The following is a 57074-nucleotide window of genomic DNA, read 5'->3' on the forward strand; positions in this document are numbered from 1 at the left end:
ACGCGCGATTCTGGCGATCTTTAATGGATAATCCGGGTAAAAGGACTGCAGCGCAAAAAAAGCTTCCCACGGGGGAAGCTTTTTGTTTTGGCTTAAAATGCAAACCAGTGAAGTTGAAATAAGCCGAAATGAAGCCGTATGCCGGGATTGATGCCGGCTACCCTTACTTCTGTGTGTAGCTCCGCACCAGCGTCTCCAGCTCGGACCAGTGCTTGCAGTTCTCCCAGCGGAACGAGGCGGGCAGCGCAAACGCCTCTTCCCAAGGCAGGTTATTCAGGCGGGGCTTAAGGATCTGTTCCACGGCAATGGCCTGCATGATCGTCCGCATCCGGAACTGGAGCGGGTACCGCTCCGCCGCGGAAATCGGCTTGAAGTAGGTCGCGGCCATGTAATCGACAAGTGCTTCGCCCTTTTCCTGCTCCTTGTGCTGATTCCACTCCAGCTTGATCTCCCCGGTCAGCTTGCGCCAAGGCGTATCCTCGCCCGGGTAGACGATGCCCATCGTCGCCGCATCTTTATAGGTCCACAGCGCCCAGGAGACATCGTTTTGCTCGCACAGGTCGAGCATATCCTCGATAATCTCCATCTGGTAATCGATGTCTTCCTGGTCGAATACAAGACCGAGCTCGCCGCACCACACCGGCCGTTTGTATTTGTCGCGGATCGCAAGCAATTCCTGAAAAGCTGCGGCAAAAATCTCCTTGCGCCGCGAACGAGGCATCTCATGCGTGAGCACGGCCGGATCGGCAACGAACGGATAGAAGTGGAACTCGTAGGCAACCTGCGGATCGTCGACAGGCTCGATCATGGAGAAATCGGTGGTAAAGGCGTTGCCCTCTACGAAGATGATATGTTTGCCGTCCACCTTGCGGATCTCGGTGATAACCTTGCGGTAGAAATCATTGAACACCTCGGCGTCTTTGACCAGCGACGGCTCGTTGACGATGTCGTAGGCGGCAATCCACGGCTGATCCTTGTAATAGGCGGCGATGTGGCCCCAAAGACCGATCACGGTATCGCGCAGCGCCCCGTATTCCCAGAACAGCGGCAGGCCGGAGGCGGTATCGCAGTGCCAATCGGGGTTTTGCCCGCCTGGAACGGAGTGGAGGTCGAGAATGGCGTAAATTTCGTATTTTTCGCACAGGGAAACGATGTGGTCCAAATAGTTGAAGCCTTCCTTCTTGTACGCTCCCGGATGCTGGTCGTCGATGAAATATTTATAGTTGAAGGGCAGCCTCAAATGGTTAACGCCAAGCTTCTTCAGAAAGACAAAGTCGCGCTCGCTCATGAACTCCAGCAGGAAGCGGTCGAAAAACTGCTCTGCCCGTGCCTTGCCGTATACTTCGGCAAAAGCCTGTTTGATCATCGTGTCCGTTCCGGGCAGGCCGATCATGAAATGCTCCAGGTTCATCCACGAACCGAGCCCGAAGCCGCGGAACAATATTTTTTCGCCGCCTACGGTGAAATCCTCTCCTGAAATCTGCACAAAAGGCCGGTTGGCAATAGTCATATTCAGCACCTCGATTAATAATTAATTTTTCATGCCGGTCGTGGCCACGCTTTGAATGAAAAACCGTTCGCCGATCAGGAACACGATCACCATCGGAACGGTGGCAAGCACGGTGCCGGCCATCAGCAGGCCGTAATCCATCGTGTGTTCGGTCTGGAAAGCCTTCAGTCCCAGCTGCAGCGTCTTCAGCGCATCGTCATTCAGGTAAATGAGCGGCGCCAGGTAGTCGTTCCACATATAGGTAAAGGTGAAAATCGCCAGCGTGGACAAGCCGGGAGCGGCCAGCGGCAGCATAATCCGCCAGAAGATCCGCCATTCGTTGTAGCCATCCACCCGTGCCGCTTCGTTAAGCTCGTCGGGCAGGCTCTTGAAGAACTGCCGCATCAGGAAAATGCCGAAGCCGCTGAACAGCTGGATCAGAATATAACCCGTATGCGTGTTGTACAGCCCCAGCTTGCTGACGACGGAGAACTGCGGCACCATGATCGAATGCCACGGCATCATTAGGTTGGCCATAAATAGCACGAACACGGCGGATTTGAACGGCACCTTCAGCTTGGCAAAGGCGTAAGCCGACATTGCGGACAGCAATACTTGTAGTGCCGTAATCACGGCGGATAATTTTAGCGTATTCAGCAGGTAGCGGGCGAACGGAATCGCCGTCCATACCTCTTTGTAATTGTCCAGATACAGGCTGGAGGGAATCCAGTCGCCCGGATGTTTGAACAGATCGACGTCTGTCCGCAGCGAAGCCGAGATCATCCACAGAAACGGGAACAGCGTCGCGACTGACAGCACCACCAGGATGGCCGGCAGCAGCAGGCCGCGAAGCCGCCCGGTTATGGATGGATATTGGGTTTGGGTTTCCGGCATCCATGCTCTCTCCCTTCTAGTAGGTGACCCATTTTTTCTCCAGCTTGAATTGAATCAGCGAGATAATCATGATGATGAAAAACAGAACGGCTGACATCGCCGCAGCGTAGCCCATCTGATAGTTGATGAAGGCTTCCTGATAGATGCGGAATACGAGCACGTTGGTCGAGCGCCCCGGCCCGCCGTCGGTCATGACGGAAACGAGGTCGAACACCTGGAACGAGTTAATGATCGTCAGGATCAGCACCATGAACAGCGTCGGGGACAGACTGGGTAGCGTAATGTAAAAGAATTGCTGGAGTTTACCTGCGCCGTCTAGCCGCGCCGATTCGTACAGATGCTCGGGAATGCCCTGGATGCCGGCGAGCAGGATGATCATATAGTAGCCGAAGCTTTTCCAGACGGCGACCAGCACGATGGCGACCAGCGCCCATTTCGAGGACATCAGCCATTCCGGGGGATGGGCGATGCCGACCGCTTTGAGGATCTGGTTAATCGGACCGGAGAGCGGATTGAACAACAGTCCCCAAACAATCGCAATCGACACCATGGACGTAATCTGCGGAAAATAAAAGGCCATGCGCAAATACTTGCGCAGATGCAGCACGCTGTTCAGCGCCACCGCTGATAAGAGGGCAAGCAGCATCGTCAGCGGGACGAACAGCAGCGTGTAGATAGAGTTATTTTTCAGCGAGACCCGGAAATAATCGTCCCGAAACAGCTGGGCATAGTTATCGAAGCCGATGAAATGGGCCTTCATATTAAAGCCGCCGTAATCGGTGAAGCTCATGACCAGGCCGTAGACGAGCGGAATCATGATAAACACGGCGAACAAGGCGAAGGCGGGTAGAATGAATAACGTTCCCGGCACGTACGACTTGTATTGTTGCAGACGTTTGGCCGTCATGCGAAAGTCCACCTCCTGTAAGTTGATCGCTCCCTGAAAACGCAGGTTCGGCTTCCGTCCGGGGTCGAAGCGGAAGCCGAGCGCGCGCCGCAGCTAAGGTAAAAGGGTTACCGCTGTTTCAGGAAGTTTTGGATGGCGGTCTGCGAATCCTCTTCCTGGAAGAGGAACAAATCGCGCTGTTCGTTAAACACCCGGCCGATCCGTTCGATATCGGCGACCGGCTGGTTCTCGACGACGGTGTTCGCTTCAAAGAAATAACTGCTGCCTTTGATGCCGGTGGCGTTCAAATACGATTCCTTCGTCTTGTCGCTGGCGTAGGCCGGCAGCACGCTGGATTCGGCGATCATCGATTCGCCCGCTTCGCCGGAGACGAACTTCACGAATTCGAGCGCCGCGTCCTGATGTTTGCTTTGCGGATTGATGCCGATAAAGGTGCTCACCCCGCCGACGGTGATCGGATCGTCAACGCCCGCGGGCAGCGGGAGCGGCGCCATATCGAAGGCGATATCGGTTTTTCCGGCGGCAATATCTGCCTTCAGCATGTTGATGGTCCATTCGCCGTTGATCATCATCGCCACGTTGCCGCTTTCAAACTGCTTGATCCAGTCGACGCTCTCCGCCTTCATCTGCTTGTAGCTCATATGCGAGGCGTCCTTATAATAGAGTCGGTCCAGATAATCGAGCCACCCGGCCACCGGGTCGAGATTGTCGTCGAGAATGGTCGCTCCCTGCTGGAGCGCGCCCAGCGGCGCTGTGATCCAGTCGGCGTAATAGCCGCCCCATTGTTTGTTCGCGCCCTCGCCTTTGGTCAGGCTTTTGGCCAGCTCGGCGTATTCGTCCCAGGTCATCTGCGACGGAACATCAACGCCGGCCTGGCTAAAGATGGCTTTGTTGTAGAATAATGCGTACTGGGAGGTCCGGTACGGCAGGGCGTAATATTTGCCGCTGGTCAGCACGTCCGTGATGTCCTGGAAGCTCGGACCGTAGGAGCCGACATCGAGATTCAGCTCTTTAACCTTGCCAGTCAGGTCGACCAGCTGGTTCTTGGAAGAATATAGCCCGAGACTGCTCGTGCCGTTGATGCTGTAGACGTCCATCTCGGACCCGCCGGACAGGTTGTTCATGATTTTGGTGTTGTATTCGTCGGCGTTGTTGCTGATGGTATTCAGCTTCACTTCAATATTCGGATGCTGCGTGTTGAAGGCTTCGACGACCTTTTTCATATAGTCTTCTTCATCGGTCCAGGTGTAGTATTGAAGGACAACCTTTTCCTCGCCGCCGGCATCCCCGGCATTCTCCTTATCGTTTGAGCCGCAGCCCGCCAAGGTTGCCAGCAGCGCCGCGCCCAGCATAACGGCTGCGCCGGATTTCTGTATCTTCATATAACCCCTCCTAGGGAACTTGTTGTAGTTTTAGTGTAAACGCCTTCAGCGATAGGGGTAAGGTTGAACTTTTATCCCCGCGATGGGACGGTTTTCCCCTCGAATAGACCTGATTTCTCGGCCGGGGCCGGTTCGGGTGGAGAAAACTTCAACCTTTACAAACGCCCGGATTTGAAATGTAGTGGAGAGAAAGGGAGGGGAAGGGGAGCGTTTATGTTTATTTTTCTGGTATTTGTCCTGTTTATCGCTATCTCGGGATTTCTGCTGATGCAACGCAAATATACGAAGGCCACGCTGTTCATGCTGCTGATGGGCTTCTCCTATTTGATTGTCATTTCCTGCATTATTATCTACATGTCCAAGGATGCGTATTATTACTACCGGCTCAAAGACTTTTTCGGGCTCAAGCAGAGCATGCTGAACCAGCTGATGTTCCTGCCGGTGTCGCGGTTTGCGCTGATCCGCCTGCTGAACTTTTTTTCGGTCACGTTTCTTTATGCAGGCTTGTGCTCGGCGATCTATTTCGCCTTTCATGTCCGGTTCAAACGCGGAGTTCTGCTGCTGACGCTTCTTGCGGTTCCCGGTACGGTTCAAGTGCTGCTGTACGATCCCGGCATTTACACGCGCCTCTATTACTGGCTGTATCCGGCCTATCTGAGTCCGCAAGCTTTCAATGCCGCCTATGGGCATTTCCATCGCGTGACGTTTGCGGTCAACACGCTATATATCGCGGCCGGTATGCTGCTGCTGGGGTATGCGCTGTATGCCGCGCCCAAGGTCCGGCAGATTCAGAGCAATATTATGATGATTCTTCTTTCGTACCTGTCCGTGCAGGTGACGTATTACTATATCAACTACTGGTCGCCGGATGTGCTGATCAAGGTCTCGAAGGCGATGGATTTTACCCGGTACAAGCCGATCAATCTGGTCGGCAACCCGTCGATTTACAGCCTGCTGCCGTATTTGACGGGCTTCTGCCTGCTAATCAGCCTTTATAGCATCTACCGGTACACGCGAATTCAAAACAGTATCAAAAACCAGGAAGCGGTGATCTCGAAAAATATCGATTCGGCGCTTTTTACGTCGCGCGTATTCAGCCACTATATCAAAAACGAGCTGCTGGCCATCATGGCACAGACGGAATTTATCGAAGGCATGCCCGGGCAGCCGCCGGAGCTGGCAGAGGAAATTCAGGTCATCGAGCAGCGCTGCCGCAAAATTTACGACCGGCTGGATGTCATCCACCAGAAGACGCTGAAAGCCAAAGTCGAATTGGTCCCGTCTTCGCTGAATGAACTGCTGGCTAAACTCCTGGACGACCTGCAGCCGGAGCTGAAAATGGTTCAGGCGGAATACGCGCCGCCTACGCGGCCGCTCGTCATTATGGCGGATGCGTATTATTTCGCGCAGGCCGTCGGCAATATCATCGCGAATGCGGCGGATGCGCTGGAATTCGTGCCAGAGAAATCGCGCAAGCTGACGATAGAGACGGTAATCAAAAATAAGTGGGTGGAGCTGGTGATTGCCGACAACGGACCGGGCATGCCGGAGGAGCATCTGCGGCAGATCTTCCAGCCGTTTTATTCCTCCAAGCCGACGGCGACCAACTGGGGCATGGGATTGTCGATTACGCATACGATCATTACGGCCCACGGCGGGAAAATCAGCGCCGAAAGCAAACCCGGCGAGGGCAGTGTATTCCGGATTATTATGCCGCTGTTATAGGGTAAAGAGACCGAAGAGGGGAGAGAGGAACATGCAGAAACCGGTCATCAAGGTGCTGATTGTCGAAGACGACGCGCTGATTGCCAAGCGGTATCAGATGATTTTGTCGCGGGACGAGGAGATCGAGTGGGCGGGCACCGCGCTTAGCGGATATGAAGGAACGATGCTCGCCGCATTAAATAAACCGGATATCGTGCTGATGGATGTAGAGCTGGAGGACAAGGAAGCGGGCCTGCGGGCGACCGCGGAGATTCTCAACTATATGCCCGAGGTCAAGGTGGTCATGCTGACGGTTTGCGAGACCGACGACACGGTGTTTCGGGCGTTTGAACTGGGGGCAACCAATTATCTGCTGAAAAATATGCCCGCGGACGCCATCCTGGAAGCGGTGAAGGACGCGTATTACGACCGCTCCTCGCTGCATTCGAACATCGCCGGCAAAATCCGCCGCGAGTTCAAACGGATCAAGAAGACGGAGGATAGCCTGCTGCATAATTTCTATATCATTACGCAGCTGACGCCGACCGAGCTGGAGGTTCTGGAGCTGCTGATGAAGGACTACACCCGCCAGGAGATTTGCCAGCTGCGGCATGTCGAGCCTTCCACGCTGAAGACGCAGATTAACAGCATCCTGAAGAAGTTTGGCAAAAACAGCGTGCAGGATATCGTGCCCGTCCTGCGTGAGCTGCATATTCCGGAGATTCTGGCCCAGCGCAAAGGCAAGCCGGGCTGAGGGCAGACGCATTATGCTGCGCCAGCCTTACGTAATCAGCGTCAGCTTCTCCGGATTGGTGATGAGATACACGGCGCGGACCGCTTCAAATTGCTCATCCGGCTCCAGCACGATCGCGATCGGCGGTTTGCCGTCCCGGACGAGCAGCAGTCCGCGCTGCCCGCTGATCTCGGCCGGGCGCAGCTCGCCGGTCAGCGAGCCCTTCCGGTGAATGCCGGCCAGGAAGGCGAAGACGCGTTTGCGGCTGAGGATCGGGTTCAGCGCCGAGCGGACGATGCCGCCTCCGTCGCCGAGCAGAACGGCGTCATCGGTTAGCAGCGGGATAAACGATTCAATTCTGCCGCTGCCCAGCGCTTGGGCGAAAGATTGAAGGAATGCCTCCATCTTGGCGTCCAATGACGCCTCGCCTTCCTCCGGCTCCGGCCGATGGCCGAGCTTGGCGGCAGCCCGGCTGAAGATTTTGCGGCAGGCGGCTTCCGTCTTATTCAGCGCCGCGGCAATGTCGGCGTATTCGTAGCCGAGCGATTCACGCAGGACGAAGACCGCACGCTCCTGCGGCGTGCAGTTCTGCAGCAGGACAAGCAGCGCATAGCCGAGCCGCTCGCGCCGGAGCATCCGGTTCAGCGGCTGTTCCGCGTCGTCCAGCTGGATGATCGGCTCCGGCAGCCACTGGCCGGGATAGTTCTCCCGCCGGCGCGGCGCGGCTTTCATCATGTTGAGCGCGCGGTTGGTGAGCATTTTCACGAGATACGCTTTGGGATGTTCCAGCTCCAGGCCGTCCTGACGGCTGACGGAGACGAATACATCCTGCACGGCATCCTCCGCTTCCGTCATTGAGCCGAGCATCCGGTAGGCGATGGACAGCAGCAGCCCCTTATATTCGCGGTACAGCTCGTCGACGGCGCTCGCTTGTTCAGCGGTCTTCATCACGCATGACCTCCAGTAGGTAGGAATGTCTTTATCATAGCCAGTTAACGCCAAAGAAACCACCCCATCCGTGGTGGTTTGACTTTGGATGGCTTAGTTGTCGAAGCAGCCGGGGAACATGCCGGTCGAGATGGCCAGCCGGTTCCAGCTGTTGATGGCATTGATCGTAATGATCAGCGCGACATAGTCGCTTTCGCTGAAATGCTTGCGCGCTTCCTCGTAGACGGCTTCCGGTACGCCGGCATCGGCGATGCGGGTTACGGCTTCGGTCAGCGCCAGCGCGGCGCGTTCCTTCTCGGTGAACACCGGCGATTCGCGCCAGACCACGACGAGCGCCAGACGTTCCTCGCTTTCGCCCATTTTGCGCAGATCCTTGATATGCATGTCGACGCAGAAGGCGCAGCCGTTGATTTGCGAGGCTCTGATTTTCACCAATTCGAACAATACCGGATCCAGCCCCATTTTCGTGGCGGCATCCTCCAGCTTGGCAAGGGCCTGATAGGCGGCCGGATTGGCTTTGCGATGGTCTATGCGAAGTTTCATGATAAATTCCTCCAATAAAGGTTGATGTTTTTTACGCTATCTAAGACAATCGGCGTTCCGGTTTTGTGACAGGTTTCATGAAAATATTTTTTCTTTTGCAAAAAATACGCCGGATCCGTATAATTATCCGAAATAGAGCGGGATACGGTGGATAAGGAGCGGATGGGCAATGAAGATCAGCAAGGCGAATGCCCCGCATTATATATGGGGAGAGCAATGCGACGGCTGGCGGCTCGTGCAGCAGCCTCACTTAAGCGTCATTCATGAGCGGATGCCGGGCGGAACAGCGGAAGTGAAGCATTATCATGAACGTGCGGAGCAGTTTTTCTTTATTCTTTCGGGGACAGCCGCGATGGAGATTGCAGGCGAGACCGTGGAGCTGCACGCGCAGGAGGGGGTTTCGATTTTGCCGGGGGTGCCGCACCGGATGTACAACCCTACGGAGCAGGATGTAGAGTTCATGGTCATCTCCTCTCCGGCCAGCAGCGGGGACCGGGTGCTTGCAGATTAATGCGGCGCTAATAATGCCTAAATATATCGTTAACATTTCGCTGGTATGCTGTAAGAAAATTGAGCAAAGAGGAGCAGGATTAACCATGCTAACCATGCAAAAGCAAGACTCGCCGCTGCCGGCCGAGTTCCGGATCAGTGCCAGCGAGACCATGCAGAATAAATTGCTTTACCAAATCCATACCGGACAGTTTGGAGACCGTGAGCTGGCCCACTTACAGAAGGCATGCTACAAGGAGCTGCATCAGCTGCGTTCTGAACTGGACGTACTGCTGGACGAGCTGCGTTTGATCGTAAGCGGCGGCAAAAAGAGGGAGGCACTCGCAGCGTAAGCGGCGGGCGCCTCTTTTTTGATATAATGAAGGAAAAAACGAGGAGCGCCCGGGATGGAAAAAACGATCGTCGAGAAGTTAAATTTGCAAAAATACAATAAAGCTGCGGTGCTTCATCATCCGGAAGGAGAAGAATGGCTTGGCGGTTTGGCCGCTTACGACACGGAGCTTCTGTCGCCTGGCTATGATCTGATTTTTGCCTTTGCACTGGATATGGAGGCGATGCAGGCCATCGTCGGTCGGGTGCTCTCTGGCGATTATTTGGCTAAGGGCGGTTATCTTTATGTCGCATATCCCAAAAAGGGGAATAAGGTTTATCCCACCTATATTCACCGGGATCAGCTGTTTGCCGGTTTGGGGGCGGATGAGGAGAGCGGCTATATCGGGGCAAGCACCTTAAAATTTTCGCGGATGGTCGGGATGAATGATGTTTTTACCGTGGTGGGCCTTAAGGAAGAGGCGAAAAAGAGCGCTGCCTCTGGAAAGCCCAGCCAGCGTGTGGACGACTACGTGGCGCTGATCCCCGCGATTGAGAGTGATCTGCAGGACAGGCCGCAGGCCCTGGCCTTCTACCGGACGCTGACGCCGGGTTACCGGAAGGATTGGGCGCGTTACGTATACAGCGCGGTGCAGGAGGAGACCCGGGACAACCGGCGGGAAGAAATGAAGGAAGCGCTGGAAGCGGGATTCAAGAACATTACCTTGTACCGGAACCGATAAGAATCGCGATTACGAATAGCAAATTGCCTATATAGACGGCCTTGATCCTGATTTTGCAGGACAAGGCTTTTTTGTTGTCCGCGGAATCCGGTTCTTCTTCATTTAAAAATAGCTGCGATTTTTCCGATAGAAGTAATGACAACCATAATTCGCCAAAGGAGATTTATATTCAAATGATGCAGCAACAGAAACGGAAACAGCAGCTTAACCTGAAGGAGGAGCACCGCAGCGGCATGGGACAACCTCAACTACGGTGGCGAAAGGCGCTGGCGCTGGGCGGCGCCTGCATGCTTGCGCTGAGCCTCATGGTGAACCCGGCCTATGCGGCGGCTCCGGCATCCAAAATGGCTGTACGGATGGACAATCAGAGCCGGAGCTTCGTGCCGATCCGCTTTCTGAGCGGATTTGCCGGCATTTCGCTCAGTGCGGATGCCGCAACCAAGCAAATTACCGTCGTGAAGGAAGATCAACGTTTGACGCTCACGGTCGGCAGCCTGACGGCTCTTGTCAACGGCAGTCCGGTTAAACTCACCGCGGCGCCGTATACTGCGGAGGGCGTGACCTATGTGCCGATTGGATTTATCGCCGGGCAGCTCCATCTGGCGTTGACATGGAACGGTGAAACCTCCTCGGTAACGATAGCCTCAGGGGATGTATCGGCAGATTTGCCTGTAGCGCAGGGGATTCAAGACCTGTCGGCCACCAAACCGGTGGAAAGCGGGGCCCGTTCCTTCAAAGTAGGCGCACAGACCTTCCGGACCAACATCGTAACGGTATCGCTGCTGCATCCGAAGGTTCATCTGGGAGTAGCGCTCGCGCAAGGCACCGTCGGCAGCGTACAGGAATTAAAATCGATTGCCATGCAAAACAAGGCGGTTGTGGCGATTAACGGCACATTTTTCGATGCCTATACCAAAGATTCCTATAAAGCGCCTTACGGATATATCGCCAGCGGAGGCAAGCTGCTGAAGAACAGCCCCGGCGATAAAAGGGCTACTTTTACATACAACAGCAATGGACTGGCCGAACTGGTTCCCGGCTTCGATTTCAAGGGACGTTTTGATACAGGAAAGGTAGAGGGCGCATTGCAGGCCGGCCCGCGCCTGCTGGTGGACGGCAAGGTGGCGATCAACGTTCAAGAAGAAGGCTTCCGCGATCCGAAGATCCTGACCGGCGGCGGCGCGAGAAGCGCACTTGGCCTTACGAAAGACCATAAGCTCATTCTTCTGACCACCGGAGGGGCGACGATTCCGCAGCTGGCACAGATCATGAAACAGGCTGGCGCTTACCAGGCTATGAATCTCGACGGGGGCGCTTCCAGCGGCCTCTATTATAATGGGAAGTACCTGACCACGCCGGGCCGCCTGATCAGCAACGCAATCATCGTTACGCTGAAATAAAGCTGATCCCCATTCTGCTGTCTTATCACTATGCCTTAGGGCATAGTGATTTTTTTAATTGCTTATTTCTATTTTCACAATAAAATCTCTTGTTCCCGGATTGATAGACTCTTATAATTAGGACTAAAGGCGTAGAGGAAGCAATTTCCAAGTCAAAAATCGAAAAATTTAGCTATTCCTCTGGAAATAAAAGTTGGAATATCTGCTCCTAATTAGATCCTATTGAATTATCTATCAGCTGACGGAGAGGAAGGATGTTATTGTTCAAGAAAAAACAACACGCTTGGAAGCGGAGAATCAGCCTGGGTATGGTGGCCGTGATGCTGCTCGTGCAATGGGTGTACGGGTTCGGGATCTTCAACCGGGTAAATGCGGGTGCGATCCAGGATAACATTATTACGAGTGTATCCATGGCTGTTTACGACAGCAAGGGTGCGCTGGTGACGGATAATGTGTACGGCCAGACGGACAAGGTACAATTGACCTATAACTGGTCGGTGTCGGAAGCAACCTATGAAGGCGATACCTATTCCTTCGATTTGCCGGAGCAGTTCTATTTGGCCAGCAGCATTGACCCTAAGCCGCTCGTGTTCGACGGCGAATCGGTGGGTACGTTTAAGGTCACCAAAGGGACGCCCAACCGCGTAGATATGACCTTTAACGAAAAGGTGGAGCAGCTGTTCGACGTGCACGGCTCGCTGACGATCAACACCCAGTTCTACAAAGAGAAGCTCACTAAAGAAATCCAGCAGGTTATTACATTTCCGATCCAATCCGGCGACTTGAACGTTACCGTCGAGTTCAGGCCGGATATACCTTCGACCATTGCCAAAGCAGGGAAGCCTAGCGGATCCAATAAAGACGGCTATAACGCCCAGCAGATCGACTGGACGGTGGATGTCAACAAGAAGCTGGAGAACATCGAGAGCGCGGTTGTGAAAGACACGCTTCCAACTGGACTGACCTTCGCCGATCCGCTGGGTGTAAAAGTCTATAAGCTCAATGAGAAGCTGGACGGAAGCGTGACGGAGGGAGCATTGGTTGCGGCTAGCGAATATACGGCCGATGCCTCCGGCGGAGTGTTGACCGTCGCGTTTAATAACAGCATCTCTGAAGCGTACCGGGTAGCCTTTTCCACGCCGATTACAGACCGGTCCAAGAGCAGCTTCACGAATAACGCGTCGTTTGATGGAAAAGAGCTAGCCAGCCCTGCAACAACCTCGGCGACGGTCAACGTAACCCGCGGAGCACGGCTTGCCAAGAATGCAGTTTCGACAAGCGGCGCCGAAGGCACGGTGAACTGGGAGATCAATTTCAACTATGGGGAAGATACGCTGAGTCTGGCCGACGCCTATGTCTCCGACTTGTTCTCGGACAATTCGGTACTTTTGGAAGATTCGGTTGAAGTGTATCCGGTCTCCTTTGCCAGCAGCACATCCGGTACACTTGGCGCTAAGCTGACGGACGGCTATACGGTATCCGCGCTGACGGCCACAGGACAAAAGGGCTTCAAGCTGAGCTTTGACGACGGCATTTCAAAGGCCTACAAGATCAAATACAAAACCAAAGCCGTAAACCGCGTAACTGCCGACTTAAGTGTTGCCAACACGGTAACGTCCAGTACCTATTCCAGTTCCAAAACCGCGACGATTAACCAGGTTGTGCTGAACAAAACCCGGGGCAACGTCGACTATGCGGCCCACACTGTTGCCTGGTCTGTCTATATGAACGGGGACCGGTACGAGATGGAGAACGTAAAGCTTGACGATACCTTCACCAATGAAGGGCTCAAGCTGCAAACGGGCACGCTCACGATCAAGCGGAACGACGGAACTCCATTAGTGAAAAATACACATTATACGGTAACAGAGACGGTCTACAAGGGATTTACCTTGACGTTCCTCCAACCGGTTAATGAACCGTATACGATCACTTATACGACGGATTATAATAACGATTGGCTCAATCCGGGCTGGCTTACCCAAACGCCATCTTATGTGAATGTGGCGAAGCTAAGCTGGAATGACCCGGCCACGCCGGGGACTACGAAGACGATTACCGACAACGATACGTTTAATCCGCGCGATGAGGTCAAGAATAACGGCTATAAATCGGGCAGCTATAACCCCGCGGACAAGACCATTACCTGGACGGTGGGCATCAACTACAACAGCAAAACGATTGCCAAGCCGGTCGTGAAGGACACGCTGCAAGGCGATCAGGAATATGTGGCGGATTCGCTGGCTGTCTACCCGATGAGCATCTCTGCGGACGGTAAATCGACGGCGGGCAGCACCGCAACGACAAAGCATTACACGGCAACATACAACAGTACAACAAAACTGCTGCAGGTTGTGTTCGACGAGGCCATCAGCGAGCCTTACGTTATCGTCTACAAAACAACCTTGGCCGGGAAGCTCATGGAGACCTCCCAAATCAACAATACAGCCAAAGTCTATGATGATGCCGCGGCGGTATCCCGGGACCTTAATGCGAATGTAACCATCCCGAAGGCCGGCCAATATGTGGCGAAGACCGGGAAGCAGAGCGACAAGAAGATTAACTGGGCGCTGTCGATCAATGCCAACCAGTCTTATATTACCGGTATGAAGATCATGGATACGCCAAGCCCAAACCAGATTCTGATTCAGGATTCATTCCATCTTTATAACGCGTCTGTAGACACCGGCGGCAATGTAACGCCCGGTTCGGAGCTGGCGAAAGGCACTGATTATGATTTGACGATTACGACAGACGCCGATACCGGCCAGCAGCAGTTCGTGCTTGAATTCAAAAAACCAATCGAGAAGCCGTACATGTTAAACTACGACTCGCTGATTGTCGCCAACAACGGGGATAAAGTTTCGAATCACGTTGAAATTGCCGGGTACAACACGAAGACGATCACGAAGACGCAGGAGCAGGAGATCACGGTAGCCTTGTCCAGCGCGGACGGCGTCGGCACGGGTACCCAAAAGCAATTGACGCTTGTGAAGACCGATAGCGCAGATACCTCCAAAAAGCTGGAAGGCGCCGTTTTTGCCCTGTACCGGACCTCCGGCTCGGAAGAAATCAAATGGGGCGAGGTCACTACAGATGTGTACGGCACGGCGACCTTCAAGAAGCTCTGGCCGGGCAGCTACAAGCTTCAGGAGGTCAAGGCTCCCGAAGGGTATCAGCTGGACTCCGCGAAAAAGACAGTTACTTTCAATTCCAGCACCGAAACGGTGATGAACGTGACGAATACGCTGATTCCGTCGCCGTCGCCTTCCGCTTCGGCCAGTGCATCGCCGTCGCCTTCACCGTCGGCCACGGCGAGTGCCTCGCCGACGCCGACCCAGCCGCCGTATATCCCGCCGGTCGTCGTGGTGACGCCGACAGCGACGGCATCGCCGACGCCAACGCCAACGCCGACATCATCGCCGTCTGCGACACCGGCAATTACGCCAACGCAGCCGCCCGCGACAGCCACGCCAACGCCTGCCGTAGTCCGGGATAACACGGATGAGGAGATACCGCTCGAAGGCGAAATTCCGCTTGGCGGCGTGCCAAGCATCGGAAATCCGCCGGGCCATGGCACCGTTGTTCTTGGGCCGGACGGCAAATGGACGTATACGCCGGATCCGGGCTTTAAAGGCAAGGATACGTTCTCCATCATCACCAAGGATCCGGATGGACAGGAACAGGAGACGGTCTTTGAGATCGATGTCGATGAAGTGCCGCTCGGCACCGTACCGACGCCTTCGCCTTCAGCAGCAAGAGGACCGGCGACGCTGCCGAAGACCGGGGAAAGCAGCCCATGGCCGATCTACCTGGCCGGCGGCACGCTGATTGTTCTTGGATTGGCGATTCGAAGAATCAAACACAATAAGTAAGAAATATAAAGGCGGACCTTTCGATCAACGAAAGGTCCGCCTTTTTTAAGAGCCGGAATCCCGGCTTGATTAGATCATACTGATGCTGATTCCTGCAAAGGCGTAATCCCAGATGTCGTTATCATTCGGATCATCCGGCACCTCAAGCGCGCACACGTTCTGTAGTCCCCAAGGGAGCTCGGTTATTTCCGTCGCTCCAGCTTCGGGCCGCAGAAGGAGCACGCCATACGATCCCTGCACAATCCCTGACAGCACGTTTTGCAATGCATAGGCTTCGGCATAATCGCCGGCCCAACGAACGAACAGCACGCTGGGACTGTTGCCGATGTAGTTCATAAACCGCTCGATCCGGTGCGTCAGCTTGGCCTTGAAAGCCGGATAGGTCGCTTGCCACGGCTGGTCCGGGAGAATAGGAAAGTCGTGGACCGACAGGAAGTTATACATCGTATCTTTAACGAAATAGGAGCGGACCGGTTGGGCAACACCTGTCTTGGGAAGCACAACCGTACCTTCCTCCAGAAGCAGATCGGTCTCTTGCTCCATCTGCATATGAGGCAGTTCCATATAACCGGCAAAACGGTTGCTTAGGAGCCGGTTGACATCGGACAGGCGCGGGGAGACGATCCAGTCGAGCGGAGCAGAAAACCTTCTCAATTTATGGCGGATCAACTGCAGCGCCGGGCTGCAGGAGCATCCCAAACTAACGATCACATGATACGGCTTCTGCATCTCTTGACGGATCAACTCGATCATCACCCTTTATTTTGGCTTTGTATCAGGGTATGACCTGCCGGGAAAAGCGATTGGACCGGCGCCTGCGAAAGCTTAAACTTTATTTCGCGGCCAAGAGCTCCCGTAATGCGTCCTTCAGCGGCGTCAGCGGGCGTTCCAGCAGCTTGGCCAGATCATCGCTTTCGCTATCCAGCGCCCCTGCCCGGATCCCCTGCTGGACGCCGGTCAGGAACGGAAGCATTGCTTCGGGAATGCCGGCGCCGGTCATGACTTTGCCATAGGTCTCGTCATCAACCTGCTGCACCGGAATGCTCTTTCCGCTGACTTCCTCCACCAGCGCGACGAATTCTTCCTGGGTCAGCGGTTTGCCGGACAACTCATAGATGGTATTGTCATGCCCTTCGCCGGCGAGCACTTTGGCGGCGGCTTCCGCGTAATCCTGGCGGGTCGCCCAGCCGACCTTCCCCTTACCGGCTGAAGTAATCCAAGGCGCGCCCTGCAGAGAAGCGTGGACGGAAGGCAGTTCATTTTCCAAATACCAGTTGTTGCGCAAGAAGGAATAGGGGACGCCCGACTCCAAAAGGGCGGCTTCCGTTGCCCGGTGATCGACCGCAAGGGATAACGGACTGTTCGTCGCATTCACGACGCTTGTATAGGCGATTAGTTTTACACCGGCTTCTTTTGCCGCCTGGATCGCTGCTTTCTGCTGCTGAATCCGGTTCTGCAAATCGTTGGTCGAGATCATCAGCAGCCGGTCAATGCCCGCGAAGGCTTCATGGAGCGTCTCCGGATGATTGAAATCGCCTTGGCGCACATCCACGCCCAATGCGACGAGATGAGCCGCTTTTTGCGGATCGCGAACGCTGACGGCGATTTGTCCGGCAGGCAGAAGCTTCAGCAACGATTCCACGACCCGTTGGCCCAGTTGTCCTGTTGCCCCGGTTACCAGTACTTTCATAAATGAACACCTCTTCAGATATTTATTTTTAAGGATGCAGTGGTTCCTGCCCGTTTATGGGAGTATAATAACCCCTAAACTCAATTATCGAAAGTAGTTACTTTTTTTAAACCTGGTATCAAAAAGTATACCGTACATGGAGAGCGGGAGGCGAAGCATGGAAGAGAACTGTCAGGTGGAGACCGGACTGGAGATCCTGGCCGGGAAGTGGAAGCCCATTATATTGTTTCATTTGTTTTCAAACGGAACGATGCGGTTCAGCGAGCTTCAGCGGGCGCTGCCGGAGATCACCAAGAAAATGCTCACCTCACAGCTCCGGGAGCTGGAGACCCAGGATATTATTCACCGGGAGGTATACCGGCAGATTCCGCCGAAAGTGGAGTATTCGATTACGGAACACGGGCAGAATATTCTTCCTGTGCTGCAGGCGATCAATGTGTGGGGGCAAGCGCATGTCAAACATCTGGCAAAATTACGCAGCGAGGAGCCGGCGGACCGGATGATGGCCGGTACTGGCGCTGCCGGTAAATAAATCATACGCGGCAGCGGCAGGATCAGGCTTGTCCGCTACTTCTCCAGCAGGAAGTAATGGAATTCGGCGGAAACCGCAAACCCGGCGGACCGGTACAGGTTCAGGGCATGCTTGTTGCCTGTCACCACGCTGAGGCGAAGCTCGGTATATCCGCGGGGCTGCAGCAGCCGCACAAGAGAGGACAACATTTGCCGGCCCAAGCCGCGGCCCTGATCCGCCGGAAGCACGCATAGGTCGTAGATGACCGCCGTCTGCGGATTAAGTTCGTTGACCCCGACCAGTCCTACCGGACGGCTGCCTTCCACGGCAATGAAGACGGACCGCCCGGCTTCGCTGGAACGGGCTACATAATTGCGGGTCCAGGACTCGGAGTCGCCGAACGCTTGGGACAGGCAGCGGATCATAAATTCGTAATCTTCTTCATTTCGGGGGCGTAAAAACAGGCCGCTGCCGCCGGGTGTGGACACCGTCCGCTGCTCCAGAATCATTGTGAATTGTGAAGTCGTTAACCTGCCGCCTAGATGGCGCATAACGTCCATTCCCGGAGCGGAATCGGCGGGAACTCTGAACCGGAATTCCCGGATATCCCGCATCCCTGTTTGGGCCAGTTCCAACAGGCCGCGGAAGATTCCCTGCCGGCGGTACCCGGGATGAACCATGACGTTGATGTCCGCGGTAACGCCGTCGGACGTATACCAGCTGAGGCACCCGGCCAGCCGGATATCATCATAGCAGAGGACGGCGCGGTCGCCGTCCTCTTTAATGCTGTCGATGCCGATCCGCAGACTGGAATGGTCGAACATCTTGCACTGCTGCTCCAGCAACCGGAGCTCTTCGATCCGGGCCGGTGAGAAGTCGGTCATGTTGAAGAATTGATAAGATTTCGTCAATAAGGGTTACCTCATTCTTTTTTGGTATTAGGGGCGAAGTCCGCTGCCGGAAATTTAACGACAGGCTGCTTTACGGAATCAAGCGCGTTCAGCAGCTCGTCGTTTACTTTCAGGTTCGTGGCAACGAGGGCTTTCGGCGTGAGCGCCATCCATTGGTTCAGCGAAACATCTGCAAACCGGTCGCTGCGGAACATTTCCAGAAACCAGATCGATTCGGTTCCCGTGTTCTGGATATAGTGCCCGTAAGCAAACGGTACATACCCGACGTCCCCGGCGCGGACGTTATAAGTCCGGGCGGCGCCGTTGCCGGCAAAGACGGTCATCCGGCCTTGGCCGGATAAATAATATTGCCATTCGTCGGCATTGGGATGCCAGTGCAGCTCACGCATGGCGCCCGGCTTGATCTCAACCAGCGCCGCGGCGATGTTTTTGGCGATGCGAAAATTCGACGAATCGGCAATCCGGACAGTACCGCCCGAGGTCACGAGCGGTTCCTGGTCCATCAGGCGGTGCGAAAAGGGCAGCGGGACACTGCCGTAGGGCGATGCCACCTGCTGCTCACTAATAGGCCCCGGCACCTTTGCCTGGTAAATGTATACCTGTTCGGCGGGAATATGGGCGAACGCGCCTTCCGGCACACCGAAATTGGCGGCCAGGACGCTGCGTGGGGTGTGCGCCGCCCAGTCCGAAATCGACAGGGTATTCAGGTCGGAGAAAGCGCCGTCGTCAAAGACAAGCAGAAACTCCGCGCCTTCCGCCAGCCCCTGGATCGAATGGGGCAGACCGGGCGGGAAATACCACAGATCGCCTTTATGCACATCGGCGATATAGTTCCGGCCTTGGGCGTCGATCGCCGTAATCCGGGCGCTGCCGCAGATCATGAACGACCATTCCGCCTGCTGGTGCCAATGAAGCTCACGCACCCCGCCCGGCGTTAAATACATATTGACCCCGGCCAGCTCGGTTGCGGCCGGCAGCTCCCGCGAGGTCACTTCCCGCGACCAGCCCCCGTGGTTCAGCTGCATATGCGCGTCGGAAAAGGAGAACACCAGACCCGGCACCAGCCCGTTGTCGGTTACGGGCGGAACCAGCAGATCCGGGTTCTCCAGATCGCGCCAAATATCTCTTGGGCCGCAATCGACGCCGCCCGCCCCGTCCGGCCGAATCGGCTGGGGAATCGGCATTCCCGCTTTTCGCTTGTCGCTCAATAGACCAACCACCTTTCATCCGCAGATGGTCTAGAATATGCCGGACTTTTTCCGGTTACAACTCATTTGCGCCGGTTGGCTTGGTTACAATGCCTTTGTCATATAAGCGCTGTACGGATCGAGCGCGTAATCGGCGAAAGGTTCGCAGTACTCAAAGCCCGCGGCCTCATACAGCCGGCGTGCCGGAAGGAAATCCTCGGTGGCGCCGGTCTCCAGGCTGAGCCGCTTGTAGCCCCGCGTCTGCGCAACTCCGATAATATGCTCCAGAATGCTGCGCGACACCCCTTTGCGCAGATGAGCGGCGACGGTCCGCATGGACTTGATCTCGCCGTGCGTCTTGTCAAGCTCCTTGAGCGCGCCGCAGCCCAGCAGCTCATCGCCTTCCCAGGCGCTCCAGAAGGTAATTTCGGGCTTCCGCAGCCCGTCCAGATTCAGCGCATGTACGCTCTCGGCGGGCGTATTTTCGAACATGCCCTGCAAATGCAGCTGAATCAGCCCTTGCGTTTTGGCCCCGCTTAAATCGTCTACTTTAATCTCCATCGTATGTTCCCCCTTATTCAATCCTATCCTAAGTACAGCCTATTTAAGTTGTTTTTATGTTAGCAAGGTTTACACGAGATAAAAAGAGGGAAATTGCTGTCCGGCAAAAATTTATTTTAAATTAAAAGTTAACGTTGACGTTAACGTTAAAATGTTTTAGTCTATAAAAGTGAAATGTAAGTCTACGTGGAAGGGAATGAATTCCAATTTACAAAATCGATGATGTCGCCAAGGAGCTCGGGCTGACCAAACGGACAATCCGGTACTATGAGGAGATCGGTTTGCTGTTCCCCCCTGAACGCACCAGCGGCGGCGTACGCCTGTATACGCCTGAACATGTCGAGGTACTGCGGCGGATCGTAGACGCCCGGGACGTGCTTGGTTTTTCCTTGCAGGAAATCTCGGACTATGTCTCCATCGCCAAAAAGCTGGATGAGCACCGGGCGATGTACCGCAGCACGGAGGATTCCGCGCTAAAACTCCAGCAGCTTCGCGAGGTGCATGAGATCACCGGCAAGCAGCTGGAGATGATCGACCAGAAATTCGCCAAAATGCTGAAGCTCCGCAAGGAGATCGAGCAGCTTCACCAAAGAGTAAGCGAGATTATCGAACCACAATAAAGAGAGGGAGTTTGGGAGAGAAATGCAGTCATCCGTTCAAAAAGGCCAGACTGGGGCCGTACAAAAGCAGTCAATTCAGGAGGCCGGCATGTTCAGCCAGCCGAAGGCGGTCTGGGCGGTTGTCTTCGCCAGCGTCATTGCCTTCATGGGGCTTGGCCTCGTCGACCCGATTCTTCCGGCCATCGCCGAGAAGCTGCATGCTTCCGCCAGCGACGTGACGCTGCTCTTTACAAGCTATAATGCCGTTATGGCGGTGGCCATGCTGATTACCGGCGTAATCTCCACCCGCCTGGGGCCCAAATACACGCTGATGTGCGGCGTGGTCATTATCGCCATCTTCTCCTTGCTGGGCGGTTTGTCGAACGGCATCTGGAGCCTCGTACTGCTGCGCGGCGGCTGGGGGCTGGGCAACGCGCTGTTCGTAGCGACGGCGCTATCCGCCATCGTCTCGTTGTCCACGACCGGCGTCGGCAAGTCGATTATTCTGTTTGAGGTAGCCGTGGGTCTCGGTATTTCCGTAGGACCGCTGGTCGGCGGCGAGCTGGGCGCGATTTCGTGGCGCGGCCCGTTCTTCGGCGTAGCCGGGCTGATGGTATTTGCCTTTATCCTGATCCTGACCTTGATGCCGAAGCCGTCCAAGATGGCTGCCGGCGGGCAGGCCGTCCGCAAAAAAGCGTCGCTGGCCGATCCGTTCCGCGCGCTGAAATTTCGCGCGCTACGCACTTTCGGCATTGCTGCCGCGCTGTACAACTTCGGGTTCTTCACGCTGCTGGTCTATGCCGCGCTGGTGCTCGGCAAACTGGGTCTGGATGAGCATCAGCTCGGTTACGTATTCCTGGGTTGGGGCCTGATGCTGGCCTTTACCTCCGTCTTTATGGCGCCTAAGCTGCAAAAACGTTTCGGCACACTGCCGTCGATGGTTGTCATGCTGCTCTGCTTCGCGGCTTGCCTGTTCGTCATGGCCAACTGGACCACGGATAAAACGGTGGTGATCATCGCCGTCATCGTGGCCGGCGCTTTCCTCGGCAACAACAACACGCTCATCACGACTGCAGTCATGAACGCGGCTCCGGTAGAACGTCCGACAGCTTCGGCGGCTTACAGCTTCCTGCGGTTTATCGGCGGGGCGATTGCACCTTATCTGGCCGGCAAGTTGGCCGAGTGGTTCAATCCGCATATGCCGTTTATCGTCGGCGGCGCATTCGTGGTCGTTGCGGCGCTGTACCTTGGGGTGAACAGCAAACACTTGAAGCATGTGGATGAAGTCGAAAGCGCGCATTAATTCATGAGGTGAGGGGAAAGGGAGGTATTCAGATGTATGGACATATTCTGGTCCCGATGGACGGCTCGGGGCAGGCGGAACGGGCGCTGGACAGCGCGATCGGCCTAGCAAAGGCGTTGTCGCCCGCAGCACGGCTGAGCGTCATTCACGTTCAGCCGGTCATTGCCCTGAACGAACCGACCGGTTCGATGGATCTTGAAGGGGCGCTGGAATCGGAGGACCGGCAGATTCTTGCCGCGGCCACCGCGAAGCTGGAAGGCACAGGCCTCAGCTTTGAAACGTTTTACGTCCACGGTGATCCGTCCAAAGTGATCTGCAAGGCCGCCAAGGAAAAATCCGCCGACCTGATCATCATGGGCAGCCGCGGCGTCTCATTCATCTCCGAGCTGCTGCTGGGCAGCGTCAGTCATTCGGTGGCGCAGCATGCCCCTTGCGCGGTTATGCTCGTGAAATAACGGAACTTATCGAATTCGGATATAACAACAGCAAAAAGAGCGCAGGCTGCGGCTTGGCGCTCTTTTTGCATGTTTAGTGAAAGACCTTGCGCTGCAAAAGCTCCAGCGCACGCACAATCTCGGCAGCTTCTTCTGTGGATACGGCGCCGATCCGTTCATGAAAACGGATGGCGCCGGAAGCGAACACCTCGTCCATCAGCCGTTGGCCCTCCGCCGAAAGGACGATGTCCTGCCTGCGGCGGTCTGCGGGATCGGTTTTTTTGGCGCATAGGCCCTTTTCCGTCAGCTTCTTGAGCTCCCGGCTCGTGTTTGGCGGGGAGATGTGCAGGCAGTCCCCGATCTCGCTGAGCGTAACCGGCTGGCTGACGGCGATGTATTCAAGCATTTTATATTGCAGCGGCGTCAAATGATCCGGCGTAAGATCCTTCGTTAAATCATACGTTGTTTCATGCACCGCCACGATAAACGCCATAAAGCGGCGGAACAATTCCTGATTGTCCACAAAATCACCTCAGAGACAACATAGCAAAACATTTATCAAATAACAATTATCATTTGACAACCAATAAGGTTGGTGATAGTGTTTAGTTATCAAATGATAAATAAAGGGGTGTTCCGATGAAGACGCTGATTATTTATACGCATCCGAATCATCAAAGCTTAAGTTATGCCTTTTTGCAGGAGGTCATTCGCGGCTGCAGCGACCATCCGCAAGAGCAGGAGCTTCAGGTGCTGGATTTGTATGCGGAGGGGTTTGATCCTGCGCTTAGGTTTGGGGAAGACAAACGGCGGCGGGATATGCATGCCGATCCGGAGCTAGCGAGACACCGCGAGCAGCTGCTGTGGGCAGAGCGGATCGTGCTGATCTATCCGATCTGGTGGGGGCGTCCGCCGGCGATGCTGCTGGGCTATATCGACCGCATGTTTGCTTCGGGCTTCGCCTACCGGGACAAAGGCGGCCTGAAGCCGGAGGGGCTGCTTAAAGGGAAATCCGTGGTCTGTATCTCTTCCATGAAAGGCCCGGCAGGTTATCCGCTCTTCTGGCTGCACAATGCGCATAAAGTGTTGATGCGCCGGGCGCTGTTCGGATTCGTCGGCATTCGCCCGGTCAAATTTTTCGAGTTCGGCGGGATGGAGAAACCGCAGGGCAAGCAGGCGCAGAAGCTGCAGCGCGTGTACCGTTACTTCAAGTCGGCTGAGCGCTGAGACGGCTATGCGCTGGAGCCGCCTAATCAAGGCTGGACGGCCAGCCGGCGCATGACGCAAGCAAGCTGCGGACGGCGGACTGGAGCTGGCCGCTGTGCTCCGGAAGCAGCCACTCGTCGGGAATGATCAAATGGCTGTCCGAGCTGTGCGTCAGATGGCTGTATATAATTTGCGCTTCGTCGATCCGGTCCCGGCCGATTGTTTCGGCTGCAAGCGCCGGAGCGCTCTCGAAGCAGCCGGCTATGGCGGCCGCAATCTCCGCCGCAAGCGGCGCTGCAGCTTGTCCGCCCGCGATTTTTCCGGCATAAAGTACGTTGCTGCCCTTGATGAGAATCAGCTTGAGGGTGACACCGTCAAGCCGCTCCAGAACGGCGATGTTGTTGTTGGCCCCCGTGAAGCCGATCACTGCTTCCTTTTGCAGCAAGGCGTGGACGGCCGTCAAATAATCGCGGGTTTTGGCCGCGGTTTCGAAGTCGAAGCGCTGTGCCGCTTCCTCCATCTTTTTCTCCATATCCGCCAGAATGGAATGATCCTTGCCGCTCAAGAGCCCGATGATCCGCTGCATAATTTCGTTATATTTCAGCAGCGCTTCGCCGCCGCCGCACATCCCGATGCAGAGTCCCAAGGAATGGTTCAGGCACAGCGAGGATTTGGCCTGCGGACTGCTGCACAGAATCCGCTGGCTTTCCTTGATGCCCAGGATGGCCCGTTCCACCGTACTCCGGCTCGTGTAAGGTCCGAACACCTGCCCGTCTTCCTCGGGTTCGTAGCTGATGTCGAGCTGGGCATACGGCCGCTTATCCCGGACCGTAATATACGTATAAGCCAGGGGATTTTTCATCTTCTTGTTGTACATCGGCTTGATGTCCTTAATCATTCTGCACTCTAGGAGAAACGCCTCGAATTCCGTATCCGTCTCGATATAATCCAGATCGCGGATATGGCGGACCAGCTGTTTGACTTTCGGGGAATGCCCCTTGTTGTCATAGAAATAGGACTGAACCCGTTTCTTCAGCCTTTTTGCCTTGCCGACGTATATAATATGACCCAGATGATCTTTCATCAGATAGACGCCCGGGGTCAGCGGCAGGTTGGCTACTTTTTCGCTCAGGTTCATGGAAGCACACCCCATTTATGAACATATAGAATTTATAGATCACCGAAAAGGGCTCATAAGCCCGGTAAGGTTAGTATAAACGAAATGCCGCATAGGGGCGACCCGGTTAGAACAACCGCCCAGCCTTCCGCATAGCATATAGCACCACTTGCTAGAGTGGGAAGGGAGGCGACCTTTACAATGACGATTCAGTTAACGGCGATCCACTGGGTATACCTGGCGTTTATTGCGTTTATTATGGTGCTGCTCATTCGCCGCCGCGATACGACGATGATTTGCGTAGCCGGGATTTTTACGCTAGGGCTACTGGCGACAGAGACGCTTGGCGGTTCAGTTTCGGGGATTTTTAATTCCTTCGTTTATGCTACCAAAGAATTGATGGGCACGATTATGATCATCTCTATTATTGTCGCGATGAGCCGCATCCTGATGATTACGGGGATCAACGAGGCGATGGTTGCGCCGCTCACGAGGTTCCTGCGGACGCCGGCGCTGGCTTACTGGGGCATCGGCCTCATTATGATGATCACATCGTTCTTCTTCTGGCCTTCGCCGGCGGTAGCGCTGATCGGCGCCGTGCTGCTGCCGGTTGCCGTGCGCGTGGGGCTTCCGGCGCTGGGCGCCGCGATGGCGATGAACCTGTTCGGGCACGGGATTGCGTTATCCGGCGACTATATCATTCAGGGCGCTCCCAAGCTTACCGCCGATGCAGCCGGGCTGCCGGTATCCACTGTCATGGAGGCCAGCGTGCCGCTCGTTATCGTCATGGGCCTGGTCACGACCGTGACGGCTTTTTGGTTGATGAAGCGGGATCAGAAGAACGGGACGTGGCGCGACGGGTTGATTGCTTCCTCCGGCGGCGGCTCGGCGCTAACATCCGGCGGAGATTCGGAGGTGCAGCCGGTCATCATCAAACCCCGCGTCCAAAAAACACTGGCCATCCTCATTCCGCTGCTTTTCCTTGCCGATGTGGTAGCGATGTTCGCGCTCGATCTGCAGGGCGGCGACGCGACCGCGCTGGTCGGCGGCACGGCCGTGTTGATCCTGATTGCCGTAACGCTGCTGGCCCACCGGGACCGGGGGCTGGAGCGGGTGACCTCGTATTTAATCGACGGATTTGTGTTCGGCTTTAAAGTATTCGGTCCGGTCATTCCGATCGCCGCATTCTTTTATCTTGGCGATTCGGCGTTTACGGAGCTGTTCGGCAAGGTGCTGCCGGAAGCCTCGCACGGCATCGTCAACGACCTGGGTGTGGCGCTCGCGGACCATGTTCCGCTGAACGGCGCTGTCGGCGCCGTCACGCTGACCGCCATCGGCGCGATTACCGGGCTTGACGGCTCCGGCTTCTCCGGTATCTCGCTGGCCGGCTCGATTGCCCAGCTGTTCGCGGCGGCGATCCATTCCGGCGCGGCCACGTTGACCGCACTCGGCCAGATCGCGGCGATCTGGGTCGGCGGCGGCACGCTGATCCCGTGGGCGCTTATTCCCGCCGCGGCCATCTGCGGCGTCAGCCCGTTCGAGCTGGCCCGCCGCAACCTGAAGCCGGTGCTGCTGGGGCTGGCCGTGACAACGGTCGTGGCGATGTTCCTGGTCTAGCTGCATAAAATCCCCTTCGCCCAACCATCCTATAGCGGAACGCATAGACGAAAAGGGGGATACGTACGATGAAACGGCATTACGAATCCAGCCTGCGGACCAACAGTACCGTGGATCAGGCGCAGGATTCCGTGACGAAGCTCCACAACGCAGTCACCCAGGCGCTCAGTCATCCGAATGAGCAGACGCTCCATCAGGCCGCGGGCAGCCTGGAGCATGCCGAAGAAGCGGTAAGCCATGCTGCGGAGGGATCGGTCGACGGTCATGGCGTAGAGCTGGCGGAAACGCGGCTTGCGGATGAAAAATCACGCCTGGCCGCTCTCGAGGACGGCCAAAGCTGAACGGTTGGTAACCATGAAAAACCGCCTCCCCAAACCGGGCAGGCGGTTTTTGTGTCTTCCGGCTGGTTATTCGGCCGGGAGGCCGTGGCCGCCCAGCAGGTTCAGACGGACCGGCTCCACGCCGGCAATCAGGGGCATTGCCTGGCGGATCGCAGCTTTCGTCGCTTCATCCTGCAGCGAAGCGGCATGGGCATCTTCGCTGCTCCATACCTCGTATACCCAAATGTCGTCGGGTCCCGTCTCCGATACATGGACAAGATATAGCTCGTTGCCTGGAACGGTTTCCATTGCCGCGGCCGCTTCGAGCAGCAGCCCGGCCAGCGTCTCCCGCGCTCCCGGCGCGGCGGTGAATTTGGCATGCATGACGTATTTGTCCAACTGGGTTCCCCCTATAAAGGTAAGAATAGGTGCTTGTCCTTATTGTACCCATTGTTCATTCCATTTTCATTAAAGTCAAAAAGGGCTTGCAATCTCCAGAACAGTAGCGTATACTTCAAATCAGCAACAGGTTATTGATCAATAACTAACCACCCACTCAATATCAGTTACTTTACCTATTTTGGAGGCCAAGATGAACAAATCAGCAGACAACGGCCGTGTGAGAGCAACGGATACCGGCGCAGCCAACCGCAGAGAGCAAATCCTGGAGTCGGCGGTCGAGGTCTTTGCCGGACACGGATACGGACGGGCGACCACCGCGCAAGTAGCCGAGAAGGTCGGGATCTCGCAGCCATACATTTTCAAGCTGTTCAAGAACAAGGAGGAGTTGTTCGTGGCCGCGCTCGAGCGGGCGTTTGACCGGATTATGCGCGCCTTTGAAGCGGTCAAGGCACCGCCGGAACGGCTGCTCGCCGAATCGATTGCAGCCTACGAGAATCTGATGGAGACGCATCCGCACGAAATTTTGCTGCAGGTGCAGGCTTACGGCATCCGCGATGAAGCCATTCGCCGGACGATGCAGGCAGGCATGCTGGAGGTCTCCAGGCTAATGGAATCCAAATTCAAGGAGGCCGGTGTAGCCCATCCGCAGGTCGAGGTCAGCACCTTTCTGGCCAACGGTATGCTCTGCAATATCGCCATGTCGCTGGAGCTGCCGGAGCTGAAGCCGAAGCATCTGCCGGAGGAGCTGTAGCAAAGGATTTACGGCTGCTCCGGCTTGGCCGGAGCGGCAGGAGAGTAAGAAATTTTTTTGTTTATTAGTTAGTGATTAATCACTAAATATCCAATTCAGGAGGATGATTATCATGAAAAAAGCAATTGTACTTGGTGCTACAGGCGGAACAGGGGCGGTGATTGTCGCCGAACTGCTGAAACGGGGCGTAGAGACGGTCGCCTTCGGCCGCTCTATGGGTAAGCTGGAGCAACTGGCGGCTTCGATGGGTCAACCTGCCGGTCTGACGCTGAAGACCGGGGATGTATTCGATACGGAGTCGATCGCCGCGGCGGCACAGGGAACCGACGTGCTGTTTCACTGCGCCTCGATTCCTTATCATGAGATGCAGAAGAAGCTGCTGCCCATGGGAGAAGCCGTCATGGCGGCCGCCCAGCGCCTGTCCTTGAAGGTCGTGGCAATCGACGGGATTTATCCGTACGGCAGACGGACCGGACCGCTTCCGGTCGACGAGGAGCATCCAAAGATGCCGCATACCCGCAAAGGACAAACCAAACTTGCGTTTGAGCGCATGTTTTTCAGCTCCCGCTGGAAGGGTGTACGGGGACTAATCGCCAGACTGCCGGACTATTACGGCCCGACCGCCAACGAAGCTTCGTATTTGGGCTCAACCCTTTCAGCCATAGCCAAGGGCAAACCGGCGATGTTCATCGGGAATATGACCGTGCCGCGTGAATATGTTTATTTGCCGGATGCGGCGAAGATGATTGTTGAGCTGGCTTCGCGGGAGGATACGTACGGGCAGAACTGGAACATTCCAGGCGCAGGGATCATTTCCGGCAAAGAGATCGTTCGATTGGCCCGCCGGGCAAGCGGAAGCTCCAAGCCGGTCCTTCCGGTAGGCAAAATCGGCCTTACGCTGCTCGGTCTCTTTATTCCCGTGATGAAGGAGATCGTGGAGATGCTGTATCTGACCAAGGAGCCGCTGGTGCTCAGCGGGGCCAAATACGAGCGTGTCATTGGGGTGATCCCCAAAACGCCGTTCGAACAGGGGCTTGCCGAAACGGTCTCGTCGCTGCGCTGAATTAGGCTTGTATCTGCTCCCTTTGGCCTGCTTCCCGCAGCTTCCACTCTGAAACGTGGTCCGTCAGGACCGCGTTTTTGCGTGCAGGGTCTGCGCTTCTGCAGATGGAAGATCGACCAAAAGACCGGGGCGTGCCCCGTTTCCGAAGCGGTTTGGGCCCAATGATGGATTCGACAAAGTTAGATACTCCGGCTCACTTGCCGCTTCCGCAAATCCACTATAATTAAATCGTATAAGCTCGGTATATTTTTACATTTATAATGAGGTGATTGATAGATGGTCACTCCTTTTTTCAAACGGAAAGAGGCTGCGGACAAACCGCCTAAACCGGGTCTGGTACAAAGGATGCAGGAAGCGGAGGAGCCGGCCGCCGCACAGGAGCAAGAGCCTGCCGCGGAGCCGCAAAACGGGATGGTATCGACAGGAAAAACGCCGCTCGACAAAAAATCGCTCGATCTGATCTTCGCAGTCGAGCAGATGATTCAGGCGCGGACGCACGCGGAGACAAAAAGCCTGGAGCTTCAGGACCGCCTGACGCATTCGAACGGCTCGGTGGAGCGACTGAACAAGGATCTCAAGAACCTCAGCAAAGTGATTGAGGAACGTGAGAAGAACATTATGGAGCTGGAGCAAAAGCTGGTCGAGAAGAATCTGAAAGTCGACCAGGTGCTGGAGGACTACCGCGAGCTGCAGGCTGAAATGCTGACCGAAGCCGACGAGCTCCGAAGCACCATCGATCTGGAGCAGCAGAAATATGCCCATTTGGTGCAGAAGCATAACGAGGCCCATGCCGAGAAACTGAAGCGGATCAATGAGCTGGAAGAAAAAATCGGCCGCCTCGAAACGGAAAACGCCCATCTGAAGCAGAAGTTCGAAACCGCACGCCAGGAAAAAACCTACCTCGCCAACATGATTGCCGACTTCACGAACCGAATGACGGTTCCCTTTGGCGCAGGCTCCGCTCAGGAGCCCAGCGAACCCGGCGGGGATTCCTAAGGGTCATGCCAAAGCTTGCGTCACATGCCGCGCCGCTGATTGAACTGCTGTCGCTTGCGCATACGCCGGATGGTTGCATATTGGAGGTAGAACTTACCGGGGACAGCGGTTATTCACGCCGGACGTTAGCAGTCGATGACTATACATACGCACAGATCCTTGCCCTGGAGCCTTTCGGGGATACTCGGGTCCGCTTGTCGCTGTATCCGAAATGGGATCCGTTCCAGAATACCTATTTCAGCTCGCTGGTCAAAATCGGAGAGTCGCTCCGGGAGACGCTGCATTTCGCCTGCTCGGCGGCGTTTGCGGAGCGGCTGCGGGAGCTGCGTGCTCCGCAGGCCCAGGTCGAACCGCTGGCCGAAGCAACGGTAGCCGCGGTTTCGGCGGAAACTGCCGGAAAGGCCCGGCCGCGAGCTGCGCAACGCGCGTACAAGCTTCAACCTTTCGCGCTGCGCAGCCTGCTGTTTGCGCTGTTGATCGCCGTCTTTCTGCTGCGTATGGACGGTGGATGGTTTGGCGGCAGCGCGGAAGCGCACAAGGAGACCGCCGCGTACGCCAAGCCGGTCCCTGCGGCTGCGCTGACGGTGGCGGCCCCGACGCAGCATGCCGTGCTGCTGAAGAGCGGTCCGGCATCGCCGCCGGAGCTGCCGGCGCAGCTGCAGCCGTCTGCATCCCCTGCGGCTGCGGAGCCGGCTGAACCGCCGGTCAAAGTGATCGACCTGCCGGCCGATCACTACGAATACGGGCTGCCGGAAGGGTATGTCGCCCTCAGCTTTGACGACGGACCGTCGCGGTATACGAAGGACATCGTCGACGTTCTTGTCCAACACGGAGTGGCGGCGAATTTTCTCTTCGTCGGCCAAAATGCGCAGAAGCATCCGCAGGAAACGGCCTATGCACGGGCCCAGGGCATGCCAGTCGGCAGCCATTCCTGGGATCACAGCGATTTGACCCGCGGCAGCGCGGAGAGCAGCCGGGCGAACCTGGCTAAGGCAAGCGCGGCGCTTAAGCAGCTCACCGGCGCTCCGGTGACGGTATTCCGTCCGCCCTACGGGGCGATCAACGATACGCTGGCGCGTACCGCGGAGGAGCAGCATCTCAAGGTGCTGCTGTGGAACCGCGATCCCGAGGATTGGAAGGCGGACAACAAAGAACAAATTCTGGATTACTTTCATCATACGGATGCGTCGGGCGGGATTTATCTGCTGCATGAGAAAAGCCTGACCCTGCAGGCGCTTCCGGAAATCATCGAATATTTGCAGAAGCAAGGACTGAAATTTGCGGTTTTCCAATAAGATGACCGTCAGGCGCTCTCCGTGAGGAGGGCGCCCTTGTTTTAAAAGCAAAAATTTGAGACAATAGGCAGGATAAAGGGTTGAAAAGAGGTTTGGCAATGAATAAAACATCCATATACGGAATGACACTCGAGCAGCTGTCCGCCTGGCTCGTGGAGCACGGCCAGAAGAAATCCCGCGCCGCTGCGGTTTGGGATGCCCTGTACCGGCAGCGGATCGGCGATTTCGCGGAGATGGCCGGGGTGAACGCCGAGACGGTGCAGCTCTTGTCCGAGCATTTCGTTTTTCATACGATGCAGCAACATATCAGGCAGGAGTCGGCCGACGGAACGGTCAAATTCCTGTTTCGCCTTCAGGACGGCAACTTGATCGAAACCGTGCTGATGAAGCAAAAATACGGCTTGTCCGTCTGCGTGACGACGCAGGTCGGCTGCAACATCGGCTGCAGCTTCTGCGCCAGCGGGCTGCTCGCGAAGAGCCGCGATCTGGGCAGCGGCGAGATCGTCGAGCAGATCATGAAGGTCCAGCAGCATCTGGATGCCCTCGGTCAAGGCGGACGGGTCAGCCATATCGTCGTGATGGGGATCGGCGAACCGTTCGATAATTTCAAGAATCTGATCGATTTCCTGAACATTGTGAAGCAGCATAAGGGGCTGGCGATCGCCGGCAAGGGCATCACGGTATCGACCAGCGGCCTCGCGGACAAAATCCGCGAATTCGCCGACGCCCACATGGGCGTTAACCTTGCCGTTTCGCTGCATGCGCCGAACAACGAGCTGCGTACCCGGATCATGAAGATCAACCGTGCCATTCCGCTGGAGAAGCTGCTGCCCGCGATTGATTACTACCTGGAGCGCACCAACCGGCGGATCACGCTGGAGTATATTTTGCTGAGAGATATCAATGACGGCCATGAGCATGCGCTGGAACTGGCCGAGCTGATCGGCGACCGGCGTCAACTCGTCAACGTGAACCTCATCCCGTACAATCCGGTCGATGAGCACAGCCAGTATCAGCGGAGCGACCGCGAGGTGGTACGGGCCTTCTTCGATACGCTTAAGAAACAGGGCGTCAGCGTCAGCACACGCTTGGAGCACGGGGCGGACATCGACGCCGCCTGCGGCCAGCTGCGCAGCAAGCAGATCAAGAAGGCGCAGGCCGGCAGCGGCGTGACGGTGGGCTGAGCCGAAATAGCCGAATGTTCAAGGATTCCATAGTGGATAGGGTCAACCAAACCCGCAAGCAGACATCTGTCTGTTTGCGGGTTTTTCTATAGGCGCACACCGGTCTAAACAAAAGGGATAACAACTAAAATATATTGCAAAACGATAAATGTTATGCTAAATTCAATATGCCCTTGCCTGGTCTTGGGCGCATAAAAAATGGCAGGAGGATTGAAATGGGAAACGACAATCCGATTATGGAGCATATCGCTAACCCTCATGAGCTGGAGAGGATGTACCGGAAAGAACCAGAGGCGTTCAGGCAGTCCTTTTCCGCGGCATGGGAGCAGCATCCCGATTCGCCGGTACTGGCCGTATGGTTTGAACGGCTTCATTATACGGAGCGCATGGAGCCTTCGGCGGCAGAGAAAGCTTCATGGCTTCAGCGGGATTTTTGGGTCATGGGCCTGTTGGCTGTGCTGGCCGGGGTTTGTACGAGAATTCTATTTTATTATGTGGAACGGGAAACGATCGCCCCGATCAACCTGGCCTTTGGCGTCCTGCCTTTTATCGCTGCCTATTTTGCATACAATAACCGCCCCAAACGGAGTATTCTTTATTCCCTCTGCGCGGCGTTCCTGATCTCCGCCGTCTATCTGAATCTGCTCCCTCTGGAGCTTACGGACAGTACGGTGATGGCCTACCTGCATTTCCCGATATTTCTGTGGGTCATCGTTGGGCTTGCCTTTACAGGCAGTGATTACCGTGCCGACGGTGCAAGATTAGCCTATCTGAAGTTTAACGGCCAGTTTGTGATCCTCTACGCCATTATGGCGATCAGCGGGATGGTGTTATCCCTCCTGACGCTGCGGCTGTTTTCCTATGCAGGTCTGAGTATCGAGGAGTTTTGGTTCAGCAATGTGGTCCTGTTCGGCGCGGTTGCCCTCTCCATCGTGGCAGCTTACCTGGTGACGAAGAACCTCAGGCTGGCCAAAAATATCGCGCCTTATATCGCGCAAATTTTCGCTCCGATCGTGCTGATTACCTTGCTGGCCTATCTGGCCACGGTGGCCGGAGTCGGCAAAAATCCGTTTATCGACCGCGGCTTCCTTCTGTCCTTTAACGGCATCCTGCTGATCGTGCTGGCCGTAACCATTTTCTCCATTACCGAAAGAGGCCGGGAAGAACGGAAAAACGCCTCCGATTTTATCGGCTTCGCCCTGATCGTGCTCGCGCTGATCATTGATAGCGTCGCTTTATCTGCCATTCTGTTCCGGCTGTCGTCTTATGGAATTACGCCCCATAGAATCGCGGTTCTCGGCGCAAACCTGCTGATTTGGGGCCATCTCATTTGGCTTATGCTCGCTTACATCCGCTTCCTGCGGAACAAAACCGGGCTTGAGTCCATTCAAAAGGCGGTCACGGCCTATTTGCCGGTTTACGGGCTATGGGCAGCGATCGTGACCTTAACGTTTCCTTTGCTGTTTGGGTAGACAGACTTCCCGGACTCCAGCTTGCTGGCGTTTTCTTCTAACCTGCGGATTTGTGATACAATAACGTGGAACATCCCAGGAAATGAGGTATGCACGTTGCTGACATTTAAAAGCTACACCGTGGAATATATCCGTGATCCGTTCGGAATTATCAGCGGGAAGCGCTATGAGTTTTATATCGAGCTGGACATCCCCGAAGAGGATGAGCTGTACGAAGAGAACGGGGTGACGGTACGCGCGGTGGTGAAGATGGACGATGCCGGCTTCAGCCTGGTCACTTACGATCTGCTGGAGACGACAACGGGAAGGCTGCTCGATTTCGAGCTGGAGGAAGACGAGGAACAGGAGTTGGCCGCGTTCTGCGAAACCCATCTTCCGGAGGAATAAGCATCTTGCTCCGATTTAGGGTAAAATAGAAAATAAAGCGCAGGCGAAAATAGGGAGTTGTCGAACATGTCCAATGAGACGAACGAAGAATTGTTTTTGACCAAGGAAGGCTTGGCCCAATTGGAGGAAGAGCTGAAACAGCTAAAAGGCCCGGGACGCAAGGAGCTGGCGGCGCGCCTCAAGCTGGCGATCAGCTACGGTGACCTGAAGGAGAACAGCGAATACCATTCGGCCAAGGAAGACCAGTCGTTTATGGAGACACGCATCATGCAGCTGGAGAAAATGCTGACCAAAGCCCGCGTGGTGGATTCCAGCAGCATCGATCTCTCGACCGTCAGCGTCGGCTCCGTCGTCGTCCTGAACGACATTGAATTTGCCGAAAAGATTGAGTACCGCGTGGTCAGCCCGGCGGAGGCGAATGTGGCGGACAACAAAATTTCGTACGAAAGCCCGCTCGGCAAGGAGCTGCTCCGCAAAAAGGTGGGCGACATCATCAGTGTCGATGCTCCGATGGGCATCATCAAATACGAGCTGCTGGAAATCAAGATGGTATAAAACAAATCCCTGTCTTTCGCGCGCGGGCGTGAAAGACAGGGATTTTTGCTGTACTCAGGACAATTAGAAATCGAAGTTGTCCGGATCGGGACCGACGCGTTCATCGCGGTTCAAAGCATCGATGCGCGCCATCTCTTCCGCGCTTAGATGGAAGTCGAACACATCGGCGTTTTCGGTGATCCGCTGCATTTTAACCGATTTTGGAATGGTCACGATGCCGTGCTGGAGATCCCAGCGCAAAATCACCTGGGCGACGGATTTGCCATGGGTTGCCGCAATGTCCAGCAGAACCGGATGATCCAGCAGGCGGCCCTGCATCAAAGGCGACCAGGCTTCGATTTGAATGCCCTGCGACTGGCAATATTCCCGCAGTTCCTGCTGCGCCAGGTACGGATGGAGTTCGACCTGATTGACCATGGGCTTGATCTCCGCATCCTGCAGCAAATCCTCCAGATGATGAATCTGGAAGTTGCTGACTCCGATCGCCTTGACGCGTCCGGCTTTATACAGCGTTTCAAGCGCACGCCAGGCTTCTTTGTATTTGCCTTCCACCGGCCAGTGGATCAAATACAGGTCGAGGTAGTCGAGGCCCAGCTTCTCCAGGCTGGCGCCGTAAGCGGCAAGTGTGGCTTCATAGCCCAGATCGGCATTCCATACCTTGGAGGTAACGAAGAGGTCCTCGCGCGCCAGTTGATATTCGGTCAAGGCTTCGCGGAGCGCCTGTCCGACTCCGCGTTCGTTGCCGTAAATGGCGGCGGTATCGATGCTGCGGTAGCCGTGGGCGATGGCGGTTTTAACCGCCTGGATCAATTTGGCGCCGTCTTCGACCTGGAACACGCCAAGCCCGAATTGCGGCATACGTACGTTATTGTGAAGCGCAACGGTTTCTTTCAAATGTAAGTTCATGAGGTATTCCTCCGATTCGAGTTTAGTTTATGAAAAAGACTACGCCGCTTTCCCAGCGCTTGCGTCCTGCGCGTCCTTGCGTTCCAGCTTCCGGCTCCACGCCGTCAGCAGCACGGCCAAGAGCACCATCACGGCCCCCGCCCAGGCCGTGTCGGCCAGACCGATGCGGCTGGCGACGATGCCGCCGAGATACGCGCCGGCCGCGATGCCGGCATTGAAGGCGGCGATATTGACGGCAGAGGCGACATCCTTCGCCGCCGGGGCATAACGTTCGGCCAGCGTCACGACGAAGATCTGCAGGCCGGGCACGTTCATGAAGGCCAGAAGGCCCATGAAGAAGACGGTGACCAGCGCGGCTGCCGGATATGGCGCGGTGAAGGTCAGGATGAACAACACGACAGCCTGCGCCATGAACATGTACAAGAGCGCATTCAGCGGCTTGCGGTTGGCGGCTTTGCCGCCGGCGATATTGCCGATGGCGATGGCGATGCCGTAGACGACAAGGATGCCCGCCACCGTGCGCTCGCTGAAGCCGCTGATTTCATGGAGCAGCGGCGACAGATAGGTAAAGACGGCGAAGGTGCCGCCATAGCCGAGCGCCGTGATGGCGAAGGCCAGCAGCAGCCGGCCGTTTGTCACGAGCTTGACCTGCTCCCGGACCGGCGTCCGGACGCCTTTGCGCAGCCCGGCGGGAATCAGGAGCAGGTTCGCCAGCAGCGCGAGGATGCCGGTGACGGCAATCGCCGCAAAGGCAGCGCGCCAGCCGAGCTGCTGGCCCAGAAAGGTGCCGAGCGGCACGCCGGTCACCGTGGCGACGGTCAGCCCGGTGAACATGATGGAGATGGCGCTGGCCCGCCGGTCTTCCGCCACGAGATCCGCGGCGATGGTCGAGGCGATGGACATAAACAGCCCGTGCGCCAGCGCGGAGATCACCCTGGCGGTCAGCAGCAGCGCGATGCCGTCTGCGGCTGCGGCCAGGCTGTTTCCGGCGATGAAGAGCAGCATCAGGGCGAGCAGCAGCGTTTTCCGCGAGACGGCCGCGGTCAGCGAGGTCAGCACCGGCGCGCCGAAGGTGACGCCAAGCGCGTACAGCGTGACGGTGAGTCCCGCGGTTTTCAGGCTTATGTGCAGGTCGCCGGCGATAAGCGGCAGCAAGCCGACGCTGACGAACTCGGTCGTTCCGATGGCAAAGGCGCTGATGGCGAGGGCGAGCAGCGCGAATGAGCTTCTTTTTGAATCCAGCATAATAATAGTTCCTCCCAAAACGATGGTACTGCCGGCCGGCTGATGTTATTATGAAATACCAGGGCGGAAATGAATAGTACGCACTTTGGAGTACTATAGTAACTAAAAAGTAATATAGGAACCAAAAAGTACCTATGAATGGAGGAAGCCATGGTGGCCAAAAAATACAATATCTCGGTCGAAGCGACGCTTGAAGTGATCGGCGGCAAATGGAAATGCGTGATCCTCTGCCACCTGATGCACGGGAAGATGCGGACCAGCGACCTGAAACGGCATATGCCGCAGATTACCCAGAAGATGCTGACCCAGCAATTGCGCGAGCTGGAGCAGGACGGGATCGTCAACCGGATCAGCTATAACCAGGTCCCGCCGAAGGTGGAATACGAGCTGAGCGAATACGGCAGCACGTTATCGTCCATTCTGAACGCGCTGTGCACCTGGGGCGAACATCATATTATCCGGGAGTACGGGGATAAATTCTCGGTGCTGGAGGACAGTATCCTTAACGGGAAAAGACCGGAACCGGACGAAACGCCGGTTTCTGCGAACTAGCTGCAACCTTTTTTTGGGATGTCCCGTCAGGTAGGTTGAGCATGCAGGGCATGCATACCCTTCCTTGAGGTGATCGAACATGAAGAATAGATGGAAAACCGCTACATTGTCCGCGGCACTCGTGCTGAGCTTGTCCGTTGCGGGACAAAGCTTCGCCGCCGCCGGCTTTACCGATCTGGCCGGAGTCGCGGCCAAGGACAAAATCGAATCGCTGCAGCAGCAGGGCATTCTGCACGGAGTGAGCGAAGGCAAATTCAATCCAAAGGGTCCGGTGACGGCGGCCCAAGGCGTGCAGATGTTCGTCAAGGGCCTTGGTCTGAACATCGACCTGCTGCGCTTCTTCAAGCAGCCGCTGGCGACCGATTATTTTGCGAAAGCCGACAACAAAGCCTGGTATGCGGACGCGCTGATTATCGCCGCCAACAACAACATCGGGCTTCCGGCCGACCTCGATCCGGCTCACAACTGGACACGCGAGGAATTTACCCATCAGCTGATGCTGGCGATCGAGCAGCACAGCAACCTGCCGATGATCAAAATCGCGCCGGTGGACATTGCCGATGCATCGGACTTTGCGCTTGGGCTTGACGGCTCGATCCAGCGCGCGCTTGTCCTTGGCATTACCAAGCTGGACAACGCAGGCAAATTCCGCCCGGCGGCAGACATTACCCGCGCCGAAGCGGCGGAAATGCTCTATAACGCGCTGGAATATGTCGCGGCCCGTCCCGCTCCCGCCGGCGGCGTGAGCGAATAAACCAAAAGGCTTGCCCTGCGCAAGCCGACATAAGCAAGGCCCCGCCAGGGGGACCGGTCTTCTGCTGTGCAGAAGCCGTCCCGGCGGGGCCTTGCTTGTTTGTGGCCCGGCTGCGCTCAGCGCTGTCCGTGCCGACCTTTGCTCTGCCGTGCTTTGCCGCGCCCGCTGCGGCTTGGTCTGCCGCGGCCATGCCGGCGTGTGCCGGCAAGCTTGTTCAGGGCGCGGCCGCCTGCGCCGCCGCCCACGGCCTGCTGCTGCCGCGTGCCAGGGCTGTCGATCGCGGCGTTGGTGCCCCCGCTGCTGTAGGTGCCGCCGCCGCTGCCTACCTGGGTTGCCGAAGAACTGCCCGTGCCCTTCGGCACCTTAACCGTCTGATTGTTGACGACGACAACAATCTCCTTGCGCCCGTGCACGATAGGAGGCAGGGTGCGGATTCTCCCGCCCCGCCGGCCCTTCGCGCCGCCGAGGTTGGCAGCATTGCCGCCCGCGCCAACGCTCTGTTGCTGCCGCGTATACGGCGAAGCGATCGCCGCATTGCTGCCGCTGGCGCTGCTCCGCCCGGCGCCGCTGGCGATCTGCGTCGTATTGGCCGCATTGGTGTACTGGTTATTGATGACATACACCAGCCGGTCCACGCCGGCCAGCGGTGTGCGGGTTACGATTCGGCGTTTGCCCTTTTGAATGATTACGGTAATCCGGTCAACCTGCTTTGCCACCATGCTCATCCCTTTCGCTGGAGGTTTCCCTATCATTAATGCGGCAAGGGAGAAAGCGTGAGCAAGAACGGGCGTTATGAACTGCAAATATACGCTTGCCCAAGTGCGGAAATAGATGGACAACCAGCCCAATTTTGAATACAGTTATTTACAGCCGCGGCCTTTTGCGGATGAAACGAAAGGATGTAACACACGTATCAGAAGCATAATGATAGATACAGGAAGGATGGATACGTTTTGGATAACGGTTTAAATGTTATTTTGTATGAAAAGCTGCCCGACGGCGAATTGCAGGTCATCGAGGAGCGGAGCTGGAGCATGAACATGGTTTCGTCCCTGGAGCATGTCAATTATCTCGTTGTCGGCGGGCGCGAGTATGAAACCGTCGAGGGCCGGCTCAACGTGGATGAAGGCAAGCTGGAGCTGTTGCTTGTCCCAATGCGCACTGAAGCATAATAGCGACGAAAGAAGGGTCTGAAGTTGGCAAACGAAGAGAATGCAAAAGATTCGGCCGTCTCGCGGCTGTTTACCGCGGACGGCAAGCCGCTGCGCGTATTGTCCACCTCGCTGGGCGTAGCACTGCTGGCCAATGCGCTGTTTGTTCCCGGCGGCGCGCACGCGACCGGCGGCTCTGCGGAGCAGCCGAAGCTGGTCTCCTGGTCTACCGATGAGGTCAAAGCTTATTTTGATCCGAACGTGGACTGGAACATTCCTTACCCGGAAGAGAAGGAGACGGAACAAACGTCTACCGGCGTCCAGACGTCCGGGGGCACAACCGTGATCAACAACTACGGCGGCTACAGCTCCGGTTTCGGTTGGGATGATCTCCTGCTCTACCACATGCTGTTCAACAGCGGGTCGATTTATTCCTCCCGGGGCTGGTACAATGACCGGCCGACCTATTACGGCGGAACACGTACGACCTACAAGGCGCCGAAGTATTCCAGCGGCAGCTTCCAGAACAAGCCGGTAGCCGGTTCGGTCGTCAAACCGCGCACCTCGACCTCGTCCACCGGTTCCATTACGCGGAGAAATACCTCCTCCAAAACCGGCGGCGTCGGCGGCAAATCGAGCGGCCTCGGCTCATCGACCAAATCCGGTTCGTCCACGAAGTCCGGCTCGGTCAGCAGATCGACGACCTCGGGAAGCTCGAAATCCAGCGGCAGCCGGAGTTCGTTCGGCGGATGAGCGCCGGAGAGAGCGCATTCCGCCTGATCGACCGGACGCAGCTGGAGCGGGAGCCGCGGGTAGAGGCGCTGCGGGATCTGGGCTTTGGCTGGGCCGATTTGGATGAAGAAGCTTACTGGCTCGACTGTGTTGCCGTCATGCGCGGCGACATTTACACGGAGCTGGAGACGGCCGCAGGTAAGCTCTGGCTGATTCTCGACAAAGCGGCTCGGTACGTTCACGGACGGCATGATCTGTATGAGCTGCTGGGCATTCCGCCCGTGCTCTGGGAGATGCTCGATCTTTGCCCGCTGCCGGAGCCGGGATTGATCAGCCGCTATGCCCGCTTTGATTTTGCCGTTGCCGATGACGGAACGATCAAGCTGCTGGAGCTGAATGCCGATACGCCGACCGGGTATGTCGAGGCGTCCATTGCCACGCCCTGGGTCTGTGCGGATGCAGGCGTAGCCAGCCGAAATGAAGGCATGAAGGACCTGGTGGCTGCGGCGTGGGCCGTGGAGCAGCCCGATACGGCAGCTTGCGTCGCTTACGGTTCGCATCAGGAGGACTCCGGAACGATAGAAGCGCTCGTGAAGCACAGCGGACTTGCGGTGGAATGCGTCGATTGCCTTGACTTGTGGATCGATGAAGGTACCGTGCGCGTCGGCGAAGAACGGGTGATCCGGCGGATGTTCGCCTTGTACCCGAAGGAATGGATGGCCGTCGACGATGCCGGCGACGCGCTGGCCTATGCGGTGGAGACCGGCAAGCTTGCGCTGTTCAACGGCCCGCACAGCATCCTGCTGCAATCGAAAGGCCTGGTTGCCGCAGCATGGGGCATGTATGAGCTTGGCCTGCTTTTTGACGAAGAAGAACGCGCCGCCATCGCGAAGTATATTTTACCGACCTATAACAAACCGGTGTTCTCCGGCAGCTTTGTCTCGAAATCGGTATTCGGCCGCGAAGGCGGCTCGGTCCGCCTCTTCGATGAAGAGGGCGAACTGGAGCTGGAGGACGAAGAAGGCTTTGACAGCAGCGTCCTGTTCCCGGTGGTTTACCAGAAACGGGCGGAGCTGGCCCGGATCGAAACGCCCGAAGGGGAACTGCATCTGCTCACCGGCATGTTCGTGCTGAACGGAAAGCCCTGCGGCCTGCTTGGGCGCGCCGGCGGTCCGATCACGGGAAATGCCAGTCATTTTATTGCAATAGGAGTGGAGGAGCTTGAGCATGAACAAGAATAAGCCGGGTCACCCGGGCGTCGCCGGACGGCTAGCGCGAATCGCCGCGCTGCTGCTCGTTTCGGCATCGCTGCTGCTGGGCGCCTGCGGCAACGAGAACAGCGTGTTCCATACGGGAACGTCCGCCCAGACGACGGACAGCGTATCGCGCGTGCCGTGGGATTACCGGGTTGTAGAGAGCACGGTGGGCGATCTGATCGGCAGCGACATGACGGTGCTGCCGGATAATGAAATGCTGCCCAATGACAACAATTATGCTACCGGGGACAAAATCTGGACCCTGCAATTCATGGACGCCGAGCTGACGACCGATGCGGACCAGAAGAACGAAATCCGGCTATCGTCGTGGACGACGATCAAGTCGTATCCGGACCAAAAAGCGGCGGCGGACGATCTGGCCCAGCTGAAGGTATCGATTACGACCGACGTCGATCTCGTCGGAGTCTACAAGACGAGCTATCAAGGCAAGACGCGCAATTTTGCCGTGCTGGAGCTGCCTTCGGGCAACCGGATCAAGCAGCCGGTTGACGATAAGCGATATACGGCGCTCGAGAAGCAGAAGCAGGCTTCCGTCGTGCTGGAGGAAGTCCATGATTTTGCCGATTATGATTTGGCATATGCGAAATTCAGGGGGTGGGCGAAGTGACAGTCGTAATTAATCTGGTGGTCAGCGTGCTGACGATCATTCTGCTGCAGGTGCTCGGAATGGTGGTATTTACGCTGATGACGCCGTTCAAGGACATCGAAGAAATCAAAAAAGGCAATGTAGCCGTGGCGCTGGCGCTCGGCGGCAAATTTCTGGCAACGGCCATTATCATCGGCGTGTCGGCCTACACCAATACGTCCATCTGGCATATGATGCTCTGGTTTGCAGTCGGCTACGTCTGTCTGATCGCATCCTATTGGATTCTGGAGCTGTTTACGCCCGGTTTCAAAATCAGCGACCATCTGCAGCAGGGCAACGCCGCCGTTGGCGTGTTGTTGTGCCTTGTGTTTGTCGGAACCGCCTTTGCGGTCAGCAGCCTGATTATTTAAGGGGCCAAGTTCACGCGAAGGGCGGGGCGGACAAGTGCATTTTTTTATACTACGGGTGACCGGCAGGCTGATGCGGCTGCGCAAAACGGCGGTGGCGGCTCTTATTCTCGCGTTTATCGCGATAAGCACCACTGTCGCTTTTTTGCTGGAGCCGGACAATTTCCATACCTGGTTTAACGCCTTTTATTGGGTGATGACCACCATGGCCACGGTCGGCTACGGCGACTTCTTCGCTAAAACCGCAGCGGGCCGGGTATTTACGATTTTCCTGTACATTTTTGGCATCGGACTGCTCAGCCTTGTGATCGGCAAAATCGTCGAAGGCATGAGCGCCATGCAGCGGAGGAGAGGAGAGGGAACGTTGAGCTTTCACGGAAAAAACCATGTTATCTTGATCAATTGGAGCCGGAAAGCGGAGGCGGCCGTCGGTGAAATTCTCAGCTACCTGCCCAAATGCCATATTGTCATTATCGACGAGAGCAAGCAGCATCCGCTGGAGCAGATGGACCAGGTGCATTTCATCAGCGGCGACGCGTCGAGCGATGAAATCTTGCTGAAGGCGAATGTTCAGGAAGCGCGGGCGGCTATCGTATTCGGCGATATGCGCATCGACGAGGCTTCGCTGACCGACGGCAAGTCGCTGCTGATTGTATCCAGCATTGAGCGGATGGCGCCGCAGGTACATACCACGGTAGAGATTATGCAGGAGAACAACATCCGCAATTTCCGCCATGTCCATGTGAATGAATTTGTCCTGTCGCATGACGCCGTGTCCCGGCTGGCCGTACGCTCGGCGCTGCAGGAGGGCAATTCCGAAGTCATCACGCAGCTGCTGAGCCGCCAGTACGGGGACGACATCTACGAGGTTCCGCGCAACGGCGACTGGACCACGTACGGCGACGCGTTTAGCGACCTGCTGCGGCAGGGGGCCACGCTGCTCTCCGACCGCGGCGATCTCGGGATCAACCGCAAGCTGGATCAGCCGATTCCGGATGACGCCAGATTGTATATCGTGACCGACGAGGAGACGTACAAGCGCATCCGCGGCGCGGCTGTTTAGCGGAACGCTTTTTCGGGTAATAAGCCTCAGGTGGGAAGTGGATGACAATCAATGAACGGATGGAACGGCATGGTTCATGTAATTCCGAAAGGTAGTTGATTTACCCATGTACTATCTAAAGGGGAAAAGGAAAACAAGATCGATATTTCGGCGATTGTTTTCAGGGAAGGCACCCTAGCAACTGGAGACTGGCATCATAACGTTAAATAAATAATTTCGCTTCTCACCTTTTTATGAAGGCCCTGCAGCTGCTGCAGGGCTTTCTTGTGTATTTTTTGACATAGTCCTTTATGGAATATCGTGATTTAATGGTAAAAAAATTTACTTAGGGGAAGTATAGCATGCCATGGATGGAAGGTTATCCGTATTATCTGATCATGGGCAGTGTTCTTAGTCTCTACATGGGTGTCAGTTCCGCTAAACAACGCCGTACGCCGGGAAGACGCTTCCTGTGGATTTTGATGCTGCTGGTCAGTTTCATGTTTGCTGCGACGGCCGGCGAGATTCTTGCGGACCGGTTCCGGGACAAGCTCTGGTGGAAAAATGCGCAGCAGGTGCCGCTTTTTTTGAGCACGATTTTCCTGTACGCCGTCATCAAGGATTATATCTCGCGCTCCACGGAAGGCCTTGCTGCAAAGCTGGCCTGGTTTAGCGTGCCCGTCTTCGCCGATATTCTGCTGATCGTTACGGACACCCGTCACCATCTGATGCGAAGCTCGGTTTCGGTCCAGACCGTCCACGGGATTAGCGGCATTGCGGTCGAACCGACTACCCTGAGCATGCTCCTCATCGCATACGATCAGCTTTTTGCCTTATATGCCGTATATTTGCTCTTTCTCTCCCTGATCAATGCGCCTAAACATGCCTTCAAGCGGAATCTGCTGCTTCTGTTGGCATTGTCCATCCCTGTTCTCTTCTCTTTGGTCCTTCCGTTCACCCGGATTACGATTACGGGATTAACGGCGTTGACCTATATCCCTCCGATCATTGCCGGGTATGTTACGCTGTTTCGCGATCCCCGTCTATCCCTATACCCGCTGGCCAAAAATAAAATTCTGGAGCATATGAAGGACGGCATAGTGCTGACGAACCGTTACGACCAGATCATTGAAGTCAACGAATCCGGGTCCGCCATCCTGAGCGCACTGGCCGGGGAACCGCCGGACGGGTGGATGGGGCAAAGTATCTCCCCGCTGCTGGATGCCCATAAGAACATCGCCGAACCGTATGCCAGCCGCCGGGAAGCACAGTTTGAGATTGAAGCTTCCAAGGCGGAGGGGATCTGTTACGGGGTGTCGCTGATCACCGTGGAGCGGGAAGGCAGGACGCCGGGAGGCATGCTGCTGGTGTTCAGCGATTTAAGCGAGAAAAAGCGTTATGAACGGGAGCTGTACCAACAGGCCACGGTGGATGATCTGACCGGCCTTTACAACCGCAGGCATTTCATGCGGCTGGTGCAGCTGCATATGATTCAAGGCGCCGGCATGGCACTGTTCCTATTCGACATTGACGACTTCAAGAAGATCAACGATACCTACGGGCATATGGGCGGGGACCAGGCGCTGGTCGAGCTATCGCGCAAAATCCGCAAGATGTACAAGCATAAGGGCATTGCCGGGAGGGTTGGCGGCGAGGAATTCGCCGTTTGCTTTTTTGCGGGCAGCGAGGAGGAGGCGTGGAAGGAGGCGGAGCACTTCCGGCAGACGGTCAGCGAGCATACCGTCCATCTCGAGGGCGGGCAGAAGGTGAGGCTTACGGTCAGCATCGGCATCGCTTTTATGGACGACGGCAATACCACGTTCGGGGATTTATACCGGGAGGCGGATGCCGCGCTCTACACCTCCAAATCAAGCGGCAAAAACAGGGCGACGCTCGGACGCCCCGGGAATCGGCGCAGGACGCTTGAAGGTTAGGAATATGCTACAATGGGCTAGAGAATCTAATCTATGAAATGAGGACTTCCATGAGCGGGAATGACGGCAAGGTGAACGAACAGGAACTGGTGGCGGTGCTGGCGGCGGAAACGAAAGCCGATCCGAAGCAGATTCAGCTGGTGCTGAAGCATGAGCAGCATTTTATCAATAACGCCAAGGCGAACAGCAAGGGCGAAGTCGACATCGACAGCGATGACCTGCTGGATTACATTGTGGCACAGCGCGATGTAAAGCTGGATGAACTGACGGTGGAGACGATCCTCGAAGCGGAAATGGACTATCTGATCAGCAAAGGCCTGGCCGGTTATATCGACTAGCTTGCCGCACCGGCCCCCGGAATTCGGTTGCGGCCCGCGCAAACCGAGGGCCGGGGGTTTGTTTTGCCAAGAATAATGGAGGTATTGCCAAGAAGCGGTACCTTCTAAAGCTCCGGGGACGGTGCTAGAATTGAGTAGTATTGAGAGCGGTTACATCCGATGCATATCAAATGGAGGCTCTAAAGCGATGAACAGCAGGTCCATGAAAGGTCTGGCGCTGGCGTGCTCGCTGGCGTTTGTGCTCTCCGGATGCCGGGATTGGCTGGGAGGCGGCACCGCGGGCGGCAATGCGGATCCGGGCAACACGGATAAGATTACGATCACGATGATGCATCTATGGCCGGCGGACGGCTCCGCACAGCAGAACAAGCTGGTCAGCCAGATCATTGACGAATACGAGCAGGAACATCCGAATATAACGATCCGGCAGGAAGTGCTGGAGAATGAACAATATAAAAATAAATTAAAGGTGCTGTCCGCCTCCAATGAGCTTCCGGATGTGGGCATTACCTGGGCCGCCGGCTTTATCGAACCTTATGTCAAAGGCGGATTATTCGCTCCGCTGGACGATATTCTGCGCGGGGAGACGCTCCGCAATTCGTTTGTGGCCGGCACCACGGAAGCCTACAACATCGATGGCCGTACTTACGCACTTCCGCTTGAGCTGAACATTACGCCGATCTATTACAATAAAGCCATTTTTGCCAGATATCATCTGCAGGTACCGGAGACCTACGCTCAGTTCAAAGAGGTAATTCAAGCGCTGGCCGATCACGGCGTGACGCCGATTGCCCTCGGGAACAAAGACCGCTGGACCGGTTCCTTCTGGTACATGTACCTGGCTGAACGAATCATTGGCAATGACCCGTTGAAGCAGGCGCTTGAGGGTGCCCGGCCGTTCACCGACCCGGGACTGATGCGGGCGGCGGCCGAGGTGCAGTCGCTGGTAGACATGCACGCCTTCAATAAAGGGTTCAACGGCTTGTCCAACGAGGAAGGCAAAGCCGTGTTTACAAGCGAAAACGCGGCCATGTACATGACGGGAACCTGGGAGCTGCCGAATTTTACAACGAATCCGGAGATCCCGAAATCGTTTAAAGATAAAGTGGGCTTCTTCAAATTTCCGGAGGTGGAGGACGGCAAAGGCAATATCAATGGCTGGGTCGGCGGGCCGGGCGTCGGGCTGTTTATTGCGGAGGCGTCCCAGGTAAAGGAAGAGGCAAAAAAATTCGTCGCTTATTTCGTATCCAAATGGGGCGAGGACTCGGTTACCGCTGCGGGCGTCATTCCGGCTACCAAGGTGGATACGGCCGGGAAGGAGCTGCCGCAGCTGTATGTGGATTTGCTCAATGAGCTGAACAAGGCCAGCAGCATCACGCTGTTCGCCGATGTACAGCTGAAGCCGAACGCCGCCCAGGTTCACCTCGATATGATCCAGGCACTGTTCGGCAAGGCCGTCACCCCGGAGCAGTTCGCCGCCAGGCATCAAGAAGCGATTGAACGGGGAAAATAAACGCGGCATCTGAAGCCGCGCATAAAACAACCTCCGGTTCCTGATTACAGGGCGACCGGAGGTTGTGTTTTTTCAGGCGGATTATGCTTTTTGCTCAAACAACGTGGCAATGCCGATGATGGTTTCGACCGATTTCAGCATGACATCCGCCGAAGCGTATTCGAATTTGCCGTGGAAGTTCTCCCCGCCGGTGAAGATGTTCGGCGTCGGCAGCCCCATGTACGATAGCTGGGACCCGTCGGTTCCGCCGCGGATCGGCCGGATCACCGGCGTAATGCCGAGGTTCTCCATCGCTTCCTGCGCGATGTCGACGATATGGCGCACCGGCTCGATTTTCTCGCGCATGTTGTAATATTGGTCCTTCAGCTCGAGCACCACGCTATCCTCGCCATAAGTCGATTTGAACTCGTCGACGATGGCCGCCAGATGGGCTTTGCGCTGCTCGAAGCTGCCGCGGTCGAAGTCGCGGATGATGTAACTTAGCCTGCTGTGCTCCGCGGAGCCCTGAATGGAGGTGAGATGGTAGAAGCCTTCGTACCCTTCAGTGAATTCCGGTGCTTCTCCGGCCGGCAGGCGGAGATGGAAGGCCATGGCGATTTTGGCCGAGTGGATCATTTTGCCCTTGGCGGTTCCGGGATGCACGCTGACGCCGCGGAAATCGATTTTGGCAGCGGCAGCGTTAAAGCTTTCGTACTCCAGCTCGCCAATGGGTCCGCCGTCGACCGTATACGCATATGTAGCACCGAAGGCGGCGACATCGAATTTATGCGGCCCGCGTCCGATTTCCTCATCGGGCGTAAAAGCAACCCGCAGCTTGCCGTGCTTGATCTCCGGATGGGTTTTGAGATACGCCATGGCGGTCATAATTTCGGCGATGCCCGCTTTGTTGTCCGCGCCGAGCAGCGTGGTTCCGTCCGTCGTAATCAGCGTATGGCCTTTATAACCGGCCAGCTCCGGGAAGCTCTCCGTCGTCAGCACCACATTCAGCGCTTCGTTCAGCACGATGTCCCCGCCGTCGTAGTTCTCGACCACTTGCGGCTTCACGTTCGCGCCGCTGCATTCGGTCGCCGTATCGAGGTGGGCCAGGAAGCCGATTACCGGCACTTCTTTATCGGTATTGGCCGGAAGCGAAGCCATTACATATCCGTTGCCATCGAGCGAAATCTCTTCCAGCCCGAGTGCTTCAAGCTCCGCGGCGAGCTTGCGGGCCAGTACCAGCTGGCCCGGAGTGGAAGGGCAGGTAGCGCTGTCCTCATCGGACTGCGTGTCAATTTGCGCGTAAGCGATAAACCGGTCAATCAGCTCTTGCTTCATGAAAAGGTCAACTCCTCAGTCATCTATATTTCCTTCATCTTACCATGATCAGGAAAACTCTCCTAATCCGGATAAGCAGTTTGAGGATCAAGGTGAGGGAGCCGTCAGCGGTTCATGGCGCACGAGCGCAGCGCTGAGAAGATACCGGTCCGGCGCCGGACCGACATAGGAAAAAGGATAACAGGTAATCAGTGTCAGCACCGCCTGGTCGCTGGCCTGAATGGCTCCCCGTTCATCGCCGTCGACGATGCGGCTGCCGGTCACTTCATATACGAACGTTCCCTCGGCGGTTTCGATTTCAATCGTGTCATGCGGCTTCAGCTTGCCCAGTCCGCGGAAGACGGTATCGCGGTGCCCGGCCAGCACGCTGTTGCCGGCAGCGCCAATGGCGGCGCTGCCGGCGTAATGGCCGGCGCCCTTCTTGAGCTGGGCGCGGCCGGTGCCCTCCAGCACCGCCACGCTTTTGTCCAGCTTCGGGAAGGTAATCATGCCGATGATCTCGCCGCCGCTGTATGAGGGGGAACCCGTGGAATCTGCCGCCGCGGGCAGCGCCACCATATCGTCCGTCAGCGGCGTTTCGTCCTCCGCAGCGGCTGCAGGTTCCGCGGAAGCGGAGACGGTAGCCAGAGCGAGGGCTTCCTCCCTCTTTTTCTCCCAGCCCTGAAGCGCCGATTTCGCCTCGACCGGAGCCCGGAGCGCCTGCCAGGCCGAATACAGCAGGACGGACAAAGAGAGCGCGAAGATCAGCAACGCGGCAAGGGACAAACCGGATCGCTTCTTCATGCTCTCTCCTCCAGACGTGTAGATGACCTTTATTTCTTCGAATGCTGTCTGCGCAGAATCAGCAGGCTCACAATGACGACGGCGCCGCTGATCAGCATCAGATTGTACCATGGCTCTGCGGTATCCGGCAGCTTATCGCCTGAATCCGGGCCGGAGAGCGGTACATCATCGTCGTCGACGGGGATGTCGGCGCTTGGCGACGGCGACGGGGAAGGCGTAGATACGGTGCCGGCTACGGCACCCGCGTCAGGCGTTGCCGTGGTGTTGCCGCCCAGCGGTACCGGCGGATCGGTGACGGTGATTTCAGGCGTCGGCGACGGCGTAGGAGAAGGCGTCGCGGCCGGGCTGTTGGTCGGAGCCGTGCTAGGTCCGTTCGATGGTACGGAGCTAGGCACGCTGGATGGAGCCGTGCTAGGCTCGCTCGACGGCGGGGTGCTTGGCTCCGCATGGCCGTTGGCCGTGAATACGAACTGCAGGCTTACCTTCTTCCCCTGGTATTCGTTTCCGGCCTCCGGCGGGAACGTGACATCCATCTCAAGCGACTCGTTGGCCTTTCCGGCTAACGTTCCAACATCAACCCGTCCTTCGGCCTGGCTCATAACCCCGGAAAAGAGGAGTTTCCCCTCTTTTTTGAGCGTCATTTGCAGAATGTTGTACAGCTCCACATCCCCGGACAGGAATTTGAAATCGACGAAGTAGTCAAAGGGATCGCTGCCTTCATTGATGATGACATATTGCGATACCGTTTTATCGCCGGGCTGCATATTGTTCATCGTTTCCGTACTGGTGCTATGCGAGTTGACCGTCAGCTTAATCGTATCTTCCGCGCTTGCTCCCCCGGCATGCCACACCATCCCCACCAGAACGACCAGAATATAGGCGCCGATAATCAGGGAATGATACCTCTTCTTCATCTTTTTCGCTCCTTTCTTCTGTTTCGCTCTTGTCGAAAAAGGTGGTTTGATCGAGAACCACGATATCCTTCGCTATCGTTCCCGCGCTCAAGAAGCAGACTCGCATATGTATGTTCGTTATAACGAATAATTATAGTATAAGCAATATTATAATCAAACAAAAATGCAATATAAGCTGATAATACTGGGTTATAAACGATATTCATTCGATATATCAGATATAATCAGTGAAATCTCCCGTTTCCTAAATATTTCTCCTCATATTGATGATTTGTATTGGACTTTATTAAGAACGATTGAGGACAAAAAGCCCGGTACCTCCGTGGAGAGTACCGGGCTATAAGGAACTGCAGCTTAAATCTCGCGCAGCGCTTCGGCCACCAGCTCATAGGAGCGCAGGCGTGCCTGATGGTCGTAAATTTGGGAAGCTACGATCCATTCGTCGGCATCGGTTTCCGCCAGCATCTGCTGAAGCCGTTCCTTGATCGAGGCCTTGTCGCCGTGAATGGAATACTGCTGTTTGCCGGCCAGCAGCGATTTTTCGTACGGCGTCCACAGCTCATCCATGCTGTCCACCGGCTGCTGAAGTTTGCCGGGACGTCCGCGGACGAGATTCAGAAACTGCTGCTGCTGCGAGGTAGCCAGCCGGGCCGCCTCGGCCGCGGTGTCCGCGGCGGTAATCCCGAGGCCGACCATGACGTACGGTTTGTCCAGCACTGCAGACGGCCGGAAGTTCGTGCGGTACAGCTCCAGTGCGGGCAGGAGATACTCGGGGGCAAAATGGCTGGCGAACGCAAACGGCAAGCCGAGCTGGGCCGCAAGCCGCGCGCTGAAGCCGCTGGAGCCCAGCAGCCAGATCGGAATGTCCAGACCTTCGCCGGGAACGGCATGAACGCCGCGCGGCCGCGAGTCGGCGCCCTCGGGATCGAAATAGGCGCGCAGCTCGCTAAGCTGCTCGGGGAATTCGCTGCCGTCGCCCACCGTGCCGCGCCGCAGCGCCCTCGCTGCTGCCTGGTCGGAGCCGGGCGCCCGGCCGAGGCCGAGATCGATGCGGCCGGGGAACAGCGACTCCAGCGTGCCGAACTGCTCGGCAACGGCCAACGGCGCGTGATTCGAGAGCATGATGCCGCCGGAGCCGACACGGATCGTCTGCGTGCCGGCGGCGATGTGGCCGATCACCACCGAGGTGGCGGAGCTGGCGATGCCCGGCATGCTGTGATGCTCGGCCACCCAGAAGCGGCGGTAGCCCCAGCCTTCCGCGCGGGTGGCCAGATCAAGCGAGTTCCGCAGTGCTTCGGCCGCCGAGCCGCCTTCGACAATCGGGGCCAGATCAAGAACGGAAACAGGAATGTCGCGTAATTGCTTCATGAATCTATCCCTCCAGGAATGCTGCCTGACCAAAAGCAGCAGATAGTTAGTGTACCCGGAAATTATAACATGAATAAAGCCACTTCACATACTTTTAGTAAGCGTCAGGTGGTTTCGCCTTCCACCTGTTCTACCGGCAGCTTGTGCTCAGCCGCAACGGTCTCGCCGCGTACCTGGCGGACGATCAGTTCCACCGCGAGCTGCCCCATCGCCTCGATGGGCTGTCGGATCGTGCTCAGCGGGGGTGTCAGCAGCCCGGAGAGGTTAATGCCGTCATAGCCGACGATCTTGACGTCGCCGGGTACGGTCCGGCCGCGCTCGCGGCAGGCCTTCAGCGTATAGGCGGCGATGATGTCGCTGCCGGCAAAGATGCCGTCGATATCCGGGCATTCCTGGAACAACCGGCTTAACAGAGCTTCGTATGCAGCGAAGTCGAAGCTGTTGTAATCGGTATGCAGCAGTGTGCAGGACAGGCCATGCCGGGCGGCGGCGGCGGCAAAACCATCGCCGCGCAGCGAAGAGAGCAGGTTGAGCGCGGGATGCCCGCCGATATGGGCCAGCCGGCGGCAGCCTTTTTCAATCAGGAGCGTTGCAGCCAGCTCTCCGCCGTGGTAGTTATCGGAACATACATAAGGGATGTCGGGAGACAGTCGGCGGTCGAACGTGACGAGCGGCAGGTTCATCTGAAGATAATCCTCGACCTCCAGCGTATGGCTGCCCATAATAATGCCGTCTACACGGCTTGCGCGGAGCATATCGATATATTCCAGCTCCTTGCCCTTGTCCTGCTGGGAATTGCACAGCAGCAGCTTATAGCCGCAGCGGTAAGCGTGCTCTTCGATATGGCTGGTCAGCTCGGCGAAGAAGGGCAGGGAGACATGGGGAATGATCAGGCCGATAATATTGGATTTGGAGCGGCTGAGCGAGCGGGCCAGCTCGTTTGGCCGGTAGTTAAGCTCCTCCATGGCGCGGTGGACCTTGAGTTTCAACGCTTCGCTTAAGTAACCTCGGTTGTTCAGCACGCGGGACACGGTCGTTACCGAAACCCCTGCTTTCATGGCTACATCTTTAATGGTCGGCATCGGGTAGAGCCTCCTGTTACTGGCGGATTGGCGGCGGCATAAGGCTTCAAGTGAATAAATTGTGCATTTGCCGGAGAATCGTCAAATTTTGTAATATAATATATTTACTATTCAGTTTATTAAGCTTATAAATAAATTGCAAAGGTCCAAGGACGGGCGGCGAAATCCTTTTGCCGGGAATAGAGGAAAGCGCAATGGGAAGAACGAAAAAGTATAAATGTCGAATTTCCTCGGATGAATGAAGCATGACTTTGAGACGATGAATGGGAGTGTGCTTATGGGCAAAAGGATCTATCATCTCAGGTTATTGAAAGGCTGGATTTCCCTCGCTTTAATTGTAGTGTGCGCCGCACTGTCGCCGCCGCTTGCCGCCGGGGCCGAAGAGCTCCCTCAGCATCATGTACTGGTGCTTCACTCCTATCAAAAAGGCTTTGCCTGGACCGACGACCAGGCCGCAGGTATTGAAGAGACACTCAAAGGGGCCGAGGACGTCCCGGTCATCTACTCCGAATACCTGGACTGGAAGCGATACCCGAACTCCGAAAATCTGCAGCATTTTTACGACACGATTAAATACAAATATCAGTCCGTTCACATTGACACGATCTTGACCACGGATGATGCCGCCTTGAATTTCGCGCTTAAATACCGCAAGGAAATTCTGGACGACGCGCCCATCGTCTTCAGCGGAATCAATCAGCTCGGCGTGGACAACCTCCCGGACAAGAGCAACATCACCGGCGTCATCGAAGATATCGATCCGGTACCGACGGTGGAAATGGCCCGGAAGATCAACCCGGATCTCCGCAATATTTATGTCGTCTACGACAATTCCGAAAGCGGGCTCTCCACGGGAGCCATGGTCATGAAGTCGATTACTTCGATGGATCCGGAGTTCAGCGTATACCCCATGAATTTCCTCACGAATGAACAGATCATCCAGAAAGTATCGACGCTTTCTTCCGACAGCATCGTGCTTATGACTACATATTACAGCGATTCCACCGGAAGGATAACCGAATTCGACAGGTTCTCCAGCGAGCTGGGCGAAAGCAGCAGCGTGCCGGTATATCATATTTACGATTTTGGCCTGGGCCACGGTGCGTTCGGCGGCGATCTGCTCAGCGGGACGATTCAGGGACGGAAGTCGGGGGAAATGGCCCTGCGTATCCTGAACGGCGAAAAAGCGTCCGATATCCCGATTACCGCCAGCGATACCAAACGCAAGGTGTTCGATTACAATGAACTGAAGCGCTTTGGCATCTCGGTCCACAAGCTGCCGGAGGGCAGCGAGATCATCAACAAGCCGTTTTCCTTTTATGAGACGTACCGGACGCTGGTGCTGAGCATTATTGCCGCGTTTACCGTCCTCGTTACCTTTATCCTCGTCCTCCTGTTTTACGTGCAGCTCGTCAAACGCATCCGCGCCAAGCTGGAGAAGAGCAACGAACGGTTCGGCCTGGCCGCGTTCGGCTCCGACGCCGTCATCTGGGATGTGGATATGGCGACGATGGAATATTATTTTTCCGACAGCTGGTATGAGATTCTGGGCTACGAACGTGACGAGGTTGGTGAAAAATACGGCGGCTGGCGCGACCTCGTGCATCCCGAAGACGCGGAGATGGAGGACCGGCTGCGTACCCAGCATCTGGAGGGCCGAACCTCGTATTATTATGCCGAATACCGGCTGCGCTGCAAATCGGGCGAATATAAATGGTTCCAGACCCGGGGCAAGGTGCTGCGAAACGAGCAGGGCGGTTATGTACGTTTTGCCGGCTCGATGGTCGATGTGACCGACCGCAAGGGCTATGAAAGCAAGCTGCAGATGAGCTATCAGGAGCTGGAGATGACCTACGAGGAGCTGACGGCGCTGCAGGACGAGCTGCTGGAGCAGTACAACAAGGTGGTGGAGAACCAGACGCTGCTGCAGGCGAGCGAGGAGAAATACCGTCTGCTTGCCTACAACGACGTTCTTAGCGGACTGCCGAACCGCCTGTCGCTCTCGGAAGAGCTGAAGAAATTTATCCATGAGCATGCCGGCGGACACGCCGCGCTCTTTTTCCTCGACATCGATAATTTCAAGTACATCAACGATACGCTGGGGCACAGCTTCGGCGACGAACTGCTGGCCAAGGCAGGGGAGCGGCTGCTGAAGCTATCCGACGGGCGCTGCAAGCATTTCCGTTTTGGCGGGGACGAGTTCGTCATTCTGCTGCAGGGCATTTCCGGACTGGCCGATGTGATCGGCTATGCCGAATCGCTTGTACAGGGCTTCAAGGAGCCGTTCCATTTGAACGCCAGCGTGGTGCATATCTCGACAAGCATCGGGATCGCCCAATATCCGGAGAACGGTATGAATGCCGAGGAGCTGCTGAAGAACGCCGACATCGCTATGTACAAAGCCAAGGAAGCCGGCAAAGGTACGTATGTCATTTATGGACAAGCGATGCAGCAGCATTTTGACGAACGGATGGTACTCGAAAATCATCTGCGCAGCGCCATCGCCAACAACGAACTGTCGCTGCATTATCAGCCGCTTGTCGATCTGGCCGGCGGTTCGATTTGGGGCTTCGAGGCGCTGATCCGCTGGAACAGCCCGGTGCTGGGCTTCGTTTCGCCGCTGTCGTTCATCAAGATCGCCGAGGATTGCCGCCTGATCGTGCCGATCGGCGAGTGGGTGCTGCGCAAAGCCTGCATGTTCATCAAAGAGATGCATGGGCAGGGGTATGCCGGCTATCATATTTCCGTCAATATCTCGGTCATTCAGCTGATGCTGGACGATTTCTCCGACATGGTGCTGAACGTCCTGCAGGACACCGGCCTGGCGCCGGAATATCTGGAGCTGGAGATTACCGAATCGATCTTCATGGAATCATTCGAGGCGATCAGCTCGAAGCTGGAGGCGCTGAAAAACATGGGCATCGGCATCGCTCTCGACGACTTCGGCACCGGCTACTCCTCGCTCAGCTATCTGAAGCAGCTGCCGATCACGACGCTCAAGATCGATAAGTCGTTTATCGACAGCATCGATACGCCGAACAATATGTCGCTGGCCAGCTCGATTGTCTCTATCGGCCACAACATGGGCCTGAACGTCACGGCGGAAGGGGTCGAAACGCCGGAGCAGATGGCGTTCCTGGAACGGACCCGCTGCGACAAAATCCAAGGCTACTACATCAGCCGGCCGATTCCCGAGACGGAGGTCGCCGATTGGCTCGCCGGCAGACAGGTCTGCTGAACGGCGATCAAAGATGAGTGAAGGAGCGGATACAACATGAGAGGAATGCTAAACGTTAACGATCCGCGCGTAATCCGGAGCAGTCAGCTGATTCTGGATGCATTTTCCGAATTGTTGAGAACACGGAGTTTCGAGAAGATAACCATCGGTGATATCACAAAACGGGCGGGAGTGAACCGATCTACGTTTTACGCACATTTTCCCGATAAATTTTCGCTCGTTGACAGGTTATTAGGCGAGGGATTTATGAATTTTGTGCATGACAAGATTAAAGAAGAGGCAAAGTTTTCCGAGGATACGATGAGAGGCATCGTGATCGCCCTTTGCGAATACCACCAGGCAACCAACAAGCGTTGCATCAAGAGCTATGATGAGGTGGCCCCTTTTATCGAAAAAAATATAAAGGCGCAGCTTGAGGATTTCATTTATGATCTGCTCCGTCGCACTTGCCGAACGCGGGACGATCAAACGCTACGCCTCTCCGCAGTTTTCGTAACCTGGTCGGCTTACGGGGCTACCTTCCGCTGGAACGCTGATGGAGGAATAGATCCGCCTAATGTCATTGCCGAGAAAATAATGCCATTACTTAGCGGAGTGCTTCAGACTACCGTACAGAGAATATGACAAAAGGCAGTATAGGCTTTAGCCTATACTGCCTTTTGTGTGAATGCTGAAACGAATGGTTATAAGTTGGGCTTCCAGATTTCCGGAAGATGCACATAACGCCCCGCTTCTTTTTTGATGTGGCCCAATCCCGGGAAGGGAAGATGCATCCCGGTAATCAGAAGCCGCTCCGTTGCGGCGTATTCCAGGAGATGTTTTCTCGATAAAATCGCTTGTTCCGGAATCACATCCATCGCCAGTGTCTCATCCAGCCGATGCAGTTGAATAGTGGCATTATGGAGGATATCGCCCCAGATGAGGAGCTGCTCTTCCGCCG

The 57074-nt window shown here is 56.1% G+C and carries 59 protein-coding genes (2 of these 59 running past the window's edge); 36 read left to right on the forward strand and 23 right to left on the reverse strand.

Annotated elements, in window-relative coordinates; genetic code table 11:
- On the forward strand, window positions 1-31 hold the final stretch of the coding sequence (locus tag BMW84_RS15625; RefSeq protein ID WP_091070037.1) for a helix-turn-helix domain-containing protein. 764 nt of this gene lie to the left of the window's left edge; 31 of the gene's 795 nt are visible here — the last part of the coding sequence; its start codon lies off the left edge, out of view; it ends in the stop codon at window positions 29-31.
- Window positions 32-163: 132 nt separating this feature from the next.
- Here BMW84_RS15625 and BMW84_RS15630 read toward each other — a convergent pair whose 3' ends face one another.
- From BMW84_RS15630 to BMW84_RS15645, 4 genes are all read right to left on the reverse strand, one after another.
- A complete protein-coding gene (locus BMW84_RS15630) occupies window positions 164-1510 on the reverse strand; it encodes a glycoside hydrolase family 5 protein (RefSeq protein ID WP_091070039.1) in 1347 nt (448 codons plus the stop codon).
- Window positions 1511-1531: 21 nt separating this feature from the next.
- Window positions 1532-2383 carry a carbohydrate ABC transporter permease gene (locus BMW84_RS15635; protein ID WP_091070040.1) on the reverse strand — a complete coding sequence of 284 codons (852 nt, stop codon included), beginning with the start codon at window positions 2381-2383 and terminating at the stop codon, window positions 1532-1534.
- A 16-nt stretch (window positions 2384-2399) separates the two neighbouring features.
- Window positions 2400-3290 (reverse strand): carbohydrate ABC transporter permease, encoded by an 891-nt coding sequence (locus BMW84_RS15640; RefSeq protein ID WP_091070042.1) that lies wholly within the window; start codon window positions 3288-3290, stop codon window positions 2400-2402.
- Window positions 3291-3397: 107 nt separating this feature from the next.
- Complete coding sequence (locus tag BMW84_RS15645; protein ID WP_091070043.1) at window positions 3398-4672, reverse strand: ABC transporter substrate-binding protein; 1275 nt, start codon at window positions 4670-4672, stop codon at window positions 3398-3400.
- 213 nt (window positions 4673-4885) lie between these two features.
- On the opposite strand from BMW84_RS15645, the gene BMW84_RS15650 reads away from it, so the two are divergent.
- Together BMW84_RS15650 and BMW84_RS15655 are read left to right on the forward strand one after the other, a co-directional pair.
- The gene (locus BMW84_RS15650) at window positions 4886-6397 is read left to right on the forward strand and encodes a sensor histidine kinase (RefSeq protein ID WP_091070045.1); all 1512 of its coding nucleotides are present in this window, start codon (window positions 4886-4888) and stop codon (window positions 6395-6397) included.
- Window positions 6398-6428: 31 nt separating this feature from the next.
- On the forward strand, window positions 6429-7130 hold the full coding sequence (locus BMW84_RS15655) for a response regulator transcription factor (protein ID WP_091070046.1): 702 nt from the start codon (window positions 6429-6431) through the stop codon (window positions 7128-7130).
- 27 nt (window positions 7131-7157) lie between these two features.
- Here the strand turns inward: BMW84_RS15655 and BMW84_RS15660 are convergent, their stop codons facing one another.
- Window positions 7158-8057 (reverse strand): sigma-70 family RNA polymerase sigma factor, encoded by a 900-nt coding sequence (locus BMW84_RS15660; RefSeq protein WP_091070048.1) that lies wholly within the window; start codon window positions 8055-8057, stop codon window positions 7158-7160.
- Between the two features lie 93 nt (window positions 8058-8150).
- Window positions 8151-8600: a carboxymuconolactone decarboxylase family protein gene (locus tag BMW84_RS15665; RefSeq protein ID WP_091070049.1), complete on the reverse strand. Its 450-nt coding sequence runs from the start codon at window positions 8598-8600 to the stop codon at window positions 8151-8153.
- A 169-nt stretch (window positions 8601-8769) separates the two neighbouring features.
- Between BMW84_RS15665 and BMW84_RS15670 the strand changes: the two genes are divergently transcribed.
- From BMW84_RS15670 to BMW84_RS15690, 5 genes are all read left to right on the forward strand, one after another.
- Entirely contained in the window at window positions 8770-9111 is a 342-nt protein-coding gene (locus tag BMW84_RS15670) for a cupin domain-containing protein (protein ID WP_091070051.1), read from the forward strand.
- Window positions 9112-9196: 85 nt separating this feature from the next.
- Window positions 9197-9442, forward strand: coding sequence for a hypothetical protein (locus BMW84_RS15675; RefSeq protein WP_091070052.1), 246 nt, complete (start codon window positions 9197-9199; stop codon window positions 9440-9442).
- A 54-nt stretch (window positions 9443-9496) separates the two neighbouring features.
- Entirely contained in the window at window positions 9497-10162 is a 666-nt protein-coding gene (locus BMW84_RS15680) for a YdeI/OmpD-associated family protein (protein ID WP_091070054.1), read from the forward strand.
- A 233-nt stretch (window positions 10163-10395) separates the two neighbouring features.
- Window positions 10396-11562 carry a phosphodiester glycosidase family protein gene (locus tag BMW84_RS15685; protein WP_091070540.1) on the forward strand — a complete coding sequence of 389 codons (1167 nt, stop codon included), beginning with the start codon at window positions 10396-10398 and terminating at the stop codon, window positions 11560-11562.
- A gap of 260 nt (window positions 11563-11822) precedes the next feature.
- The gene (locus BMW84_RS15690; RefSeq protein ID WP_175498831.1) at window positions 11823-15437 is read left to right on the forward strand and encodes a collagen binding domain-containing protein; all 3615 of its coding nucleotides are present in this window, start codon (window positions 11823-11825) and stop codon (window positions 15435-15437) included.
- Between the two features lie 69 nt (window positions 15438-15506).
- Here the strand turns inward: BMW84_RS15690 and BMW84_RS15695 are convergent, their stop codons facing one another.
- Together BMW84_RS15695 and BMW84_RS15700 are read right to left on the reverse strand one after the other, a co-directional pair.
- Complete coding sequence (locus BMW84_RS15695; protein WP_091070542.1) at window positions 15507-16181, reverse strand: DUF1796 family putative cysteine peptidase; 675 nt, start codon at window positions 16179-16181, stop codon at window positions 15507-15509.
- Between the two features lie 88 nt (window positions 16182-16269).
- Window positions 16270-17127 carry an SDR family oxidoreductase gene (locus tag BMW84_RS15700; RefSeq protein WP_091070057.1) on the reverse strand — a complete coding sequence of 286 codons (858 nt, stop codon included), beginning with the start codon at window positions 17125-17127 and terminating at the stop codon, window positions 16270-16272.
- Window positions 17128-17284: 157 nt separating this feature from the next.
- Here BMW84_RS15700 and BMW84_RS15705 point away from each other — a divergent pair, with 157 nt between their 5' ends.
- Window positions 17285-17659 carry a winged helix-turn-helix transcriptional regulator gene (locus tag BMW84_RS15705; protein WP_091070059.1) on the forward strand — a complete coding sequence of 125 codons (375 nt, stop codon included), beginning with the start codon at window positions 17285-17287 and terminating at the stop codon, window positions 17657-17659.
- A 35-nt stretch (window positions 17660-17694) separates the two neighbouring features.
- Here the strand turns inward: BMW84_RS15705 and BMW84_RS15710 are convergent, their stop codons facing one another.
- The 3 genes from BMW84_RS15710 to BMW84_RS15720 form a co-directional block, all read right to left on the reverse strand.
- Complete coding sequence (locus BMW84_RS15710; protein ID WP_091070060.1) at window positions 17695-18549, reverse strand: GNAT family N-acetyltransferase; 855 nt, start codon at window positions 18547-18549, stop codon at window positions 17695-17697.
- An 11-nt stretch (window positions 18550-18560) separates the two neighbouring features.
- Window positions 18561-19733 carry an oxalate decarboxylase family bicupin gene (locus BMW84_RS15715; protein WP_091070544.1) on the reverse strand — a complete coding sequence of 391 codons (1173 nt, stop codon included), beginning with the start codon at window positions 19731-19733 and terminating at the stop codon, window positions 18561-18563.
- Between the two features lie 108 nt (window positions 19734-19841).
- Entirely contained in the window at window positions 19842-20297 is a 456-nt protein-coding gene (locus tag BMW84_RS15720) for a GNAT family N-acetyltransferase (protein WP_091070062.1), read from the reverse strand.
- A 215-nt stretch (window positions 20298-20512) separates the two neighbouring features.
- On the opposite strand from BMW84_RS15720, the gene BMW84_RS15725 reads away from it, so the two are divergent.
- From BMW84_RS15725 to BMW84_RS15735, 3 genes are all read left to right on the forward strand, one after another.
- Window positions 20513-20917 carry a MerR family transcriptional regulator gene (locus tag BMW84_RS15725; RefSeq protein WP_302848104.1) on the forward strand — a complete coding sequence of 135 codons (405 nt, stop codon included), beginning with the start codon at window positions 20513-20515 and terminating at the stop codon, window positions 20915-20917.
- Between the two features lie 88 nt (window positions 20918-21005).
- Window positions 21006-22199, forward strand: a complete 1194-nt coding sequence (locus BMW84_RS15730; RefSeq protein ID WP_254773029.1) for an MFS transporter — start codon at window positions 21006-21008, stop codon at window positions 22197-22199.
- 32 nt (window positions 22200-22231) lie between these two features.
- Window positions 22232-22654 (forward strand): universal stress protein, encoded by a 423-nt coding sequence (locus BMW84_RS15735; RefSeq protein ID WP_091070066.1) that lies wholly within the window; start codon window positions 22232-22234, stop codon window positions 22652-22654.
- A gap of 73 nt (window positions 22655-22727) precedes the next feature.
- Here BMW84_RS15735 and BMW84_RS15740 read toward each other — a convergent pair whose 3' ends face one another.
- Window positions 22728-23156, reverse strand: coding sequence for a MarR family winged helix-turn-helix transcriptional regulator (locus tag BMW84_RS15740; protein WP_091070069.1), 429 nt, complete (start codon window positions 23154-23156; stop codon window positions 22728-22730).
- A 116-nt stretch (window positions 23157-23272) separates the two neighbouring features.
- Between BMW84_RS15740 and BMW84_RS15745 the strand changes: the two genes are divergently transcribed.
- Window positions 23273-23860, forward strand: a complete 588-nt coding sequence (locus tag BMW84_RS15745; protein WP_091070070.1) for an NAD(P)H-dependent oxidoreductase — start codon at window positions 23273-23275, stop codon at window positions 23858-23860.
- A 22-nt stretch (window positions 23861-23882) separates the two neighbouring features.
- Here BMW84_RS15745 and BMW84_RS15750 read toward each other — a convergent pair whose 3' ends face one another.
- Window positions 23883-24977, reverse strand: a complete 1095-nt coding sequence (locus BMW84_RS15750; RefSeq protein WP_091070072.1) for a UvrB/UvrC motif-containing protein — start codon at window positions 24975-24977, stop codon at window positions 23883-23885.
- A gap of 180 nt (window positions 24978-25157) precedes the next feature.
- Here BMW84_RS15750 and BMW84_RS15755 point away from each other — a divergent pair, with 180 nt between their 5' ends.
- Both BMW84_RS15755 and BMW84_RS15760 read left to right on the forward strand, forming a co-directional pair.
- Window positions 25158-26573 (forward strand): hypothetical protein, encoded by a 1416-nt coding sequence (locus BMW84_RS15755; protein ID WP_091070073.1) that lies wholly within the window; start codon window positions 25158-25160, stop codon window positions 26571-26573.
- A 68-nt stretch (window positions 26574-26641) separates the two neighbouring features.
- Window positions 26642-26914 (forward strand): hypothetical protein, encoded by a 273-nt coding sequence (locus BMW84_RS15760; RefSeq protein WP_091070074.1) that lies wholly within the window; start codon window positions 26642-26644, stop codon window positions 26912-26914.
- 66 nt (window positions 26915-26980) lie between these two features.
- On the opposite strand, the gene BMW84_RS15765 is transcribed toward BMW84_RS15760, so the two are convergent.
- Window positions 26981-27292: a putative quinol monooxygenase gene (locus tag BMW84_RS15765; RefSeq protein WP_091070076.1), complete on the reverse strand. Its 312-nt coding sequence runs from the start codon at window positions 27290-27292 to the stop codon at window positions 26981-26983.
- A gap of 193 nt (window positions 27293-27485) precedes the next feature.
- On the opposite strand from BMW84_RS15765, the gene BMW84_RS15770 reads away from it, so the two are divergent.
- From BMW84_RS15770 to greA, 8 genes are all read left to right on the forward strand, one after another.
- The gene (locus BMW84_RS15770) at window positions 27486-28046 is read left to right on the forward strand and encodes a TetR/AcrR family transcriptional regulator (protein ID WP_091070078.1); all 561 of its coding nucleotides are present in this window, start codon (window positions 27486-27488) and stop codon (window positions 28044-28046) included.
- 112 nt (window positions 28047-28158) lie between these two features.
- Complete coding sequence (locus BMW84_RS15775; RefSeq protein ID WP_175498832.1) at window positions 28159-29109, forward strand: SDR family NAD(P)-dependent oxidoreductase; 951 nt, start codon at window positions 28159-28161, stop codon at window positions 29107-29109.
- 276 nt (window positions 29110-29385) lie between these two features.
- Window positions 29386-30105 (forward strand): hypothetical protein, encoded by a 720-nt coding sequence (locus tag BMW84_RS15780; RefSeq protein ID WP_091070079.1) that lies wholly within the window; start codon window positions 29386-29388, stop codon window positions 30103-30105.
- 5 nt (window positions 30106-30110) lie between these two features.
- Complete coding sequence (locus BMW84_RS15785; protein WP_091070081.1) at window positions 30111-31400, forward strand: polysaccharide deacetylase family protein; 1290 nt, start codon at window positions 30111-30113, stop codon at window positions 31398-31400.
- 98 nt (window positions 31401-31498) lie between these two features.
- The gene (gene rlmN / locus BMW84_RS15790; RefSeq protein WP_091070084.1) at window positions 31499-32584 is read left to right on the forward strand and encodes a dual-specificity RNA methyltransferase RlmN; all 1086 of its coding nucleotides are present in this window, start codon (window positions 31499-31501) and stop codon (window positions 32582-32584) included.
- Window positions 32585-32799: 215 nt separating this feature from the next.
- Window positions 32800-34056: a DUF4153 domain-containing protein gene (locus BMW84_RS15795; protein ID WP_091070085.1), complete on the forward strand. Its 1257-nt coding sequence runs from the start codon at window positions 32800-32802 to the stop codon at window positions 34054-34056.
- Between the two features lie 96 nt (window positions 34057-34152).
- Window positions 34153-34443, forward strand: coding sequence for a DUF6509 family protein (locus BMW84_RS15800; RefSeq protein WP_091070087.1), 291 nt, complete (start codon window positions 34153-34155; stop codon window positions 34441-34443).
- Between the two features lie 66 nt (window positions 34444-34509).
- Window positions 34510-34998 carry a transcription elongation factor GreA gene (gene greA / locus BMW84_RS15805; protein ID WP_091070088.1) on the forward strand — a complete coding sequence of 163 codons (489 nt, stop codon included), beginning with the start codon at window positions 34510-34512 and terminating at the stop codon, window positions 34996-34998.
- 63 nt (window positions 34999-35061) lie between these two features.
- Here greA and BMW84_RS15810 read toward each other — a convergent pair whose 3' ends face one another.
- Window positions 35062-35904: an aldo/keto reductase gene (locus BMW84_RS15810; RefSeq protein ID WP_091070090.1), complete on the reverse strand. Its 843-nt coding sequence runs from the start codon at window positions 35902-35904 to the stop codon at window positions 35062-35064.
- A gap of 39 nt (window positions 35905-35943) precedes the next feature.
- Window positions 35944-37152, reverse strand: a complete 1209-nt coding sequence (locus BMW84_RS15815) for an MFS transporter (protein ID WP_091070546.1) — start codon at window positions 37150-37152, stop codon at window positions 35944-35946.
- Window positions 37153-37299: 147 nt separating this feature from the next.
- Here BMW84_RS15815 and BMW84_RS15820 point away from each other — a divergent pair, with 147 nt between their 5' ends.
- Together BMW84_RS15820 and BMW84_RS15825 are read left to right on the forward strand one after the other, a co-directional pair.
- Entirely contained in the window at window positions 37300-37701 is a 402-nt protein-coding gene (locus BMW84_RS15820; protein ID WP_091070092.1) for a winged helix-turn-helix transcriptional regulator, read from the forward strand.
- A gap of 79 nt (window positions 37702-37780) precedes the next feature.
- Entirely contained in the window at window positions 37781-38455 is a 675-nt protein-coding gene (locus BMW84_RS15825) for an S-layer homology domain-containing protein (protein WP_091070093.1), read from the forward strand.
- A 116-nt stretch (window positions 38456-38571) separates the two neighbouring features.
- Here the strand turns inward: BMW84_RS15825 and BMW84_RS15830 are convergent, their stop codons facing one another.
- On the reverse strand, window positions 38572-39174 hold the full coding sequence (locus BMW84_RS15830; protein WP_175498833.1) for a hypothetical protein: 603 nt from the start codon (window positions 39172-39174) through the stop codon (window positions 38572-38574).
- Between the two features lie 234 nt (window positions 39175-39408).
- Between BMW84_RS15830 and BMW84_RS15835 the strand changes: the two genes are divergently transcribed.
- From BMW84_RS15835 to BMW84_RS15875, 9 genes are all read left to right on the forward strand, one after another.
- Window positions 39409-39627, forward strand: coding sequence for a hypothetical protein (locus BMW84_RS15835; protein ID WP_091070096.1), 219 nt, complete (start codon window positions 39409-39411; stop codon window positions 39625-39627).
- A 24-nt stretch (window positions 39628-39651) separates the two neighbouring features.
- On the forward strand, window positions 39652-40359 hold the full coding sequence (locus BMW84_RS15840) for a hypothetical protein (protein WP_091070098.1): 708 nt from the start codon (window positions 39652-39654) through the stop codon (window positions 40357-40359).
- On the forward strand, window positions 40356-41579 hold the full coding sequence (locus tag BMW84_RS15845) for a glutathionylspermidine synthase family protein (protein WP_091070099.1): 1224 nt from the start codon (window positions 40356-40358) through the stop codon (window positions 41577-41579). The genes BMW84_RS15840 and BMW84_RS15845 overlap by 4 nt, the downstream gene beginning before the upstream one ends.
- Window positions 41566-42222 (forward strand): hypothetical protein, encoded by a 657-nt coding sequence (locus BMW84_RS15850; protein WP_091070101.1) that lies wholly within the window; start codon window positions 41566-41568, stop codon window positions 42220-42222. Before BMW84_RS15845 ends, BMW84_RS15850 begins: the two co-directional genes overlap by 14 nt.
- A complete protein-coding gene (locus tag BMW84_RS15855; RefSeq protein ID WP_091070102.1) occupies window positions 42219-42611 on the forward strand; it encodes a DUF350 domain-containing protein in 393 nt (130 codons plus the stop codon). The genes BMW84_RS15850 and BMW84_RS15855 overlap by 4 nt, the downstream gene beginning before the upstream one ends.
- Window positions 42612-42645: 34 nt before the next feature.
- Window positions 42646-43671 (forward strand): potassium channel family protein, encoded by a 1026-nt coding sequence (locus BMW84_RS15860; RefSeq protein ID WP_091070104.1) that lies wholly within the window; start codon window positions 42646-42648, stop codon window positions 43669-43671.
- A 341-nt stretch (window positions 43672-44012) separates the two neighbouring features.
- Window positions 44013-45584 (forward strand): sensor domain-containing diguanylate cyclase, encoded by a 1572-nt coding sequence (locus BMW84_RS15865; protein ID WP_091070105.1) that lies wholly within the window; start codon window positions 44013-44015, stop codon window positions 45582-45584.
- A gap of 50 nt (window positions 45585-45634) precedes the next feature.
- Window positions 45635-45922: a hypothetical protein gene (locus BMW84_RS15870; protein ID WP_091070107.1), complete on the forward strand. Its 288-nt coding sequence runs from the start codon at window positions 45635-45637 to the stop codon at window positions 45920-45922.
- Window positions 45923-46109: 187 nt separating this feature from the next.
- Window positions 46110-47435, forward strand: coding sequence for an extracellular solute-binding protein (locus BMW84_RS15875; protein WP_091070109.1), 1326 nt, complete (start codon window positions 46110-46112; stop codon window positions 47433-47435).
- An 81-nt stretch (window positions 47436-47516) separates the two neighbouring features.
- Here BMW84_RS15875 and pepT read toward each other — a convergent pair whose 3' ends face one another.
- From pepT to BMW84_RS15900, 5 genes are all read right to left on the reverse strand, one after another.
- On the reverse strand, window positions 47517-48749 hold the full coding sequence (gene pepT / locus BMW84_RS15880) for a peptidase T (protein WP_091070110.1): 1233 nt from the start codon (window positions 48747-48749) through the stop codon (window positions 47517-47519).
- Window positions 48750-48836: 87 nt separating this feature from the next.
- Entirely contained in the window at window positions 48837-49532 is a 696-nt protein-coding gene (locus tag BMW84_RS15885; protein ID WP_175498834.1) for a sortase, read from the reverse strand.
- A 29-nt stretch (window positions 49533-49561) separates the two neighbouring features.
- Window positions 49562-50446: a hypothetical protein gene (locus BMW84_RS15890; protein ID WP_091070114.1), complete on the reverse strand. Its 885-nt coding sequence runs from the start codon at window positions 50444-50446 to the stop codon at window positions 49562-49564.
- A gap of 354 nt (window positions 50447-50800) precedes the next feature.
- Window positions 50801-51814: an LLM class flavin-dependent oxidoreductase gene (locus BMW84_RS15895; protein WP_091070115.1), complete on the reverse strand. Its 1014-nt coding sequence runs from the start codon at window positions 51812-51814 to the stop codon at window positions 50801-50803.
- Between the two features lie 104 nt (window positions 51815-51918).
- Entirely contained in the window at window positions 51919-52896 is a 978-nt protein-coding gene (locus tag BMW84_RS15900; RefSeq protein WP_091070117.1) for a LacI family DNA-binding transcriptional regulator, read from the reverse strand.
- A gap of 277 nt (window positions 52897-53173) precedes the next feature.
- On the opposite strand from BMW84_RS15900, the gene BMW84_RS15905 reads away from it, so the two are divergent.
- A complete protein-coding gene (locus BMW84_RS15905) occupies window positions 53174-56134 on the forward strand; it encodes an ABC transporter substrate binding protein (RefSeq protein ID WP_175498835.1) in 2961 nt (986 codons plus the stop codon).
- Between the two features lie 36 nt (window positions 56135-56170).
- Window positions 56171-56758: a TetR/AcrR family transcriptional regulator gene (locus BMW84_RS15910; protein WP_091070121.1), complete on the forward strand. Its 588-nt coding sequence runs from the start codon at window positions 56171-56173 to the stop codon at window positions 56756-56758.
- A 59-nt stretch (window positions 56759-56817) separates the two neighbouring features.
- On the opposite strand, the gene BMW84_RS15915 is transcribed toward BMW84_RS15910, so the two are convergent.
- A protein-coding gene (locus BMW84_RS15915) for an MBL fold metallo-hydrolase (protein WP_091070122.1) crosses the window boundary here: on the reverse strand, window positions 56818-57074 show its end. 622 nt of this gene lie beyond the right edge of the window; only the last 257 of its 879 coding nucleotides appear in the window; the start codon falls outside the window, past its right edge; its stop codon occupies window positions 56818-56820.

The sequence above is a fragment of the Paenibacillus sp. NFR01 genome, assembly GCF_900111565.1.
In the GTDB taxonomy this organism is placed as follows: Bacteria; Bacillota; Bacilli; order Paenibacillales; family Paenibacillaceae; genus Paenibacillus_AQ.

Coding starts and splice junctions, on each gene's coding strand:
- BMW84_RS15630 (WP_091070039.1), bottom strand. CDS start 1,510: ATGACTATTGCCAACCGGCCTTTTGTGCAGATTTCAGGAGAGGATTTC.
- BMW84_RS15635 (WP_091070040.1), bottom strand. CDS start 2,383: ATGCCGGAAACCCAAACCCAATATCCATCCATAACCGGGCGGCTTCGC.
- BMW84_RS15640 (WP_091070042.1), bottom strand. CDS start 3,290: ATGACGGCCAAACGTCTGCAACAATACAAGTCGTACGTGCCGGGAACG.
- BMW84_RS15645 (WP_091070043.1), bottom strand. CDS start 4,672: ATGAAGATACAGAAATCCGGCGCAGCCGTTATGCTGGGCGCGGCGCTG.
- BMW84_RS15650 (WP_091070045.1), top strand. CDS start 4,886: ATGTTTATTTTTCTGGTATTTGTCCTGTTTATCGCTATCTCGGGATTT.
- BMW84_RS15655 (WP_091070046.1), top strand. CDS start 6,429: ATGCAGAAACCGGTCATCAAGGTGCTGATTGTCGAAGACGACGCGCTG.
- BMW84_RS15660 (WP_091070048.1), bottom strand. CDS start 8,057: ATGAAGACCGCTGAACAAGCGAGCGCCGTCGACGAGCTGTACCGCGAA.
- BMW84_RS15665 (WP_091070049.1), bottom strand. CDS start 8,600: ATGAAACTTCGCATAGACCATCGCAAAGCCAATCCGGCCGCCTATCAG.
- BMW84_RS15670 (WP_091070051.1), top strand. CDS start 8,770: ATGAAGATCAGCAAGGCGAATGCCCCGCATTATATATGGGGAGAGCAA.
- BMW84_RS15675 (WP_091070052.1), top strand. CDS start 9,197: ATGCTAACCATGCAAAAGCAAGACTCGCCGCTGCCGGCCGAGTTCCGG.
- BMW84_RS15680 (WP_091070054.1), top strand. CDS start 9,497: ATGGAAAAAACGATCGTCGAGAAGTTAAATTTGCAAAAATACAATAAA.
- BMW84_RS15685 (WP_091070540.1), top strand. CDS start 10,396: ATGGGACAACCTCAACTACGGTGGCGAAAGGCGCTGGCGCTGGGCGGC.
- BMW84_RS15700 (WP_091070057.1), bottom strand. CDS start 17,127: ATGAAAGTACTGGTAACCGGGGCAACAGGACAACTGGGCCAACGGGTC.
- BMW84_RS15705 (WP_091070059.1), top strand. CDS start 17,285: ATGGAAGAGAACTGTCAGGTGGAGACCGGACTGGAGATCCTGGCCGGG.
- BMW84_RS15715 (WP_091070544.1), bottom strand. CDS start 19,733: ATGCCGATTCCCCAGCCGATTCGGCCGGACGGGGCGGGCGGCGTCGAT.
- BMW84_RS15720 (WP_091070062.1), bottom strand. CDS start 20,297: ATGGAGATTAAAGTAGACGATTTAAGCGGGGCCAAAACGCAAGGGCTG.
- BMW84_RS15730 (WP_254773029.1), top strand. CDS start 21,006: ATGTTCAGCCAGCCGAAGGCGGTCTGGGCGGTTGTCTTCGCCAGCGTC.
- BMW84_RS15735 (WP_091070066.1), top strand. CDS start 22,232: ATGTATGGACATATTCTGGTCCCGATGGACGGCTCGGGGCAGGCGGAA.
- BMW84_RS15745 (WP_091070070.1), top strand. CDS start 23,273: ATGAAGACGCTGATTATTTATACGCATCCGAATCATCAAAGCTTAAGT.
- BMW84_RS15750 (WP_091070072.1), bottom strand. CDS start 24,977: ATGAACCTGAGCGAAAAAGTAGCCAACCTGCCGCTGACCCCGGGCGTC.
- BMW84_RS15755 (WP_091070073.1), top strand. CDS start 25,158: ATGACGATTCAGTTAACGGCGATCCACTGGGTATACCTGGCGTTTATT.
- BMW84_RS15760 (WP_091070074.1), top strand. CDS start 26,642: ATGAAACGGCATTACGAATCCAGCCTGCGGACCAACAGTACCGTGGAT.
- BMW84_RS15770 (WP_091070078.1), top strand. CDS start 27,486: ATGAACAAATCAGCAGACAACGGCCGTGTGAGAGCAACGGATACCGGC.
- BMW84_RS15775 (WP_175498832.1), top strand. CDS start 28,159: ATGAAAAAAGCAATTGTACTTGGTGCTACAGGCGGAACAGGGGCGGTG.
- BMW84_RS15780 (WP_091070079.1), top strand. CDS start 29,386: ATGGTCACTCCTTTTTTCAAACGGAAAGAGGCTGCGGACAAACCGCCT.
- BMW84_RS15785 (WP_091070081.1), top strand. CDS start 30,111: ATGCCAAAGCTTGCGTCACATGCCGCGCCGCTGATTGAACTGCTGTCG.
- rlmN (WP_091070084.1), top strand. CDS start 31,499: ATGAATAAAACATCCATATACGGAATGACACTCGAGCAGCTGTCCGCC.
- BMW84_RS15795 (WP_091070085.1), top strand. CDS start 32,800: ATGGGAAACGACAATCCGATTATGGAGCATATCGCTAACCCTCATGAG.
- greA (WP_091070088.1), top strand. CDS start 34,510: ATGTCCAATGAGACGAACGAAGAATTGTTTTTGACCAAGGAAGGCTTG.
- BMW84_RS15810 (WP_091070090.1), bottom strand. CDS start 35,904: ATGAACTTACATTTGAAAGAAACCGTTGCGCTTCACAATAACGTACGT.
- BMW84_RS15820 (WP_091070092.1), top strand. CDS start 37,300: ATGGTGGCCAAAAAATACAATATCTCGGTCGAAGCGACGCTTGAAGTG.
- BMW84_RS15825 (WP_091070093.1), top strand. CDS start 37,781: ATGAAGAATAGATGGAAAACCGCTACATTGTCCGCGGCACTCGTGCTG.
- BMW84_RS15830 (WP_175498833.1), bottom strand. CDS start 39,174: ATGGTGGCAAAGCAGGTTGACCGGATTACCGTAATCATTCAAAAGGGC.
- BMW84_RS15845 (WP_091070099.1), top strand. CDS start 40,356: ATGAGCGCCGGAGAGAGCGCATTCCGCCTGATCGACCGGACGCAGCTG.
- BMW84_RS15850 (WP_091070101.1), top strand. CDS start 41,566: ATGAACAAGAATAAGCCGGGTCACCCGGGCGTCGCCGGACGGCTAGCG.
- BMW84_RS15865 (WP_091070105.1), top strand. CDS start 44,013: ATGCCATGGATGGAAGGTTATCCGTATTATCTGATCATGGGCAGTGTT.
- BMW84_RS15870 (WP_091070107.1), top strand. CDS start 45,635: ATGAGCGGGAATGACGGCAAGGTGAACGAACAGGAACTGGTGGCGGTG.
- BMW84_RS15875 (WP_091070109.1), top strand. CDS start 46,110: ATGAACAGCAGGTCCATGAAAGGTCTGGCGCTGGCGTGCTCGCTGGCG.
- pepT (WP_091070110.1), bottom strand. CDS start 48,749: ATGAAGCAAGAGCTGATTGACCGGTTTATCGCTTACGCGCAAATTGAC.
- BMW84_RS15885 (WP_175498834.1), bottom strand. CDS start 49,532: ATGAAGAAGCGATCCGGTTTGTCCCTTGCCGCGTTGCTGATCTTCGCG.
- BMW84_RS15890 (WP_091070114.1), bottom strand. CDS start 50,446: ATGAAGAAGAGGTATCATTCCCTGATTATCGGCGCCTATATTCTGGTC.
- BMW84_RS15895 (WP_091070115.1), bottom strand. CDS start 51,814: ATGAAGCAATTACGCGACATTCCTGTTTCCGTTCTTGATCTGGCCCCG.
- BMW84_RS15900 (WP_091070117.1), bottom strand. CDS start 52,896: ATGCCGACCATTAAAGATGTAGCCATGAAAGCAGGGGTTTCGGTAACG.
- BMW84_RS15905 (WP_175498835.1), top strand. CDS start 53,174: ATGGGCAAAAGGATCTATCATCTCAGGTTATTGAAAGGCTGGATTTCC.
- BMW84_RS15910 (WP_091070121.1), top strand. CDS start 56,171: ATGAGAGGAATGCTAAACGTTAACGATCCGCGCGTAATCCGGAGCAGT.